58 protein-coding genes (2 of these 58 only partly in view) are annotated in these 57,671 nt (G+C 44.1%); 56 read left to right on the top strand and 2 right to left on the bottom strand.

What is annotated here, in order from left to right; all coding sequences use genetic code 11:
* From carB to ACO53F_RS06070, 33 genes are all read left to right on the top strand, one after another.
* Nucleotides 1-330, top strand: partial view of a carbamoyl-phosphate synthase large subunit gene (gene carB, locus ACO53F_RS06230; RefSeq protein WP_485137749.1) — the 3' portion only. Its footprint begins 2,850 nt before the window's first position; 330 of the gene's 3,180 nt are visible here — the last part of the coding sequence; its start codon lies beyond the left edge, outside the window; it ends in the stop codon at nucleotides 328-330.
* Nucleotides 331-356: 26 nt separating this feature from the next.
* Nucleotides 357-1,070, top strand: coding sequence for an orotidine-5'-phosphate decarboxylase (gene pyrF / locus ACO53F_RS06225; protein WP_485137748.1), 714 nt, complete (start codon nucleotides 357-359; stop codon nucleotides 1,068-1,070).
* Between the two features lie 15 nt (nucleotides 1,071-1,085).
* Nucleotides 1,086-1,706 (top strand): orotate phosphoribosyltransferase, encoded by a 621-nt coding sequence (pyrE, locus tag ACO53F_RS06220; RefSeq protein WP_485137747.1) that lies wholly within the window; start codon nucleotides 1,086-1,088, stop codon nucleotides 1,704-1,706.
* A gap of 214 nt (nucleotides 1,707-1,920) precedes the next feature.
* Entirely contained in the window at nucleotides 1,921-2,232 is a 312-nt protein-coding gene (locus tag ACO53F_RS06215; protein WP_485137746.1) for a UPF0223 family protein, read from the top strand.
* Nucleotides 2,219-3,031, top strand: coding sequence for an inositol monophosphatase family protein (locus ACO53F_RS06210; protein WP_315025482.1), 813 nt, complete (start codon nucleotides 2,219-2,221; stop codon nucleotides 3,029-3,031). Before ACO53F_RS06215 ends, ACO53F_RS06210 begins: the two co-directional genes overlap by 14 nt.
* Nucleotides 3,018-4,853 carry a translational GTPase TypA gene (gene typA, locus ACO53F_RS06205; RefSeq protein ID WP_303885560.1) on the top strand — a complete coding sequence of 612 codons (1,836 nt, stop codon included), beginning with the start codon at nucleotides 3,018-3,020 and terminating at the stop codon, nucleotides 4,851-4,853. Before ACO53F_RS06210 ends, typA begins: the two co-directional genes overlap by 14 nt.
* A gap of 86 nt (nucleotides 4,854-4,939) precedes the next feature.
* On the top strand, nucleotides 4,940-5,626 hold the full coding sequence (locus ACO53F_RS06200; protein WP_485137745.1) for a DnaD domain-containing protein: 687 nt from the start codon (nucleotides 4,940-4,942) through the stop codon (nucleotides 5,624-5,626).
* A 24-nt stretch (nucleotides 5,627-5,650) separates the two neighbouring features.
* Nucleotides 5,651-6,040 (top strand): DUF956 family protein, encoded by a 390-nt coding sequence (locus tag ACO53F_RS06195; protein ID WP_314760643.1) that lies wholly within the window; start codon nucleotides 5,651-5,653, stop codon nucleotides 6,038-6,040.
* A 136-nt stretch (nucleotides 6,041-6,176) separates the two neighbouring features.
* Entirely contained in the window at nucleotides 6,177-8,039 is a 1,863-nt protein-coding gene (locus ACO53F_RS06190; RefSeq protein ID WP_485137744.1) for an NTP transferase domain-containing protein, read from the top strand.
* A gap of 6 nt (nucleotides 8,040-8,045) precedes the next feature.
* Nucleotides 8,046-8,981, top strand: coding sequence for a DMT family transporter (locus ACO53F_RS06185; protein ID WP_485137743.1), 936 nt, complete (start codon nucleotides 8,046-8,048; stop codon nucleotides 8,979-8,981).
* Between the two features lie 3 nt (nucleotides 8,982-8,984).
* Nucleotides 8,985-9,677, top strand: coding sequence for a sugar phosphate nucleotidyltransferase (locus ACO53F_RS06180; protein WP_485137742.1), 693 nt, complete (start codon nucleotides 8,985-8,987; stop codon nucleotides 9,675-9,677).
* 159 nt (nucleotides 9,678-9,836) lie between these two features.
* Nucleotides 9,837-10,544: an IspD/TarI family cytidylyltransferase gene (locus tag ACO53F_RS06175; RefSeq protein ID WP_485137741.1), complete on the top strand. Its 708-nt coding sequence runs from the start codon at nucleotides 9,837-9,839 to the stop codon at nucleotides 10,542-10,544.
* Nucleotide 10,545: 1 nt separating this feature from the next.
* Nucleotides 10,546-11,574: a zinc-binding dehydrogenase gene (locus tag ACO53F_RS06170; protein ID WP_485137740.1), complete on the top strand. Its 1,029-nt coding sequence runs from the start codon at nucleotides 10,546-10,548 to the stop codon at nucleotides 11,572-11,574.
* 27 nt (nucleotides 11,575-11,601) lie between these two features.
* On the top strand, nucleotides 11,602-12,438 hold the full coding sequence (locus ACO53F_RS06165) for a LicD family protein (RefSeq protein WP_485137739.1): 837 nt from the start codon (nucleotides 11,602-11,604) through the stop codon (nucleotides 12,436-12,438).
* A gap of 93 nt (nucleotides 12,439-12,531) precedes the next feature.
* Complete coding sequence (locus ACO53F_RS06160) at nucleotides 12,532-14,244, top strand: ABC transporter ATP-binding protein (RefSeq protein ID WP_485137738.1); 1,713 nt, start codon at nucleotides 12,532-12,534, stop codon at nucleotides 14,242-14,244.
* A gap of 69 nt (nucleotides 14,245-14,313) precedes the next feature.
* Nucleotides 14,314-16,188, top strand: a complete 1,875-nt coding sequence (locus ACO53F_RS06155; RefSeq protein ID WP_485137737.1) for an ABC-F family ATP-binding cassette domain-containing protein — start codon at nucleotides 14,314-14,316, stop codon at nucleotides 16,186-16,188.
* A 37-nt stretch (nucleotides 16,189-16,225) separates the two neighbouring features.
* Nucleotides 16,226-17,167, top strand: a complete 942-nt coding sequence (locus ACO53F_RS06150) for a thymidylate synthase (protein WP_485137736.1) — start codon at nucleotides 16,226-16,228, stop codon at nucleotides 17,165-17,167.
* 32 nt (nucleotides 17,168-17,199) lie between these two features.
* Nucleotides 17,200-17,709 (top strand): dihydrofolate reductase, encoded by a 510-nt coding sequence (locus ACO53F_RS06145; RefSeq protein WP_485137735.1) that lies wholly within the window; start codon nucleotides 17,200-17,202, stop codon nucleotides 17,707-17,709.
* Nucleotides 17,703-18,644 (top strand): prolyl aminopeptidase, encoded by a 942-nt coding sequence (gene pip, locus ACO53F_RS06140; protein ID WP_485137734.1) that lies wholly within the window; start codon nucleotides 17,703-17,705, stop codon nucleotides 18,642-18,644. Before ACO53F_RS06145 ends, pip begins: the two co-directional genes overlap by 7 nt.
* 201 nt (nucleotides 18,645-18,845) lie before the next feature.
* Nucleotides 18,846-19,706 carry an iron uptake system protein EfeO gene (gene efeO / locus ACO53F_RS06135; RefSeq protein ID WP_485137787.1) on the top strand — a complete coding sequence of 287 codons (861 nt, stop codon included), beginning with the start codon at nucleotides 18,846-18,848 and terminating at the stop codon, nucleotides 19,704-19,706.
* Nucleotides 19,696-20,937, top strand: coding sequence for an iron uptake transporter deferrochelatase/peroxidase subunit (gene efeB / locus ACO53F_RS06130; protein WP_485137733.1), 1,242 nt, complete (start codon nucleotides 19,696-19,698; stop codon nucleotides 20,935-20,937). The genes efeO and efeB overlap by 11 nt, the downstream gene beginning before the upstream one ends.
* Nucleotides 20,906-22,633, top strand: a complete 1,728-nt coding sequence (locus ACO53F_RS06125) for an FTR1 family iron permease (RefSeq protein WP_485137732.1) — start codon at nucleotides 20,906-20,908, stop codon at nucleotides 22,631-22,633. Before efeB ends, ACO53F_RS06125 begins: the two co-directional genes overlap by 32 nt.
* Nucleotides 22,626-23,363: a twin-arginine translocase subunit TatC gene (gene tatC / locus ACO53F_RS06120; protein ID WP_485137731.1), complete on the top strand. Its 738-nt coding sequence runs from the start codon at nucleotides 22,626-22,628 to the stop codon at nucleotides 23,361-23,363. The genes ACO53F_RS06125 and tatC overlap by 8 nt, the downstream gene beginning before the upstream one ends.
* Nucleotides 23,347-23,529, top strand: coding sequence for a twin-arginine translocase TatA/TatE family subunit (locus ACO53F_RS06115; RefSeq protein WP_485137730.1), 183 nt, complete (start codon nucleotides 23,347-23,349; stop codon nucleotides 23,527-23,529). Before tatC ends, ACO53F_RS06115 begins: the two co-directional genes overlap by 17 nt.
* A gap of 175 nt (nucleotides 23,530-23,704) precedes the next feature.
* Nucleotides 23,705-24,598 (top strand): transporter substrate-binding domain-containing protein, encoded by an 894-nt coding sequence (locus tag ACO53F_RS06110; protein ID WP_023390672.1) that lies wholly within the window; start codon nucleotides 23,705-23,707, stop codon nucleotides 24,596-24,598.
* Between the two features lies 1 nt (nucleotide 24,599).
* Entirely contained in the window at nucleotides 24,600-25,289 is a 690-nt protein-coding gene (locus ACO53F_RS06105; protein WP_485137729.1) for an amino acid ABC transporter permease, read from the top strand.
* A gap of 500 nt (nucleotides 25,290-25,789) precedes the next feature.
* Complete coding sequence (locus tag ACO53F_RS06100) at nucleotides 25,790-26,203, top strand: hypothetical protein (protein ID WP_298077017.1); 414 nt, start codon at nucleotides 25,790-25,792, stop codon at nucleotides 26,201-26,203.
* Complete coding sequence (locus ACO53F_RS06095; RefSeq protein ID WP_485137728.1) at nucleotides 26,200-26,952, top strand: class I SAM-dependent methyltransferase; 753 nt, start codon at nucleotides 26,200-26,202, stop codon at nucleotides 26,950-26,952. Before ACO53F_RS06100 ends, ACO53F_RS06095 begins: the two co-directional genes overlap by 4 nt.
* 11 nt (nucleotides 26,953-26,963) lie before the next feature.
* A complete protein-coding gene (gene gpmA, locus ACO53F_RS06090; protein WP_485137727.1) occupies nucleotides 26,964-27,716 on the top strand; it encodes a 2,3-diphosphoglycerate-dependent phosphoglycerate mutase in 753 nt (250 codons plus the stop codon).
* A gap of 99 nt (nucleotides 27,717-27,815) precedes the next feature.
* Nucleotides 27,816-28,211, top strand: coding sequence for a CidA/LrgA family protein (locus ACO53F_RS06085; protein WP_485137726.1), 396 nt, complete (start codon nucleotides 27,816-27,818; stop codon nucleotides 28,209-28,211).
* The gene (locus ACO53F_RS06080) at nucleotides 28,212-28,913 is read left to right on the top strand and encodes an LrgB family protein (RefSeq protein ID WP_485137725.1); all 702 of its coding nucleotides are present in this window, start codon (nucleotides 28,212-28,214) and stop codon (nucleotides 28,911-28,913) included.
* Nucleotides 28,914-29,061: 148 nt separating this feature from the next.
* Nucleotides 29,062-29,625, top strand: coding sequence for a TetR/AcrR family transcriptional regulator (locus ACO53F_RS06075; protein WP_485137724.1), 564 nt, complete (start codon nucleotides 29,062-29,064; stop codon nucleotides 29,623-29,625).
* Between the two features lie 89 nt (nucleotides 29,626-29,714).
* Nucleotides 29,715-30,521, top strand: a complete 807-nt coding sequence (locus ACO53F_RS06070) for a ferredoxin reductase domain-containing protein (protein WP_485137786.1) — start codon at nucleotides 29,715-29,717, stop codon at nucleotides 30,519-30,521.
* An 88-nt stretch (nucleotides 30,522-30,609) separates the two neighbouring features.
* Here ACO53F_RS06070 and trhA read toward each other — a convergent pair whose 3' ends face one another.
* Nucleotides 30,610-31,257 carry a PAQR family membrane homeostasis protein TrhA gene (gene trhA / locus ACO53F_RS06065; RefSeq protein ID WP_485137723.1) on the bottom strand — a complete coding sequence of 216 codons (648 nt, stop codon included), beginning with the start codon at nucleotides 31,255-31,257 and terminating at the stop codon, nucleotides 30,610-30,612.
* Nucleotides 31,258-31,387: 130 nt separating this feature from the next.
* Here trhA and ACO53F_RS06060 point away from each other — a divergent pair, with 130 nt between their 5' ends.
* From ACO53F_RS06060 to recQ, 18 genes are all read left to right on the top strand, one after another.
* Nucleotides 31,388-31,606: a YozE family protein gene (locus ACO53F_RS06060; protein ID WP_298077442.1), complete on the top strand. Its 219-nt coding sequence runs from the start codon at nucleotides 31,388-31,390 to the stop codon at nucleotides 31,604-31,606.
* A 15-nt stretch (nucleotides 31,607-31,621) separates the two neighbouring features.
* Nucleotides 31,622-32,344: a purine-nucleoside phosphorylase gene (deoD, locus tag ACO53F_RS06055; RefSeq protein WP_485137722.1), complete on the top strand. Its 723-nt coding sequence runs from the start codon at nucleotides 31,622-31,624 to the stop codon at nucleotides 32,342-32,344.
* A gap of 30 nt (nucleotides 32,345-32,374) precedes the next feature.
* Nucleotides 32,375-33,799 (top strand): S41 family peptidase, encoded by a 1,425-nt coding sequence (locus ACO53F_RS06050; protein ID WP_298077445.1) that lies wholly within the window; start codon nucleotides 32,375-32,377, stop codon nucleotides 33,797-33,799.
* The gene (gene lepB / locus ACO53F_RS06045; RefSeq protein ID WP_485137721.1) at nucleotides 33,796-34,395 is read left to right on the top strand and encodes a signal peptidase I; all 600 of its coding nucleotides are present in this window, start codon (nucleotides 33,796-33,798) and stop codon (nucleotides 34,393-34,395) included. Before ACO53F_RS06050 ends, lepB begins: the two co-directional genes overlap by 4 nt.
* A gap of 23 nt (nucleotides 34,396-34,418) precedes the next feature.
* Complete coding sequence (gene ylqF, locus ACO53F_RS06040; RefSeq protein ID WP_485137720.1) at nucleotides 34,419-35,288, top strand: ribosome biogenesis GTPase YlqF; 870 nt, start codon at nucleotides 34,419-34,421, stop codon at nucleotides 35,286-35,288.
* Nucleotides 35,288-36,076: a ribonuclease HII gene (locus ACO53F_RS06035; RefSeq protein ID WP_485137719.1), complete on the top strand. Its 789-nt coding sequence runs from the start codon at nucleotides 35,288-35,290 to the stop codon at nucleotides 36,074-36,076. The genes ylqF and ACO53F_RS06035 overlap by 1 nt, the downstream gene beginning before the upstream one ends.
* 125 nt (nucleotides 36,077-36,201) lie before the next feature.
* A complete protein-coding gene (locus ACO53F_RS06030) occupies nucleotides 36,202-36,582 on the top strand; it encodes a BlaI/MecI/CopY family transcriptional regulator (protein ID WP_298077449.1) in 381 nt (126 codons plus the stop codon).
* A 15-nt stretch (nucleotides 36,583-36,597) separates the two neighbouring features.
* Nucleotides 36,598-38,028: a M56 family metallopeptidase gene (locus tag ACO53F_RS06025; RefSeq protein ID WP_485137718.1), complete on the top strand. Its 1,431-nt coding sequence runs from the start codon at nucleotides 36,598-36,600 to the stop codon at nucleotides 38,026-38,028.
* Between the two features lie 253 nt (nucleotides 38,029-38,281).
* On the top strand, nucleotides 38,282-38,500 hold the full coding sequence (locus ACO53F_RS06020; RefSeq protein ID WP_485137717.1) for a DUF4956 domain-containing protein: 219 nt from the start codon (nucleotides 38,282-38,284) through the stop codon (nucleotides 38,498-38,500).
* The gene (locus tag ACO53F_RS06015; RefSeq protein WP_485137716.1) at nucleotides 38,494-38,889 is read left to right on the top strand and encodes an MgtC/SapB family protein; all 396 of its coding nucleotides are present in this window, start codon (nucleotides 38,494-38,496) and stop codon (nucleotides 38,887-38,889) included. Before ACO53F_RS06020 ends, ACO53F_RS06015 begins: the two co-directional genes overlap by 7 nt.
* A 190-nt stretch (nucleotides 38,890-39,079) precedes the next feature.
* A complete protein-coding gene (locus tag ACO53F_RS06010; protein WP_485137715.1) occupies nucleotides 39,080-39,358 on the top strand; it encodes a hypothetical protein in 279 nt (92 codons plus the stop codon).
* A gap of 155 nt (nucleotides 39,359-39,513) precedes the next feature.
* Complete coding sequence (gene dprA / locus ACO53F_RS06005) at nucleotides 39,514-40,422, top strand: DNA-processing protein DprA (RefSeq protein WP_485137714.1); 909 nt, start codon at nucleotides 39,514-39,516, stop codon at nucleotides 40,420-40,422.
* A gap of 91 nt (nucleotides 40,423-40,513) precedes the next feature.
* Nucleotides 40,514-42,574, top strand: a complete 2,061-nt coding sequence (topA, locus tag ACO53F_RS06000; RefSeq protein ID WP_485137713.1) for a type I DNA topoisomerase — start codon at nucleotides 40,514-40,516, stop codon at nucleotides 42,572-42,574.
* Nucleotides 42,575-42,732: 158 nt separating this feature from the next.
* The gene (gene xerC / locus ACO53F_RS05995) at nucleotides 42,733-43,641 is read left to right on the top strand and encodes a tyrosine recombinase XerC (protein WP_485137712.1); all 909 of its coding nucleotides are present in this window, start codon (nucleotides 42,733-42,735) and stop codon (nucleotides 43,639-43,641) included.
* Nucleotides 43,642-43,665: 24 nt separating this feature from the next.
* Nucleotides 43,666-44,190, top strand: a complete 525-nt coding sequence (gene hslV / locus ACO53F_RS05990) for an HslVU peptidase proteolytic subunit (RefSeq protein ID WP_298077456.1) — start codon at nucleotides 43,666-43,668, stop codon at nucleotides 44,188-44,190.
* Nucleotides 44,191-44,231: 41 nt separating this feature from the next.
* On the top strand, nucleotides 44,232-45,620 hold the full coding sequence (gene hslU, locus ACO53F_RS05985; protein WP_485137711.1) for an ATP-dependent protease ATPase subunit HslU: 1,389 nt from the start codon (nucleotides 44,232-44,234) through the stop codon (nucleotides 45,618-45,620).
* Between the two features lie 35 nt (nucleotides 45,621-45,655).
* Nucleotides 45,656-46,537, top strand: a complete 882-nt coding sequence (locus ACO53F_RS05980) for an aldose 1-epimerase family protein (RefSeq protein ID WP_485137710.1) — start codon at nucleotides 45,656-45,658, stop codon at nucleotides 46,535-46,537.
* A gap of 41 nt (nucleotides 46,538-46,578) precedes the next feature.
* Nucleotides 46,579-48,399: a DNA helicase RecQ gene (recQ, locus tag ACO53F_RS05975; RefSeq protein ID WP_485137709.1), complete on the top strand. Its 1,821-nt coding sequence runs from the start codon at nucleotides 46,579-46,581 to the stop codon at nucleotides 48,397-48,399.
* A gap of 42 nt (nucleotides 48,400-48,441) precedes the next feature.
* Here the strand turns inward: recQ and plsY are convergent, their stop codons facing one another.
* Nucleotides 48,442-49,086 (bottom strand): glycerol-3-phosphate 1-O-acyltransferase PlsY, encoded by a 645-nt coding sequence (gene plsY, locus ACO53F_RS05970; RefSeq protein ID WP_485137708.1) that lies wholly within the window; start codon nucleotides 49,084-49,086, stop codon nucleotides 48,442-48,444.
* A 188-nt stretch (nucleotides 49,087-49,274) separates the two neighbouring features.
* On the opposite strand from plsY, the gene parE reads away from it, so the two are divergent.
* The 5 genes from parE to ACO53F_RS05945 all read left to right on the top strand — a co-directional run.
* A complete protein-coding gene (gene parE / locus ACO53F_RS05965) occupies nucleotides 49,275-51,362 on the top strand; it encodes a DNA topoisomerase IV subunit B (RefSeq protein WP_485137707.1) in 2,088 nt (695 codons plus the stop codon).
* Between the two features lie 2 nt (nucleotides 51,363-51,364).
* On the top strand, nucleotides 51,365-53,824 hold the full coding sequence (gene parC, locus ACO53F_RS05960; RefSeq protein ID WP_485137706.1) for a DNA topoisomerase IV subunit A: 2,460 nt from the start codon (nucleotides 51,365-51,367) through the stop codon (nucleotides 53,822-53,824).
* Nucleotides 53,825-54,245: 421 nt separating this feature from the next.
* A complete protein-coding gene (gene pflB, locus ACO53F_RS05955) occupies nucleotides 54,246-56,474 on the top strand; it encodes a formate C-acetyltransferase (protein WP_298077466.1) in 2,229 nt (742 codons plus the stop codon).
* Between the two features lie 83 nt (nucleotides 56,475-56,557).
* Nucleotides 56,558-57,337 (top strand): pyruvate formate-lyase-activating protein, encoded by a 780-nt coding sequence (gene pflA / locus ACO53F_RS05950; protein ID WP_485137705.1) that lies wholly within the window; start codon nucleotides 56,558-56,560, stop codon nucleotides 57,335-57,337.
* Nucleotides 57,338-57,544: 207 nt separating this feature from the next.
* Nucleotides 57,545-57,671: the 5' end (the start) of a manganese-dependent inorganic pyrophosphatase gene (locus tag ACO53F_RS05945; protein WP_485137704.1), read on the top strand. The gene runs 803 nt beyond the window's last position; the window shows 127 of its 930 coding nt (coding positions 1-127); the start codon lies at nucleotides 57,545-57,547; its stop codon lies beyond the right edge, outside the window.

The following is a 57,671-nucleotide window of genomic DNA, read 5'->3' as shown; positions in this document are numbered from 1 at the left end:
TTAGAATTAGCACGTCGCTTTAGTGACTTGGGCTTCAATCTCTTGGCTACCCCAGGTACTGCTGATTACTTAAGCCAGGCAGGACTTAAAGTAGCTTCTGTAGGCAAAATTGGTAGCCAAGGTCACAATGTCTTAGATGCCATCTATCAAGGACAAGTAGACCTAGTCATTAACACTACTTCTAAGGATAAAGATGTCACCAAGGATGGCTTTAAGATTCGCCGGGTAGCCAGTGAGCAAGAAATCGTCTGCTTCACCTCTTTAGATACCAGTATGGCCCTCTTGAAGGTGCTAGAATCCACCTCTTTCCATATCACGCCTTTGGCTTAGTCGAACTTGATCCATAAGGAGGAACTATGAATCGAACATTTTCTAGCGATGTCATCGTCGCACTAGACTTCAAAAATTTAGAAGAAACCCTGGCATTTTTGGCACCCTTTAGTGGCCAAGACCAGCTCTACGTTAAGGTTGGGCTGGAACTCTATCTACAAAATGGGCCACAAGTCTTATCTGCTCTCAAGGAGAGAGGGCATCGCATCTTCCTTGACCTCAAGCTACATGACATTCCCAATACAGTTTATGGAGCAAGCAAGGGTTTGGCCCAGTTCAAAGTCGACATGCTCAATTTTCATGCTGCAGGTGGTAAGGAAATGCTGGAAGCTGCCAAGCAAGGCTTGCTTGATGGAGGCAGCCCTGAAACTTTGGCCATCGCTGTAACCCAGTTAACCTCTACCTCTCAAGAACAAATGCAGGCCCAACAATTGATTCCAGTAGACCTAGTAACCAGTGTCTGTCATTACGCCCAGTTGACCAAGGAAGCGGGTTTGGATGGAGTCGTTGCCTCGGTTCATGAGGCACCACTTATTCGGGAGGCTTGTGGCCAGGACTTTGCCATTGTCACGCCGGGCATACGTTTGGCGGGAGGTCCTAGTCAGGACCAAAAACGCATCGCCACACCGGAAGTTGCTCGTCAACTAGGCTCAAGCCATATTGTGGTCGGACGGCCGATTACCCTGGCTAGTGACCCGGTCGCCGTATATGATGGCATTTGTCAGAGCTTTTTGAAGTAAGATAGGAGGATTTTCATGACCAGTGCAAAAGAAATCGCCCAAGAATTATTAGCCATTAAAGCGGTCGCCTTGCAGCCCCACCAGTACTTTACATGGACATCAGGTATTCAATCGCCAATCTACTGTGACAATCGCCTGACCATGTCCTATCCGTCAGTCCGTCGTAAGATTGCCCAGGCTTTAAGTCTGGTGATTAAGGAACATTATCCTCAGGTCCAAGTAGTAGCGGGGACAGCAACCGCTGGTATTCCCCACGCTGCTTGGGTCAGCGATTTGCTGGATTTGCCCATGGTTTATGTACGGGACTCAGCTAAGAAGCATGGTAAGACCAACCAGATTGAAGGGCACTTGACGACGGGAGCCAAGGTGGTCATAGTGGAAGATTTGATTTCGACTGGCTTATCCTCGCTCAAGGTGGCTCAAGCCCTAAAAGAGGCAGGCTGTCAAGTGCTAGGGGTTGTTGCCATCTTCTCTTATGAGTTGACCAAGGCTCAGCAGGCCTTTGCTCAAGCTGGAGTAAGCTACCATACCCTAACTAATTATGACGTCTTAATTGAGGCTGCCTTGGAAGCTGACTATATCGCACAAGATGATGTGGCCTCGCTTCTTGAATGGCGCCAAACTTTAGGTAACTAAACTCATATAAAAAGCCGAGTTGACATCCAACTCGGCTTTTTAATTATGAGAGGGGAGCTATATAAAATTCGTATATTAAGCTACAATAATCTAGCGACTAGGCCAAATGATAACAAATTATGTTCTGTAAGCGTTGACGATGAAGTTTACCTTTTATTTTTTGGTCAAAATAGGGTATGATAATAGTTAGAGTGTTTTGAATGGAGGAACGTGTATGACACAGTTTGAATACCCTCTGAACCCAGATTGGACGACAGAGGAAATAATCACGGTCATCGACTTTCTATCAGCGGTAGAAGCGGTCTACCAGGGGGGAGTCAAATTCAATTCTCTGTGGCCACGTTATCAATCCTTCAAGCAAATAGTGACTAGTATTGGCGAAGAGAAGCGACTCGATCGAGCTTTTCAGTCAGCTAGTGGATATTCTATCTACCAGGTCGTTCAGCAAATGAAGTCTCTTAAGGATTCCTCGGCGGACAACCCTGTAGTGCGTATTAACATAGGAGGTTCAAATGGAAGATTTTAAGACAGTTCATGCCCATGTCTTAGCCTGGCTAGAAGAAGCCGCTGAGAATTTACGGCAATCACTCAAACGGTCCCTTCAAGTGGATCAGAAGACAGGGGCCAGCGACTTGGTTACGGAAATGGATAAGGCGACAGAGGCTTACTTTGTTGATAAGATTACCAGTCATTTTCCAGACCATCGCATCATTGGCGAAGAAGGCATGAGTCAGGGAACGGAAGACTTGGCCGGTATTGTATGGGTCATTGATCCCATTGATGGCACCCTTAACTTCGTTAAGCAGAAGAACAACTTTGGAATTCTGATAGGGATTTTCCAAGATGGTAAGCCATTAGCTGGCTACATTTACGATGTCATGAAACATGACCTTTATGCGGGGATTGTGGGCCAAGGCGCTACCCTCAACGGCCAACCGCTGGTGCCACTTAAGATTGACCGCCTGCAAGATTCTCTAGCAGTAGGGAACGTAGCGATGTTTACCCAAAATCGTTGCAATAGTCAACGCCTCTTAGAAAATGTCTTAGGCGTTCGGGCGCACGGTTCTGCTGCGCTTGAAGTGATCGAAGTCATTCGTGGGGAGGCAGCTGTTTACCTAAGTTTCAAATTAAGTCCTTGGGACTTTGCTGCTGGTTGGGCCATTTGTGAGGCTATGGGCTTCAAGGCAACTAAGCCAGACGGATCGGCCTTATCCATTTTGTCAGCTAGTCCTATCATTTTCGCGCATGACACTGTCCATGAAGAAGTCATTCGCGTTTTAGCAGAAGAAAAAGATCAGTTAGGAGAAATTAATGAATACGCGTAACGATATCCGAAATATTGCCATTATTGCCCACGTCGACCATGGTAAAACCACACTGGTTGACGAGTTGCTCAAACAGTCCAACACCCTCGATGAGCGTGCTAAATTAGATGAGCGTGCCATGGACTCTAACGACATTGAAAAAGAACGTGGGATTACCATCTTGGCCAAAAACACTGCCGTAGATTACAAGGGGACCCGTATCAATATCTTGGACACCCCAGGTCACGCGGACTTTGGTGGCGAAGTAGAACGTATCATGAAAATGGTTGATGGGGTTATTCTGGTGGTGGATGCCTATGAAGGGACCATGCCACAAACACGCTTTGTCTTGAAGAAAGCCTTAGAACAACACTTAGTACCGATTGTCGTAGTCAACAAGATTGACAAGCCTTCTGCTCGCCCAGAAGAAGTGGTGGATGAAGTCCTAGAACTCTTCATTGAATTAGGGGCAGACGACGATCAATTGGAATTCCCTGTAGTATATGCTTCAGCCCTTAACGGGACGTCTAGTTTATCTGACAATCCAGCAGACCAAGAGCCTTCTATGGATGCCATCTTTGATGCTGTTATTGAACATGTGCCAGCGCCAGTTGATAACTCTGACCAACCATTACAATTCCAAGTTTCCCTCTTAGACTATAACGAATATGTAGGGCGTATCGGGATTGGACGTATCTTCCGCGGGAAGATGAAAGTCGGCGACAACGTGACCCTTATGAAGGTTGACGGTACTAGTAAGAACTTCCGTATTACCAAGATGTTTGGTTTCTTTGGTTTAGATCGTGTGGAAATTAACGAGGCTAAGGCAGGGGACTTGATTGCCTTATCAGGTATGGAAGATATCTTTGTCGGGGAGACCGTAGCAGATGCAGCAAACCCTGAAGCCCTGCCAATTCTCCACATTGACGAGCCAACCTTACAAATGACTTTCTTAACCAACAACTCACCATTTGCTGGTAAAGAAGGGAAGTACGTAACTTCACGTAACCTCCAAGATCGCCTCATGCAAGAATTGCAAACAGACGTATCCTTGCGCGTGGATCCAACCGACTCACCAGATGCCTTTATCGTGTCTGGCCGTGGGGAATTACACTTGGCTATCTTGATTGAGAACATGCGTCGTCAAGGTTATGAGTTCCAAGTATCACGTCCTAAGGTAATCCTTAAGGAAATCGATGGCAAGACTTGTGAGCCATTTGAACGCGTTCAAATTGATACACCTGAAGAATACATGGGGGCGATTATTGAAGCCTTGGGTCAACGTAAGGCTGAAATGGCGGATATGGTAACCACAGGTAATGGTCAAATTCGTATGGTCTTCTCTGTACCAGCGCGTGGTTTAATTGGTTTTTCTACTGAATTTTTATCCATGACACGTGGTTATGGGATTATGAACCATAGTTTTGATGACTATCAACCTGTTATTGATTCCAATATTGGGAACCGCCGTAACGGTGCCTTGGTTGCCCTTGAGGCAGGACAAGCCACTACTTATGGGATTATGAACTTAGAAGATCGTGGGACTATTTTTGTGAACCCAGGGACTGAAGTCTACGGTGGGATGATTATTGGGGAACATAACCGTGAGAACGACTTAACTGTTAATATCACCAAGGCTAAACAATTAACTAACATTCGTTCAGCAACCAAAGACCAAACCGCGGTTATTAAACGTCCACGTATCCTAACTCTAGAAGAATCCTTAGAGTTCATGGATGATGATGAATACTGTGAAGTAACACCTGAGAGCGTTCGTTTACGTAAGCAAATCCTTGACAAGGGCGCACGTGAACGCGAAACCAAGAAAGCCAAGAAGGCCTAAGAGCTAAGTAGTTCAAGGGCAGCCTCCTAATCTGAGGAAGCTGCCCTGTGCTTAATAGGAAAACTAGACTGAGAAGGGGGAGCATCATGTATAATTGGTACCAAGAAGGCTTTGTCGTCTTGCCGCAGGTCTTACTCAGCCATTATCAAGACTTAGGCTTGAGTCCTGAAACCTTTCTCCTAGTGACCACGATATTAGGTCAGAAGGATGGGGATTTGAGTCCTATGGCTGTTGTAGAACTGTGCTCGCAACATTACGGTTGGCAGTCTCATCAAGCCATGTCTCAACTATCTCTCTTAGCAGATCAAGGCTATCTAGTCTTTGAAATGGATGCTTCGGGCCAAGACCGTTTGAGTCTGGCACCACTTTTTGAACGACTAGAGTTCTTTAATCCAGCAGCTGGGCAAAAACAGACGACTTCTAGTAATGAGACAGCCCTAACAAGCGATCAGGAAGAGACCATGACGGCTAGTCAACTCATTCCTCTGGTGGAAGGGGAGTTTGGTCGTTCTCTGTCAGCACTCGAATATGAGACCTTGAATGGCTGGCTCAAGCAAGATGGCTATGCGCCTGATTTAATTCGTTTAGCAGTTAAGGAAGCCGTTTTGCGTCAAGCCCTCAGCCTTAAGTATATTGATCGCATTCTGATTAATTGGGAGCGCTATGGCTTGACCACTGCTGCTCAGGTTCAAGCCTATCTAGAAAGACGCGATAAGGACCAGCCCAACAATCAAGAGGCGGTTTATGATCAGATTGATATTCCACTACTCTAAAGCATTGTAGAAGGAGAGAGAAGTATGGTTGAATCATTGAATAGTCGAGCAGACTTTGTGACAACTGCCAACTGGATGTCTGGTGGCGTTATGGGCCGCCATGGCCGTATTCTAGTTGGTAACAAGGCATTTGAATTCTATAATGACCGCAATCCTGCTGATTTCGTTCAGATTCCTTGGGGCGAAATTCGTCAGGTTCGTGCCATCATGCTGATGAAACGGGGCTTCATTCGGGGCTTCTTCATTGATACCAAGTCAGCAGGCACTTATCACTTTGTTGTCTCTAAGGCAGGGCAGACTCTTAAGGCCATGCGAAACTATCTGGCTGACGACCAACTGGTCAGAAATAAGCCTGTCTTCTCCTTGGCTAAGCTTTGGAAAGAATGGCGCAATAAAAAAGCAAAAAAACAATAGGACCTCTAGCCCTCAGCTAAATGCTGAGGGTTTTGTTCATTATTTGAACTTTTTAAGCTAAAACCCTAGACATAAGGGAATAAGTAGTTTATACTAGACTAAAGTTCAAAAAATGAACGCAGAAAGAAGGGCTAAGATGAATGACTTAATGACCTTGCTGTATTACTTGAACCGAGAAAAAGCGGGCAGTCAACGTGATATGGCACAAGCGACTAACCTATCCCTAGGCAAAATTAATTTGATTCTCAAGCGACTTGATGAACAAGGCTACATTGAGATTGAGCGTCAGGGGACACGTAACCACTATCAAGTGACGGACAAGGGCTTGGCTTTGCTAGAGACTGGCTTGAAAGATGCAAATGCCCGTAAGATTCAGTTGGCTCAGGCCAAGGAGCAAATTCATCAGGCAGTCATTCTTGCTGCAGGCCAACCTCGTCATATGGATCAACCCGTGCCACTCCTGTCATTAGGGGACCATACCTTATTGGATCGGACCCTTCAAGTCTTACGAGACCAAGGAGTAGAGCGTTTTGTCTTGGTTGCTGGCTTCCAAGCTGACCTCTTGGCTCAACATGTTGCTGACATGCCTGATGTGACTCTAGTAGTCAATGAGGCTTATGCCCACACAGGGACTATGGCTTCTCTTGCCACGGCAGCTCCTCATATTGATGGCGACTTCTTCCTGATTGAGGGGGATTTACTCTTTGAAATCCGTGGGATTAAGGGGCTGAATAAGGTCGCTAGTGATTCCGCTATGTTGATTACTAGTGTACGTGAGCAACATGATGAAGCCATGGTGGAATTGCGCGATGGCTATGTCTATAAGATGGGTAAGGATATCCACCAATTCAACCGTATCGATGGTGAAATGATTGGCCTGTCCAAACTGTCCTATCCTTTCTATCTTAAGATGCTAGCGATTTATGCCGACAACCTCAATCCTTATGTTAACTATGAATATATTATGTTAGATGTCGCCCAAGATTATCGCTTGGGTTACCTTAAACTGGATGACTTCTTCTGGGGCGAAATTGATGATGCTAGTCAGGTTCATTATGTTCTTAAGCGAGTCTACCCACGTTTGGTTCGCAAGGAAGAACGGGCAGCTAAGCAAGAAGTGGAGCAGTTCTTGGCCGACCAGATGGATGCTAGCCCTGAGGATATTGCGACCTTAGAGAGTGCTGGTGGTATGACTAACAAGAACTACAAGGTCATACTTAAAGGCCAACCTTACATCATTCGGATTGCCGGCAACGGGACGGAGAAGTTCATTAACCGTCCAGCTGAGAAATCCAATAGCCTATTAGCTCATATTCTGGGCTTAGATGCTGAGACCCTCTACTTTGACGAAGTGACAGGGACCAAGGTGTCAGCCTTCATTCCAGACGCTGAGACCTTGAATGCTAATACGGCGACATACATCAACAACATGCAGATGACAACTGGTCTGCTCAGACAGTTACACCAATCAGGCTTAGACTTTGATAACCGTTTCGATGTCTTTGAGGAGATTGCTAAGTATGAGAGTTTTGTGGATGAAGTAGGGGCTGCCTACTTTGATGGCTTTCAAGCGACACGTCAGGCCGTTTTCCAACTGCAAGAAGATTTGGCAGACTTGCCTGTCCAAATGGTGCCTTGTCACATTGATACAGTCCCTGAGAACTTTGTCAAAGGTGGAGACGGTAAGGCCTATCTGATTGACTGGGAGTACTCAGGTATGAATGACTTGGCCTGGGATTTAGCAGCCCACAGTCTAGAATGTGGCTTCAGCCAAGACCAGGAAGATCGCTTCTTAAGCCTCTACTGCCAAGATCAAGAGGTGCCAGAAAGCTTGAAAACTAAACTCTTAATCTATCAAATTTGCCAAGACTTCCTCTGGTCTGTCTGGACCATCTTCAAGGAAAGCCGGGGCGACGATTTTGGGGACTATGGGATTGAACGCTACCGTCGTGCGCAAGCTAACCTAGCGCGCTACCATGCTCTAAAAAAGAAAGGATGAAGCTAGATGAAAAATAAGGAAACAAGTGGTATCATTGCCGGCCTATTGTCAGGTCTCTTGTGGGGAGCAGATACCCATTATAGTGGCGTAATTCTGATGATGTTGCCCTTTACCTTGGTTGACCCTCGGCTAGCTGGCGCGGCCCTTTTATTGGCCCTCTTCCACGATGGCTTTTCTGCCTTAATGATGACAGGGGAGTTGGTCCGTCAAGGCTTGCTCAAACAAACCTTCAAACAGCTGACCAGTAAGAGTTCTCGCGTGGTCATGTTGGCAGCTGTTTTAGGTGGCCCTATGGGTATGCGGGCCTACCTCTATGCAGTGGATGCGATTGGGGCTGGCTTAACAGCAAGTATTTCCTCTATGTATCCAGTAGTAGCTGCTTTTCTAGGTATGCTTATTCTTAAGGAGAAGTTGACCAAACCAGTTTGGATTGGCCTTGCCTTGGCTGTGTTAGCCGTTTTAGGTGTCAGCCTGTCAGGTGACATGATGCAATCAAATACTCACGTTATTGGCTTCCTAGTGGCCTTTCTCAGTGTCGCGGGTTGGTCCTTGGAGAGCGTGATTTGTTCTATTGGGATGAAGGAAGATTTAAATCCTAAACAGGCCCTTTGGATTCGCCAGTGGGTGTCGACTATTTTCTATCTTGGCTTTATCACCTTTGAATCTGATTTAGTCTTCAGTGTGACAGCTGTCATCAGCCAACCTGTACTATGGCTCATCTTAGGCGTTGCAGTCTTAGGCACCTTGTCTTATTTGAATTTTTATCGTGCAATTGATACAATTGGACCTGTAAAGGCTACTGCACTCAATATCTCATACGCTATTTGGGCCATTGTCTTCTCCATCTTGCTAGGAGGAGCTGAATTTAACCCAATTCTCTTGCTATCGGCGGCTTTGATGATTGTAAGCAGTGTCTTAGTTTCACAACACGAAGGAGCCTAATCAATGAGAGCAATAATTCTCGCCGCTGGTATGGGAACCCGCTTGCGGCCAATCACCCTTACAACCCCTAAATCCTTAATTCAAGTCGCAGGTACAAGTTTAATCGAGCGCCAGATTGAATTCTTGCGGGCTAAAGGGATTGAAGACATTATTGTCGTGACAGGGTACTTGGCTGAAAAGTTCGATTTTCTTAAGGACCAGTATGGCGTGACCTTGATTCACAATGACCAATATGAAAGCTACAATAACTTCTACACCATGTACTTGGTCCGTCACTACTTAAGTGATGCCTATGTTATTGATGCCGATAATTTCCTAGTCGATAACTTCTTGTTATCAGCACCAAAAAGTTCTCTCTACTTTGGGGTAGCGAAAGAAGGCTTCAAGGATGAATGGGTCTTGCATTACCAGCAAGATGACCTTCGCGTAACGGCCATTACGGTAGAAAGTGGTCAAGGGCGGATTCTGTCTGGCGTATCCTATTGGAGTGCGGAAGATGGACAACATTTGCAGCAGTTAATTGAAGGCTACTACCAAGAAGCTGATTATACTAATCTCTACTGGGATGACGTGGTCAAGGATAACCTAGCTGATTTAGATGTTCATGTTTATCCCATTGAAGGCCATCAGACCTTTGAAATTGATAGCCTAGAGGATTTAGAAGCGCTACGTTCGCAAATGGAAGCAAAAAATTAGCCGGAAGCCAGACAAGTGTCTGGCTTTTTTGTTTTGAATGTGTGATCATTTCTTAATAAAATGCTTAAGCTAACGACTTTTCCATGCGTGTCGATATAAGATGTGCTATAATAATTAGGATAGAAAGACACTTTACGACAGTGAGAAGGAGAGAGATGCATGATTTATGCAGGTATTCTAGCAGGGGGCATTGGATCTAGAATGGGGATTCAAGATATGCCCAAGCAATTCCTCATGTTAGGCAATAAGCCCATTATTATCCATACCATCGAAAAATTCTTAGTGGTGCCTGATATTGACCAAGTTTATGTAGCCGTACATCCAAATTGGTTAGTCTACTTCAATGATTTAGTAAGCAAACACTTGCCAGGCCATGAGACTAAGATTAAAGCCGTTGATGGGGGTGGAGATCGGAATGATAGTATCCTCAATATCATCGCAGATATTAAGTCAGCCGGTCCTGTCTCTGACCAAGCCATTTTAATTACTCATGATGCGGTACGTCCTTTTGTCTCTTATCGTATGATTCAAGACAATATTAAGGTCATGGCTGACTATGATGCGACCGATACAGTGGTCATGGCTAACGATACCATTGTGGAATCCCAAGATGGTAAGTCGATTAGCGCTATTCCTAATCGGGCCCACATGTTCCAAGGTCAGACCCCTCAAACATTCCGCATTAATCAGTTTGATAGCCTCTTCGCTAGCCTCAGTCAAGACGAGCGTGAGATATTAACCGATGCCTGCAAGGTCTTTGTCCTCAAAGGGAAAAGTGTTGGTCTAGTAAAAGGGGAATACTCTAACTTGAAGATTACGACCGTGACCGATTTGAAGATTGCCGAAGCTATGTTGGGAGAGATCTAAAGTGATTAATCGCGTCTATCAGTTACTTCGCCCATACTTCTTCTCAGTTAAGTATGAAGATGTGTCGACAGACTCGGCTAAGCCAGTCGTGGTGCGTCCTAATTATATGGCCCTCTGCCATGCAGACCAACGCTACTACCAAGGCAAGCGTGCGGCCAAAGTACTCAAGCAAAAATTACCAATGGCCTTGATTCATGAGTGTTGCGGTATCGTCGTACGTGACGAAACCGGCACCTATCAAGTAGGGGATAAGGTTGTCATGATTCCCAATCAGCCACCTCAAGGTTTTGACCATTCGGGTGAGTTCTATGAGAACTATGTGGAAGGAACTCACTTCCTATCCAGTGGTTACGATGGATTCATGCAGGAATTTGTGCATTTGCCATTAGACCGCGTCGTGGGTTATCAAAGCATACCAGATGTGGTAGCGGCTATGACCGAGTTTGTCTCGGTGGCGGCGCACGGAGCCCGTCGTTTTGACTCTATGGCCTTATCCAAGCGTGACCGAATCGTGGTCTGGGGTTCAGGTTCGCTAGCCTTTGTCCAAGCTACCGTCTTAAGAGCTAAGTTTCCAGATGCTACCATTATTGTAGTAGGTAAAAACCACGACAAGCTAAGACTTTTCAGCTTTGTAGATGAAGTCTATGAATTGCAAGATATTCCGGAAGATTTCAGCTTCGACCATGCCTTTGAGTGTGTGGGTGGCGATGCCAGTCAAGAAGCCATTCGTGACATTATTAAGTATATTAAACCTCAAGGAACGCTGATTTTAATGGGAGTTTCCGAGACGGAAGTACCGGTTAATACCCGTGATGTCTTAGAAAAAGGTCTGACCTTAGTAGGTTCTTCTCGCTCAGGACGTGAGGACTTCCAATTGGCTGTGGCCTTAATGGAAAACCCACAAGTATCCTCAAGACTGCGGATGATTATCCACCAAGTAGGGGATTTAGAGGATGTCAAGGATATCTACCAATTCTTCGAAGAAGACCGTAAAACACCATTTAAAACGGTGGCTAAGTGGAATATCTAGTGATTAATTAAAAGAAGGAGGGGTTAGATGGAACCCATTCAAGCCAAAAGCTTAGAAATGGCCCAATACTTTGTTGCCTTCTGCCAGAAGCATAATCTCTTATGCTACTTATGCGGTGGTGGTGCGATTGGGGCTTTACGTCATCAGGGCTTTATTCCCTGGGACGATGATTTAGACTTTTTTATGCCAAGGGAAGACTATGAACGTTTGGCAGAACTCTGGCCCAAAGAGGCAGATTCGCGTTATTTTCTGTCGCGCTCTCATGAGGGCTATGTCGACCGTAACCTCTTCATCACGATTCGTGACCGCCAGACAACCTGCCTCAAGCCTTATCAAGCCGACTTAGACTTGCCACATGGCCTAGCCTTAGATGTGCTGCCTTTGGACTATGCACCGGCCTCAGCTTGGAAACGTAAGACCCAGAAAGTCTGGGCCTTAATCTATTCGCTCTTTTGCGCTCAAACCGTGCCTGAAAAGCATGGGGGTCTCTTGGCTTGGGGCAGTCGAGTGCTACTGGGCCTAGTCCCAAGTTCTAAACTCCGCTATAAGATTTGGTCACTAGCTCATCGAAAGATGACTAAGACCACTCGACAAGAGGCGGCTTATCGCATTGAGTTGTGTTCAGGTCCTTACTATATGAGCAAGCTCTATCCAATCGAGGCCTTTGATCAGGCTGTTTTCAAGCCTTTTGAAGGGACGGAAATGCCCATTCCAGCAGGTTATGATGCCTATTTGACTGAGGCGTTTGGTGACTATATGACGCCACCGCCTAGCCAGAATCAAAAGCCACATCACGATGCTTTATTGCTAGATTTAGAGCGACCTTATACGGATTATGACCTCAAGACAGGTCAGCTGAAGTAGGAGGAAGTCTCTAACCTAGCTATAGATTAACAGTTTTAGCCAAAACAAGGCTGGCCAGAGGGTCAGCCTTTTTATGAGAAAGGATGATGCTGGGTGCTACGCGCCTTTTTTGCCTACTACAAGCCCTATAAGAAGCTCTTCATAATTGATTTTGCTTGTGCGGTGCTTTCCTCAATGCTAGAGTTGAGTTTTCCATTTGTCGTCAATCGGGTTATTGACACCATCTTACCAACAGGCCATTATCAGACGGTTATTTGGGTCTGCCTCTTGTTGCTTGCCTTCTATCTCTTCAATATGGTGATGAAGTACATTGTAGTCTACTTAGGCCATAAGTTGGGCATTACCATTGAGACTGATATGCGACGTCAGCTCTTCCAATACTTCCAAAGACAGTCCTTTGAGTATTTCGATAATAAGCAGACAGGTGAGCTCATGTCGCGACTAACCAGTGACTTGTTCGAAATCGGGGAGTTAGCCCATCATGGGCCTGAAGACTTATTCATTACTCTGATGAGTTTGGTGGGGGCTTTTTGGCTCATGTTGCAGGTTCATGTGCAATTAGCCATTGGGACAGTGATTCTGGTGCCAATCTTGGGAGTTGCGCTGGCTATCTTTAATAAGAAGATGGGACGTATTAATAGCCAAGTCTATCGTCAATTGGGAGAATTTAATGCCGGCTTATCCAACAGCCTCAGTGGCATCCGAGTAGTCAAGGCGTTCGCTAATGAAGCCCATGAAGAAGCGCGTTTTGAAGGACTTATTCAAGACTATCGCGAGAATAAACTTAAATTCTATCAAACCATGGCGGCTTCAAGTGCCTTTAACTATGTCTTAATGCGTATTATTACCTTAATCGCCTTAGTGTCCGGGGCCTATTTCACCCTCAAAGGGGAGCTAACGACAGGCCAATTAGTAGGCTTTGTCCTCTTGGCTAATACCTTTGTTAAGCCGATTGAAAGTATTAATATCATGATTGAAACCTATCCAAAGGGCTTTGCGGGTTTCAAACGTTTCAGACATGAATTAGCTAAGCCGGTTACGGTTCAAGATTTACCTGATGCCCAGCCAGCGCCACACTTCCAAGGTCAAATAGATTATCGTAATGTGGAACTGGCCTATGAAGAGGGGCGTCCCGTTATTTCTCGATTGAACCTGTCCATTGCACCCGGTGAGAGCGTGGCCTTAGTCGGGCCAAGTGGGGCAGGTAAGTCCAGTATGGTCAATCTCTTGCCACGTTTTTATGATGTAACGTCGGGCCAAGTCTTGATTGATGGCAAGGACATACGGGAATACACTTTGGCTTCACTCAGACAACAGATTGGGATTGTCCAACAGGATGTTTTCTTGTTCGACGGGACCATCCGGGAGAATGTCCTCTATGGTAGATTAGATGCAAGTGAGGCTGAGGTGGAAGCAGCCATTCGTGCAGCCAAATTGGACCAAGTCATTGCGCAATTACCTGATGGCTTGGATACTGCTATTGGGGAACGCGGTGTACGCTTGTCTGGCGGGCAGAAGCAACGTCTGTCGATTGCGAGAATCTTCCTCAAGGATCCTTCCATACTGATTTTAGATGAGGCAACTAGCGCCTTAGATACGCAAACCGAGCAATATATCCAACAGTCCTTTGACCAATTAGCCAAAGGTCGAACCAGTCTCGTGATTGCCCATCGCTTAGCCACCATTCAGCATGTAGATCGTATTGTGGTGGTGACTGAGGAGGGCGTGGTAGAATCCGGTAGCCACCAAGAACTATTGGCTATAGATGGCCATTATGCGGCCCTATACCGGGCCCAGTTCGCCTAGCCTCTAGAGCTTAGACTTAATCAGTCAAATTTGCTATAATAAACAGAGTTATAATGAGGGAATGATGACATGAAGACCTTAGCAGTCACAGGATTAGAGAAAACCTATGGAACCAAAACCTTGCTGGCAGGCATCGACTTTGCCATTCGGACAGGGGATAGAATTGGCTTGATTGGACCTAACGGGACCGGTAAAAGTTCCTTCTTGAAGGTGCTAGCTGACCAGACCGACTATGACCAAGGGACTATTGACAAACCAAAGGATTATCGCATTGCCTATTTAGCGCAGAATCCAGATTTAGATCCTAACCAGACTATTTTAGATACGGTCTTCGCGGGAGATACGCCGGAATTGAAACTCTTGCATGACTATGAGGTGGCCAATCATGCCTTGTTATCAAACCCTGATAATGGCAAGCTTCAGGAAGCCTTTCAGTCTATCACAGAAGCAATGAATCAGGCAGATGCTTGGCAGATTGAAGTCAAAGCTAAGACAGTCCTAAGCCAATTAGGCCTTGTCAATCTCAATCAACGAGTTGGAGATTGTTCAGGCGGGGAACAGAAAAGAATTGGTATTGCCCAGGTCCTCATCGCTGAGCCCGATTTGCTTATCTTAGATGAGCCGACTAACCATTTGGATGTCAATTCTGTGCAGTGGTTAGAAAAATACCTTGCTTCCTACAAAGGCGCGCTACTCTTAGTGACCCATGATCGTTATTTCTTGGAACGAGCGGTCAATAAAATTATCGAATTAAGACACGGCCGTTTTCGCGAGTATAGTGGCAACTACCAAGCTTATTTAGAGAAGAAGGCGACTGAACTCGCGCTTGAAGAAAGAATGCAAGATAAGCAGGACAAGCTCTATCAAGCCGAATTGGCATGGATGCGAAAGGGCGCCAAGGCTAGAACAACCAAGCAGCAGGCACGAATCGAACGATTCGACCAATTAAAGGAAGACATTGCTGCGCGTCAGGACAGCGTAGAGACCTCTGGTTTTGAATTTGATCAACAACGAATCGGCAATCAGATTATTGAGTTGGAGCAGGCGCGGATTGAAGTGGGGCAGCAAGTGGTCATTCAAGACTATACTAAACACTTCACCAAAGGCGAACGTATTGGGCTGATTGGTGCCAATGGGGTCGGCAAGACCACTTTCCTTAATACTTTAGCAGGCTATCATGACTTAGCTGCCGGGACTTTGAAGCTAGGCCAGACGGTCCGACTAGCCTACTATCGCCAATTAGATCAAGATTTGCCGGGAGATATGCGGATTTTAGCTTATCTGACGCAAATCGCCGATAACTTTGTCAGTCCTGATGGACGCACCAAAAGTGCCGCACAGATGCTAGAACAATTCAATTTTCCTCGGGTTAGTCATGGTTCTAACATTTCAAGTCTGTCAGGGGGAGAAAAACGTCGGCTATATTTATTATCGCTCTTGATTCAGGAACCCAACGTCCTCTTCTTAGACGAGCCAACTAACGACCTAGATATTGATACCCTAACTGTCTTAGAGGATTATTTAAGCCAATTTGAAGGGCTTGTCGTCGTGGTATCTCACGATCGTTATTTCTTAGATAAGACGGTAGACCAGTACCTGATTTTAGAGGGGCAGGGGGCTTATACCACCTATTGGGGCAGTTATTCTGACTACCTTGCTAAGGAGCAGTCAGTCCCTGAAAAGGAAAAGTTGGCCCCTGCCCCAAATAATAAGCCAAAACGTGACCAGAAAAAGTTAAGCTATGAAGAGAAGAAGGAATGGGCAGGAATTGAGGAGGCGATTGAAGCCGCTGAAAACCGTCTCACTCAGATTCAGGAAGACATGGAAGCCAACAGTCAAGATGCTGGCCAATTAATGAGTCTTCAAGAAGAATTGGAAGCGACCGAAGCTCATCTCTATCATCTTTATGAGCGGTATGACTATTTAAGTGAATTGGCGCCATAAGACGCCGTAAGAGAAAAGGCAAGCAAAGGAGAAGCATATGCAACAATATCAAGAATTAGTCAAAAAAATCCTAGCAGAGGGTCATGTTAAAACTGACCGTACTGGGGTTGGGACCAAGAGCCTTTTTGGTTATCAGATGCGTTTTGATTTGAGCCAAGGCTTTCCCATGGTGACGACTAAACGTGTACCCTTTGGCTTGATTAAGAGCGAATTACTCTGGTTTTTACGCGGCGATACCAATGTCCGCTACTTACTAGAACACAATAATCACATTTGGGACGAGTGGGCCTTCAAACGCTATGTGGAGTCTCCTGACTATCATGGCCCTGATATGACTGATTTTGGTTTGCGTGCAGTCGCTGATCCAGACTTTAATGAAATCTACCAGCAGGAATTAGCAGCCTTTAATGAACGAGTTTTGACTAATGATGACTTTGCTGAACGCTACGGTAATTTAGGCAATGTCTATGGTGCGCAATGGCGCTCTTGGCCTCTCCGAAATGGTGAGACTTTGGACCAAATTAGCCAGCTCATTGACATGATTAAGCATTCTCCGGATTCTAGACGCTTAATTGTGTCAGCTTGGAATCCTGAGGATGTGCCTAGTATGGCTCTGCCCCCTTGCCACACACTCTTCCAGTTTTATGTGCATGACGGCAAGTTATCCTGTCAGCTCTACCAGCGCAGTGCAGATGTTTTCTTAGGTGTGCCTTTTAACATTGCTTCCTATGCGCTCTTAACCCATTTGATTGCCAAAGAATGTGGTCTAGAGGTGGGGGACTTTGTACATACTTTGGGGGATGCTCATCTCTATCTTAATCATTTGGAGGCGGCGGAGACCCTCTTGAGCCGAGAGCCTAAGCTACTGCCAAAATTGGAAATTGACGATTTCGAGCAATTTGATCAAGTTTCTACTGATCAAATTCGGTTACAAGGTTATGAGCCTTGGCCAACCATTAAGGCGCCGATTGCCGTCTAAAATATCCTTACATAGAAAGGAAGAAAAACACCATGCTGACTCTTGTATATGCCCAAGACCAAGCGGGCGGGATTGGTTATAAAAATCAACTGCCTTGGCACTTGCCTAATGACCTCAAGTTTTTTAAGCAAGTGACACTCGGTCATGCTATTTTGATGGGGCGCAAGACCTTTGAATCCATGGGCTGCCGTCTCTTACCAGGTCGGACTAGTTATGTCTTGACTCGCCAAGAAGACTATAAGTCCGAAATTGAAGGCCTACACCGTGTTCATAACTTAGAAGAAATCAAAACCTTGGCCCAAGATCAAGAAGTCATGGTCATCGGGGGAGCAGAAATTTTTGCTGCCTTATTGCCTTTAGCAGACCGAGTTATTCGTACGCAGATTAAGGCAACCTTTCCGGCAGATACCTTCGTCGCTGACCTAGATCAAGACCAGTGGCAGTGTGTAAAAATTCAAGAAGGCTTGGTTGACGATAAGAATCACTATGCCCACCAATTTGAATGGTGGGAGCGTCGTTCTAAGGAGGAAGTATCATGCTAGGTTATCTAAATACGCCAGTCTTTGCGACACATCATATTCCAGTTGGTTCTGGTCATACTCTTTATGTGGAAGAAGCGGGTAATCCGACAGGCTGTCCTGTGGTTTTCTTGCACGGCGGACCAGGCGGGCAGGTTGGCGAGTCGTCCCGACGTTTCTTCGATCCTGAATTTTATCGGATTGTGCTAGTTGATCAACGTGGTTGCGGCAAAAGTCAGCCCTTCCTATCCCTTGAATCTAATACAGTCTTGGATAGTGTGGCGGACTTGGAGATTATTAGACAAAGGCTTGGTATTGAGGACTGGCATGTCTTTGGTGGCAGTTATGGCTCAACCTTGGCCTTGACTTATGCCATCCACCATGCTGTTCGGGTCAAGAGTTTGATACTTCGTGGTATCTTCCTAGGTCGACAGGAAGATTCTGATTGGCTCTTCCAGTTTGGCGCTAGCGAGTTTTATCCTGAAGCCTTTGCCTTGTTTAGAGATTTTATCCCTCAAGAAGAACAAGATGATTTAGTAGCAGCCTACTATCGCCGAATGATTGGGGCAGATCAGGCCCTAGCAGAAGAAGCCATGAAACGTTGGAGTGCCTGGGAAGGATCCGTTATTACGCTACGACCAAATTTCCCAGCTCCAGATGCAGAGTTAGCGCCTGTTGACCGTTCACTCGGCCTACTTGAAGCCCATTATTTTGCTAACAAGATGTTCTGGGGAGAGGACAACTACATCCTCAATCGTGCTCATCTACTCAAGGAGATTCCTATGTCAATCTTTCATGGCCGTTATGACGTCGATTGTCGTCCGAGTGGTGCCTATGCCTTAGCCCAGGCTTGTCCTCACGCTAAGTTCCAAATTGTCGAAGAAGCAGGCCATTCGCCTCAGGATGCGCCACTCTTCGAGGCCTTATTGGCAGCTATGGAAGCTATTAAAATTGGGTAAATTTCATAGAATGAGTAAAACGACCTTATAACAGGTCGTTTTTTTGTATTAGCAGAACTTTATTCGTAGTTATACTAATTAATTCTTTAGTAGAACTTATTCTCTTTTATTTAGAAAGGGTATTCTTTCTTGCTACAATAGGGTATGATAGTCTTGTCAAGAAATCTATCGATAAAGGCGGGAAAGTAAATGAAAAAGAATTTGAAGAAGTTAGCAGTCCTCACTCTATTAGGAGCACAAGTGGCCACTGTTTCATTAACTAGCTATTCTGTATTAGCTGAGGAGTCAAGCTCTGCTCAATCAGTAGATTTGAGCGCTGAAACTGAAGCTTATAAGAAATTTGTTAGCGCAGAGATTGACCAGCTTCTAAAAGATACTGAAAACTTTGCTAAGCTAATCCAAGACGGCAAGCTAGAAGAAGCTAAGAAAGCTTATCCTTTAATTCGTAAGTCCTATGAGCGTTCTGAACCTATTGCAGAGCTTTTTGCAGAATCAGATGTCAAGATTGATTACCGCCTTGCAGACTATGTAGAAGATAATCAGACTGAAGAAGGTTGGTCTGGTTTCCATAAAATTGAACAAATTCTGTGGGAAGAGGGCAAGACGGAGCCGGCAGTGTCCTACGCAAACCAGCTGGTTAATGATATTAAGGAGCTTAAGGCCAAAGTCGCAACAGTAGAGGTAACACCTGAAAACATGCTGACAGGCGCTGTAGACTTATTGAATGAAGTGGCTACTAGTAAGATTACCGGAGAAGAGGAAATCTACTCTCACACAGACCTCTATGACTTTGAAGCTAATATTGCGGGGGCAGAAAAAATCTTCAATATCTTTAAGGATAAGATTTCTGCCAAGGACCCTGAATTAGCTAAGAACCTAACCGAAAAATTTAAGACAGTTAATGACCTTTTGGCTAGCCACAAAGTGGATGCTGACCACTATAAGCTCTACACGGACTTAAGTGAGAAAGAGACCAAAGCCCTAGCTGAAGCGGTCACTAAGTTAGGAGAACCCCTATCTCAAATGGCCGTTATCTTGGAGGCTGATGACAGTGGTCGCTAAACCAGACGAAAAATGGTATGATAAACCCATTTCCCGCCGAGATTTTATCAAAAAGGCGGGCATGATGGGGGCAGGAGCCATGATGGCTCCAAGCATCATGAAATTACTTTTTGGTGGGACTTCACCCAAGGATGCTCTAGCCCTGGAAGAGGCAAACCAAGCAATTCCATTTTATGGTAAGCGTCAGTCAGGTATCACCACACCCATTCAGCGTCAGGTCTACTTTGCTGTCTTGGATTTGGCGACGGAAGATTTGGAGACGATTCGTGGTATTTTCAAGTCTTGGACAACTTATATTGCTCGAATGATGCAGGGTGAGCTGGTTGAAGCTTATAAATCTAATACCATGCTACCGCCTACCGATACTGGTGAGGCTGTTGGTATGGGGACTGAGCGCCTTACCATTACTGTTGGGGTCAGTCCTAGTTTCTTAGACAAGCTCAAACTAACAAGTAAAAAATTGCCTGAGCTTGAGGATCTACCTAAGTTTGCCCGTGACCAATTGCAAGAAGACTTCACTGGTGGGGATATTTGTATCCAGGCTTGTGCAGAAGATGCCCAGGTGGCCTTTCATGCGGTTCGTAATTTGCTACGCAAGGGACGAGAACACCTGACCCTTAAATGGAGTCAGACAGGATACGCCGCGATTACCAGCCAGGGCTCTACCCCTCGTAACCTTTTTGGGTTCAAAGACGGGACCGCTAATGTGACCAGCCAAGATGATTTTGATCGTGTGATTTGGTGTGATCATGACAATTGGATGAAAAATGGGACCTATCTGATTGTGCGGCGTGTGCAAATGCATCTTGAAACCTGGGATCGAACCAGTCTTAAGGAACAAGAGAATACCTTTGGTCGTCATCGCGACAGTGGGGCGCCTCTTGGAGCAGTTGATGAATTTGATCCGGTAGATTTAGAACTAAAAGATGACATGGGCAACCTCGTCATTCCAGAAGATTGTCATGTCCGTCTAGCCAAAGAAGTAGGTGAGGAGATATACCGTAGAGCCTTTTCCTATGCCAACGGTATTGATCCGCGTACGGGGCAATTTGATGCGGGTTTGCTCTTTATTTCCTTCCAAAAGGATCCCCAACAATTTATAAAGGTTCAGAAGAATCTAGGAACCAAGGACAAATTAAATGAATACATTACCCATGTAGGGAGTGGCCTCTTTGCTATCCTACCGGGAGTAGAAGAGGGTGGCTATCTTGGTCAAAGCCTATTTGAATAAAGCAACTGTCTGTCTAACCCTGATTCTTGTCTTACTTTTTAGTCCTTTTGTTAGTGCTAAGACGGATTTGCAGTCCTATTTTATTCAAGTGACAGAAGCGACTCAGGCACTAGAGCAGGGCGATTCAAGCCAAGCTCATCAAAAACTAGAGGCTTTAGAAAGTTCTTTTGGCAAAGAAAGCCAAGCGTCTAGCCCTGCGGGGCAAGCAACTCAGTTGGCCATTGAAGCAGCTAAGGCAGACCTGAGTCATGATAAGCTTGTGGCTATTTCACGATCGCTCTTGGCCTTTGACAAGGAGCAGAATCCTGTAGATGAATCTGCCGCTAAGGACAAGCTTGAGAAAAGATTGACACCCTTGATTATGCAATTAGAGAGCGCCATTGCCAAGCAGGATATAGAGTCAGTTAAACTAACCTACAAGCAAGTCAATAGTGGCTGGACAGCTAATGAAAGCATTGTTAGGTCAACTTCCAGTGCCCACTATAATCGAATTGAAACATCCTTGGCCTTGTTACGTGCGGCTATTGAATTGGAACCAGTCGATTACCAAATCATTGAGGTTAATAGTCAGAGCTTGAAGCAAGCCATCCAAGATTTTTTGACGGGCACAGAACTAGAGTCAGCAGCGGGCACAAATCTTGCCAGTTTGAAAGATGGTTTGCAACTTTTAGAAAAGGCTAAAGAAGCCTTTGCCAAAGGTCAGACCAGCCAAGCTAAGGAGACGATGAAATCCTTTATTGAGCTATGGCCTAGTATTGAAGGCGAAGTCTCGACTCGAAACTATAAACTTTATACCCGAATCGAGCAAGAAACGCCCGTTATTATGGTCAAGGGACAGGATCCGACTTACCAAACCAAGCTACAATCTCTAATAGATGAACTTAAGCAGATCAATAAGGCTAGCCAGTATTCCTACTGGGATGTCACGCTGATTGTCTTGCGTGAAGGTTTAGAGGCCATGTTGATTGTACTTGCTTTAGTTGCAAGTCTGCGGTCACTCAAGGCCAAACGCCCCCTAGCTTATGTATATGCTGGGACAGGCACTGGACTCTTAGCAAGTATTGCCTTGGCTCTGGCTTTAACGGCGCTCCTACCAACAATTTTTTCTGGTGTGGCGCGAGAGCTCATTGAAGCTGTCACAGGATTCTTTGCTGTTGTAACCTTAACCCTAGTAGGAATTTGGTTGCATCGGAGCTCAAGCCTAGCTTCTTGGCAAGCCTATATTGATCGCCAACTGGCCGCTTATCAAAGAACTGGACGCCTTTGGACCTTATTTGGGGTCAGTTTCTTAGCTGTCTTCCGCGAAGGTGCAGAGACTATTCTCTTCTTGGTGGGGATACTGTCTAAGATATCCTTCTGGGAGATGCTACTAGGGATTAGCCTAGCTACGCTGATTTTAGCGCTTGTCTGGTTGGTACTCAAGTACCTTGCTAATCGCTTATCACTTCCTTGGCTCTTTAAGATACTTACTATTGGGATTTATGTCTTGGCCTTCAAGATTTTGGGGGTCAGCATCCATACGCTTATCGTCACCCAGTATTTGCCTACCAATCCAATTGTGTGGGGTAACTTACAGGCCATCGAATGGCTAGGATTTTACCCAACTTGGTGGACGGTGGCTAGCCAAGCTCTATACCTTTTGGGTTTAGTGTTCGTCTTCTTCCTAGTGTCGAGAGGAGAGAAGACAGATGGCTGATAGCAAGCATCTCAGTTTAGTAGGCCATTTGGCAGAATTTAGATCGCGCTTGATTCTTTCCCTAATCTGGTTTATCCTCTGGTTCTGCCTCGGGATTTTCTTGGTAGATCCTTTTTATCATTTAGTGACGCAATTTTTGGACCAACCACTCTTGGCCTTGGGACCTAATGAAATTCTCTGGCTCTATATTAAGGTGGCCAGTTTAGTGGCCTTAAGCGCTAGTCTGCCTTTTGTCACCTATCAGATTTGGGCCTATGTCAAGCCAGCTCTCAAACAAGAGGAGTTGCGTGCTATTTATTGGTACTTGCCAGCAGTCTTTCTTTGTTTTATCATTGGATTAGCTTTTGGCTTTTATCTGGTGGCTCCGGCCTTGTTACAGGTGCTCTTGAATTGGAGTCGAGAACTCTTCGAAACACGTCTGACAGTTGGAAATTATTTGGATTTCATCTTTGGCGTGACCTTGCCACTAGGCTTTCTATTTGAAATGCCAGTCTTAGTCGCTTTTTTGACCCATATTGGTTTGCTGTCGCCTAAGTGGTTGAGCGCCTATCGGCGCTATGCCTACTTTGTGCTCTTGGTATTAGCCGTTATTTTAACACCAGCTGATTTTGTCAGTGACTTGGCTATGTTAGTGCCCCTGGTGGGACTCTATGAGATTAGTATTTTAATAAGCCATTGGATTTTGTATCGTAAGAAAAGAGGAGGGAAGCAAGATGGGATTACTTCGTGATATTGGGGCGTCGGGTTTAATTTTGATTGTCTTAGGTGCGCTCTTAATTTTTGGCCCTAAGCGATTACCAGAACTTGGAGAGTCGATTGGTAAAATGTTTGTGTCTTTCAAACGTACCGTCCATGAACTGACGGATGACGATAAAAAGCAAGAAAAAGATCAATAGTTTGTGATAAGAGGAGAGGAGCCAAGCTCCTCTTTTGTTTTGATACAGATATTAAAACTGTTTTATTTTATATCTAGAACAGCTAAAATAATCGACAATTATTAAGCAGAACAGTTGAAAGTAACTGTTCTAGGTGCTAGAATGAAATCAAATCTTAAAACCTAGGAGGTTTATTATGGTGAATGTGAAATGGAAAAAAATTGTGGCTGCTGCTAGCCTGATTACTTTAGGTGGCGCTTTATTGGCGCCTGTGCATCAGGTGCAAGCTGCGGATGAGTCTTGGGATCGTATCCAAAAATCAGGCAAAATTGTTGTAGCAACTTCAGGGGCTTACTACCCATCAACTTTCCACTCAGAAGTAGAGGGTAAAGATGTTTTAACCGGCTATGACATTGAAATCCTGCGTAAGGTTGCTGAAAAATTAAACCTTGAGCTCGAATTCAAAGAAATGAACACAGATGGCATGTTAACAGCCATTAAGTCAGGTCAAGCGGATATTGTAGCCAACGACTACGACATCACACCTAAGCGTGAAAAAGAGTTCCTTTTCTCAACACCAATTAAATATAGTTTCGGTTCTATTGTAGTTCGTGAGTCCGATGACTCTGGCATTAAATCCTTAGATGATTTCAAAGGCAAGAAGGCAGCTGGGGAAGCGACCACCAAGTACATGGCCATTGCTGAAGCAAAAGGTGCGGAAGCTGTAACCTATGACAACGGGACCTTGGAACAATACATTGCGGACATTCACAATGGTCGGACTGACTTCATTCCAAATGATTACTATGTCCAAACCATTGCCATTAAGAATGCTAACAAGCTCTTCCCAGACTTCAAGACTAAAGTAGGGAATGTCTTCTACAACCCAAGTAAGGCAGCCTTCGTACTTAACAAGGAATCTGTGACCTTACAAGAAAAAATCAACCAAGTCTTAGAAGAAATGCGTAAAGACGGGTCCTTGGCAGAACTTTCTAAGAAGTTCTATGAAGGGGAAGATGTTTCAACTGAGAAGGAAGAGATTGGCGGTAAGAAACTTAAAGATCTACCTGTAGTGGAAGTGGATCGTTAAGATGACCCATTTGCTCTTGACTATCAAGTGGCACTATATCTTTAATCCAGAATTGGCGCTCAAAGGACTGCCAACAGTACTACAAGGTCTGGGCAATACGTTGACTTTGTCATTAGCTAGCTTTCTCTTAGCTACGCTTGGAGGACTTTGCCTAGCACTCTTGCGTTTAGCGCCTTTGCGTGGCTTACGCGCTATTGCAATTGCCTACATTTCCTTTTTTCGTGGGGTGCCGCTCCTAGTTACTTTGTTCTTTATCTATTATGGCTTACCACTGATGGGAGTTGTCATGTCGGCCTTCACGGCTGCCATTTTGGGTTTGTCCATTACGGCTTCTGCTTACACGGCTGAAATTATTCGTGCCGGTATTGAAGGTGTGGAAAAAGGTCAGTGGGAAGCTGCCTTTGCTGTCGGCCTGAGCTATCGGCAGTCACTTGGCTATGTGGTGATACCTCAGGCTACACGCCTAGCTATTCCACCCTTATCCAATGTTATGCTAGATTTGGTTAAGTCCTCTTCGATTGCCGCCATTATTAGTGTACCAGAGATATTCCAGAAGGCTAAAGTAGTGGGAGCCTCAGAACATGATTTCATGACCATGTATATCTTGGTAGCAGTCATCTATTGGCTAATTTGTACGGCATATTCCTTGGTTCAAGCCAAGTTAGAACGCCGCTTTGCCCTAGATATTTAATGATATATAGAAAGAGTCCCTTAGTTTTAAGGGGCTCTTTTCGATAGATTATGAGAGGTTTGCTTGAATTGAAAAGTCTGATTGAAAGTGCTAGACTTAAAGTAAAGAGGAAAGGGGCAATGCCAGCTATGGGCAATAAGCAGCAAAAAAAGGCAGTTAGGTTTGGTTGGCCTGTAGACCGGAAAATACCTCGTAATTCCAGAGAATGGACGATGTTCTGGCTATCAATTGCCTTGACTCTAGTCATAAGCTGGGCTTTCTATCTCAGTCGTTGGCCCGTTCCAGTCAGGAAGGCACATTTCATCTTTCATGACGATGTAAACCGACTGATGGACTTAAAGATGCTTGAGTCAGAATCTTTCAGCTATCTATTGACTCTTGTGGCGGTCCTAATTGTTATCTTCATTTTTTATATGGTGACATCACATCTGATTTATATAGCCTATGATATTTGGCAGTCAATAAAGAGAAAAAGAAAAAACTAGGAAGGAGGGCAAGACATGGTAAAACGCCCCAACCACAGAAAAAATAATAATAAGAAGAAGCGAAAACAAAGTCCTAGTCGCGAGCGTCACTATCTGAGTTTTAGGGAAAAGTCTGTCCTCCAGATTATTGCCTTATTGATTGCAATAGGCTCTATTGCCATTGCTTATATGATGGATATTCGTTTGATGGCCTCCGCTAGTTCCCCTGGACTTAGTCTTAGAAGAACCTTGTCTTGGGAAAGTATCCAACTACTTACTAACTTTTCAGATTTTAAGACTTGGCTCTTAAGCATACAAGCCTTGATTGTGGTCTTGCTTATCTTTGCTTTCTTGGTGACGGTTTGCAACTTCTGGGTTCAATGGACTTGGCATGAGTTACGCACACTCTTTTTCTCCCAAGACAAAGGTCAGGAAGAGGTGGAAGCATGACCTTGATTGTGACAACAGCCATTGACAAAGACATTAACTTAGTAAAGCATGCCCAGGAACTAGCCAATCTATTCGGTGGAATCTATCAAGACCGTGGTAAGCGTACCATGAAGCAGATTTATAGCCAGGCAGATGGTGCCTTAGTCCTTAACAAGAATGAGTTAATCTACTATGATGCGGAGGGTCAGAAACTATTTTTCCATCCCAATACTGCTTGGCTCAGGGCACTTAACGGGCGTGACCCTTTGTTGGAAGCCTTAGCTTGTCCGCTTGGCGCCAGTGTCTTGGATGCCACCATGGGGATGGCCAGTGACAGCTTGGTGATGCAGTATTTTGGCTATCGGGTCACTGCTTTGGAGTCTAATCCCTTGGTGCATTTAATTGTCAGTGATGGGCTATCTCGCTTTGTTATGGAAGATAGTCGTTTTACCCAAGCCATGAGAGACTTGGTGACTTACTGTCAAGACCACCAAAGCTATCTAGCTCAAGCCCCTGATAAAAGTATAGACTGTGTCTACTTTGACCCTATGTTCAAGGTGGGAATCGAAGAATCCAAGAATTTAGATGGTATTCGCCTCTTAGCTAATCGGCAACCCTTGACTGAAGAAACTTTGGAAGAGGCTAAGCGGGTAGCAAGGCATCGTGTCGTTGTCAAAGCCCACTATCAAGATCCAATTTTTGAAGACTTAGGTCTGACACGTATCAAACGACCTAATACCAAATTCCATTATGGCTACTACCAATGTTAGGAGGAAACTTTATGAAACAATTAGTCTTAATTCGTCATGGTGAAAGTGAGTGGAACCGGCTTAACCTCTTTACAGGCTGGACGGATGTAGAACTGACGGATAAAGGTCTGGCAGAAGCCCATGAAGCGGGCCGCCAGCTTAAGGCAGCAGGATTTGACTTCGATTTAGCTTATACGAGCTATCTCAAACGGGCCATTCACACATTGGATACCGTTCTGACGGAGTTAGACCGATCTTGGCTGCCAGTCCATAAGGCTTGGCAGTTAAATGAACGTCATTATGGCGCCCTACAAGGCTTGAATAAGGTTGAGACGGCAGAGAAATATGGCGAAGAGCAGGTTAAAATCTGGCGCCGTTCTTTCGATGTCTTGCCCCCAAGCTTAGATGCTAGTGATAGTCGCAACCCGCGTTTGCAAGACCAATACCGACGTGTGCCTGCAGAGGAAAGTCTGCCCTTGGCGGAAAGTCTAGCTACCACCATCGAACGGGTCGTCCCTTACTTTGAATCCGTGATTCGGCCGCAAATGGCAGAAGGTCAACGAATCATCATAGCAGCACACGGAAACTCACTTCGTGCGCTCGTTAAATATTTTGATAAATTAAGCTCAGATCAAATTATGGAAGTGAATATTCCTACAGGAGTGCCACTAGTCTATGAATTTGATGACAACTTCCAAGCTATAAAACATTATTACCTAGGCGACCAAGAAACTCTAGTAGCTAAAATGTCTGCTGTGGCTAACCAAGGTAAGGTCGCTCATTAATCAAGCTAAGGATTGGACTTAGGGGCCAATCCTTTTTTTATGACTTGCAATCTGGCTAAAAAAGGGTAAACTTGTAAAGTGAGAAAAGGAGGATTCATTGTGAAACTTTATATCCAGTTCATGATTATTGTCTTATTGGCCTTTATAGGAGAGGGGATTTCGACTTATTTTCAATTACCGATCCCCGGCTCTATTTTGGGCTTAATCCTCCTATTTTTAGCTCTTGAATTTAAGCTCCTGCGTTTGCGTCATGTCAATGCAGTAGGTAACTTTCTCTTGGCTAATATGACCATTCTCTTTCTACCAGCTGCTGTCGGGATTATGGACCGTTATGAGGCCATTGCGCCTTTTCTAGGGCCAATTGTGCTCATCATAGTAGGTGCTATTGTACTTAATATTGTGGTTATTGCCTTAGTGGTTAATTATGTTAAGAACCGCTATGAAGGCAACTACGAGGACCGTTTTGTGGATGACTTTACTGAGGAGGTAAACTAGATGACTGCTGATTTTTGGGAAAATCCCTTATTTGGTCTTGGGCTATCCATTCTAGCTTACTATCTTGGTATGCGACTCAATCGACGTTGGCCTCACCCATTGACGACGCCACTTCTGCTTGCGACCATCCTAATTATTGTCGTCCTCAAGCTAACCGGTATTCCTTATCGTGCTTATTACGTGGGAGGCAGTTATCTTAACACTCTGATTGTGCCTTCGACAGTAGCTTTGGGAATTCCGCTTTATAAAACCTTCCACTTGATGAGACACCATATACGCAGTATTCTCTTAGGGACTTCAATTGCGGTTTTAGTTAATACGACTTTTACCGCACTCCTTGCTAAGCTTTTTGGTATGGATTTCTTCCTAGCGATTTCGCTTTTCCCTAAATCAGTCACGACTGCTATGGCGGTGGGGATTATCGACAAGATGCAAGGCATGACAACCGTGACCTTAGTGGTTGTAGTAGCCACTGGGATTTTGACAAGCGTTCTGGGGCCAGTTGTTTTAAAAGTTTTGAAGATTGATGACCATGTAGCAGTTGGCTTAGCCCTAGGTGGAACGGGGCACGCAGTAGGTACTGGTACAGCCTTCAAATATGGCCAAGTTGCGGGTGCCATGGCAGGTCTGGCAATTGGCGTGACGGGTTTGCTCTATGTTTTTATTAGCCCATTGATTGCGGCACTTATCTTGTCAAACTAATAGAGAGATTTAAATCCTAGTACTACAAGTACTAGGATTTAGTTTTTGGTGAGAGGGGGATTTGGTTGACAATCTAAATTTTCTATTATAAAATATGAATGAATATAAAATATATTCACTCAAACACTCAAAAGGAGGCAGGATAGCAGTGGATAAAAAACAAGCACTGAAGTTAGCCGCTCATGAAGTCTTTTCTAAAAAGGGCTACAAAGCGACAGGAATTTCAGAAATTGCCAAGCAGGCCAGCATGGCGGTCGGCTCTTTTTATAATTATTATGACAGTAAGGAAGCCATTTTTTTGGATATCTACATCGATGAAAACAATCGTGCTCGACAAGCTATGATTGAAGAGATTGATTGGCAAATGGATATGGTTGAACTAGTTAGCCAAATTTTTGGACGGTCACGTTCCTTGGTTTCTTCCAATAAAATCCTTAAGGAGTGGTATAATCCTGCAATCGCAGATCAATTACATGGATATTATTCCTCCCAAGAAGGCAAAGTATCAAATCCTTTCCACAATTTTCTAGTCGAAACTTTTACCAGTCGAATGTTAGCAGAAGGTTACTCCCAAGATAAAATTCAGGATATTTTACGTGTCTACAATCTTTTCTATTACATGGATATGCAAATTACAGAACAAGATGTGCCAGATTTAAGTAGAACGCTGGAAATATTGGCAACTAATTTCGTTAAAGGCGTCTTGAAATAAAGAGTAACTCTTTATTTCGCTACAAAATGAATGAATATAATATATGTTCATTCTTAAATTGGGAGGAATTAGTCATGAAAAAACAAAATATGAAAAGAGGAAAAACTATGTTAATCACTATCCTAGCAGTCATTGGAAGTTTATGTATTATCGCTTGGGGCATTATCGCTTATCTTGGGCGTGGTCAAACGCTATCTGTCCTTTCTATTGAAAAACTAGAGGGAGATTTAAGCCTCATCCACTTGGCTAAACCTGACAATATGCAATGGAAGGCAGGTGCCCATGCTAAGATCTCTTTACCAAATAGTATAGATAATCATCAAACCGCTAGCGAGGTTGTAACGGGTGCAAGCAAAAGCAAAGCTAAAGATGGGGAAAGTAGCCGTTGGCTAACGATTGCTTCAAATTCAAATGAAGGTGAAATTTTAATTTTGACTCATAATAGTGGCAGTCCTTACAAAAAAAGTCTAACTAATCTGCCAGCGGGAAGCAAAGTAGAGCTAAGTTGGTTGGACTCAAGCTTATCCACGGCAGACAGCAATAAACCCTTCGTATGTTTTGCCTCAGATGTCGGTATTGCGGCCATTCGCCCAATCATCAAAGAAGAGCTAGGTAAACGCGAATTGGTCTTGAGCCACTTAAGTAAAGGGGTGATGGTCTTTAACAATGAACTGGAAGTTTCAGCTAAAAATCATGCAAATCTAAGCTATGAGAGCAGCTCCAGTCTTTCTCAAAGTCAAGCCTATTTAAATGAAGCAGTTGAGCGCTATGGTAATGATGCGACTTATCTATTAGCGGGACAGGCCGATGATGTTAATGCTATGACCAAATTCCTTAAGGATAAGGGAATTGATAAGAAGAAAATCAAAACGAGTCGATTTAGGGGCTTAAAATAGTTTGTAAGTTAAAGAGTAGACTTTAATAGCTTTTGAGAGTGATAAAGGGATGAAAAAATCCAATGGTCATGCAACCATTGGATTTTTTTTACACATAGTATAGAATGCTATAAAACATAAAGACGGCCCCACCTAATACGAAAAGGTGCCAAATAATGTGCATCCATTTGTTGTCTTTCATACGATAAAAAATCGTTCCTAGTGAGTAAGTGACACCGCCCAAAGCTAAGAGCAGAATCCCGGTTAAGGGAATAGATTGTGCTAAGGGGTAGATGATGAAGACACTGAGCCAACCTAATCCTAGGTAAAGGAAGGTACTGAGTTTTGGCCAACGGCCGATAGAAGAGACTTCGAAGATAATGCCTCCAATAGCCAAGGCCCAGACAAGGGCTAGGAAACCATAACCCACAAGGCCCCCAATTGAAACCATCAGGTAGGGGGTGTAAGTCCCTGCGATTAAGAGATAGATAGAAGAATGGTCGATCTTCTGGAAGACATCCTTATAGCGTGTCAGGCTAAAGGAATGATATAGGGTTGAATTCAAGAATAATAGGAAGAGGCTAGCCCCGTATACAGCATAGGATACGATTTCTAGATGTGAGCTATGTTGCACGCCTTTGAGAATGAGCGCAACTGTGGCAATAATGCTTAAGAGGGCACCAATACCATGAGTTGCAGCATTGAGGACTTCAATGATGACTTGTTTAGTATAGGATAATTTAAGTGTTTCTTTCATATTTTCCCTCCTTTGCTTCATTGTACCGCAAATGACTTGAGAAAGAAAGTTAAAGCCCTAGGGACTATGTTTTGCATCTTGTGGCCTATTTTTGGTAGAATGGTTGTATACGAACACAAAGGAGGACCTAATGGCAAAGAGTTTTTACGATTATATTTCTCGGTCGGTGGACTATGGTGCCAAGGACCGCATGAGTCGCTTGGCTAACGCTATCCACTCTGATCAAGGATTTCCCAAGCGTAGCGAAGAGTTTGATGAAATCTCACGTTACATGGAAGATAACCCTCATTACTCACGCCTACTGTCCATCTTTGATGATGCGTGGCAACAGTATCTTTATAACAAATAGAAAGGATTACATTTTATGTCGATTCATATTGCAGCCCAAGAAGGCCAAATCGCTGAAGTTGTTTTATTTCCAGGGGACCCATTGCGTGCCCAATATATTGCTGAAACCTTCCTAGAGAATGTGACGCGTTATAATACTGTACGTAACATGTTCGGTTTTACCGGGACCTATAAGGGTGTTCCAGTTTCTGTGCAGGGTTCGGGTATGGGGATTCCGTCAGCTATGATTTACGCAGAAGAGCTCTATCAAAGTTATGGCGTTAAGACGATTATCCGTATCGGGACTGCTGGTGGGATGAAAGAATCTGTTAAGGTTCGTGATATTGTCTTTGGCCAAGGAGCGACGACAGACTCTAGCTGCCTAACCAATATCTTCAATGGTCAAGTCTCCTTTGCAGCCTTAGCTGATTTCAAGGTTCTAGATACTGCTTACCACTTAGCAGCAGAAAAGTTACCTAAGGAAAATATCCATGTCGGTAATATTCTGTCTAGTGACCGTTTCTATAACGAAGAGTTAGACAAGGCTAAATTAGCACGCTATGGTGTCTTAGCGGTTGAAATGGAAGCAGCTGGGCTCTATGCCGTGGCAGCTAAACACAACCGTCAAGCCTTAGCTATGTGTACCATCAGCGACCACTTAATTACGGGTGAAGAAACAACGGCTGAAGAACGCCAAACAACTTTCACACAAATGATGGAAGTTGCTTTAGAAACAGCTTACGCGCTCCAAAGCAAATAAGCGAATTAATTATTGGAAAGAAGGGATTCGATGAAGTTAAGCAAAGGATTGAAATGGTTCTCTGCCTTACTAGTGACAACCAGTGTACTTTCAACGACTGTTCCAGTGACTGCAGCGCCGTTTAGCCTCTTTGGTTCAAAAGAACAGCTATCGGATGAAGATATACAGAAGATTCAGGAAGTCTATCGTTCTATTCGCGAAGGCTACATTGAGGAAATAGACAAGGAGAAAATACTAGAAGGTGCTCTTAAGGGGATGGTGTCTGCCACAGAAGATCCATACTCAGAGTATTTCAACAAGGAAGAATCGGATGCCTTCGATAATGCCATGAGTGATTCCTTTGAAGGGATTGGGGTTCAGTTCCAAGTCAAAGGTGGCGAAATGGTTGTGATTAGTGCCCTTGATGACACACCTGCCTCTAAAGCAGGTTTGCAGCCAAATGACGTTATTGTCAGCGTAGATGGCACAGAGCTTAAGGACAAGACGACCCAAGAAGTTATGAAACTTATTCGTGGCCCTAAGGGTTCTGAAGTCAAACTAGTCATTCGCCGTGGTGGGTCAAACTTTGATGTCAAGTTGACTCGCGACACTATTCCGAATTATTCCGTTACTAGCAATTTGGATGAGCAAGACAAGACCATTGCCCACATTAAAATTATCCAATTTGGTGAGAATACTGGTAAGGAATTAGAGAATGCTGTTAAGAAAGCCCGCGAAGACGGGGCTAAGAGCTTCATCTTCGACCTGCGTAATGACCCAGGTGGCCTCCTAAGTCAGGCCCTTGCTATCGGCAATATGTTCTTGAAAGATGGCGATGTCATCCTCCAAACTCAAGAGCGTGGCAGTGATCCGACTGTCTTTTCAGCGGATTCTAAATTATATGGTGACTTCAAAATCACGGAGCCTTATGTCTTCTTGATAGATGGTGGTTCAGCATCTGCTAGTGAAATTTTAGCTGCTGCTATTAAGGAAAACACCAAACATGATTTAGTAGGCGAGAAGACCTTTGGTAAAGGGACGGTTCAACAAGTTCTTAATCAATCAGATCTTGGCGAATTGAAGCTAACGATTGCTAAATGGTTAACGCCAAAAGGTGAGTGGATTCATAAACAAGGGATTGAGCCGACAGTTGCTGTCGAACAAGAGCCGGTGGCTAAGGCAGTTAGCCTCAGCTACGATGATACCCTTGCCAAAGGCCAATCTAATGATGGAGTAAAAAATCTGGCCTTAATTCTTAAAGCTTTAGGCTATGAATTAGAGTCTACTGAATACTTTGATGATAAGATGGAAGCTGCTGTCAAGGCCTTCCAAAAAGATAAGGGATTGACTGAAGATGGTCAAGTAACTGGTAAGACAGCAGATGCCCTCAACGAGGCAACCCGTGATTATCTCAAGACTCATGATGCGCAGTACGACAAGGCCAAAGAAGTACTTAAGCAAGGAAATAACTCATGAGATCGCTAAGAAACTTAGGCCGTGACCTGGTCAATGTGGTTTTCTATCTCATGATTGCCGTCTTAATCCTAACAGGTATTCGGCAGTACATTCTGCAGCCTTTTCAGGTTGATGGCCATTCTATGGAGGCAACCCTCCATCATGGAGAGCACATGCTGCTCTTTCCTAGTGCTAAGATTAATCGCTTTGATGTAGTGGTATTTCCTGATCCAAAAGGGTCAGGAAATTCCTATGTTAAGCGGGTTATTGGTTTGCCTGGTGATCGATTGAGAGTGCACAATGACCAACTCTATCTCAATGATTTACCAGTGCCTGAACCTTATTTAGAACCTAATAAATCTCAAGCTGATAGCCATCCATTTACCCAAGACTTTTCCTTGTGGGATACCTTGGGAATTGAGACTATTCCAGAGGGTTACTACTTTGTCATGGGGGATAATCGACCTGGATCGGGTGATAGCCGTCAGTTCGGTTTGGTACCCATTTCCTCGGTTCAGGGGAAAGCGGATCTGGTTTATTGGCCCTTCAACCAAATGAGACGCATGGCGCACTATCAGCTCCAAGCAGATGGTTCCCTGTCTATTAGCGCACCCTAAACTATATCCTAGGAGGAAAGTTCGTGTCACAACCAATTCAATGGTTTCCTGGCCATATGGCCAAGGCCAAACGTGAAGCTAAGGAAAAACTCAATCTTGTCGATATTGTTATTGAGCTAGTCGACGCTCGCATTCCTGAATCCAGTCGTAATCCCTTAATAGACGAAATCGTAGGCAGTAAGCCCCGTATCATGGTCCTCAACAAGGCGGATTTAGCGGATTCAGCCAAGACCCAGGCCTGGATTAATTATTATCAAAGTCAAGGTATTCATGCCTTAGCTATCGATGCTCAGCACGGTAAAGGTCTCAAACAACTTGAGAAGCAGTGTCAGGCACTTATGTCAGATTACTTTGCCAAACAAGCTGCAAAAGGTGTCAAGCCGCGTGCTATTCGCCTTATGATTCTGGGTATTCCTAACGTAGGTAAATCCACTTTAATCAATCGCTTTGTGGGTAAGAACCAGGCCATTACCGGTAATAAACCAGGTGTAACCAAGGCGCAACGTTGGCTAAAAGTAGGGCGTAACTTCGAGTTACTGGATACTCCAGGGATTCTGTGGCCTAAGTTTGATGACCCTTTAGTGGGCAAAAAATTGGCTTTAACTGGTGCCATCAAAGACCAACTGGTCCATATGGATGATTTGGCTCTTTATCTATTAGAATTAGTCTTAGCCCATAATTCAGATTTACTTAAGCAACGTTACCGCGTCACTGAGCAAGAGTGCCAACTGCCCTTAGTAGAACTACTTTTAGTTATTACCAAACGACTGGGCTTTAAAGAGGATTATGACCAGGCGTCTACAAAATTAGTCATTGATTATCGTCAGCATCAATTAGGTAGTTTGACCTTGGATCAAGTACCTTTGGGTGTTACCACTGTAGGTGAAAATTAATGGCTAAGTTAACTGTTAGTCAAATTAAGCAAGCCTTGCTAGAAGTAAACGATAGATTTCATGAATTTTTAGTGACGCTAGTCGATGATGAGCGTAAAAGTGTCCAAAAATTGCTTGAACAATGCCATAAACGTATACAAAATCAAGAGTTAGTCTATCAAGAACACCAAAAAAGACTCAATCATGAAATAGCTGCCTATGAGGCTGGCTATCAAGTGATTGCGGGTTTAGATGAGGTAGGGCGTGGCCCTCTGGCTGGCCCAGTTGTGGTAGCAGCAGTTGTCCTACCTAGAGATTGCCAGAATTTACTGGTAGGCGTGACAGACTCTAAGCAATTGTCGCATGCTAAACGAATTGAATTCGCCCGCCAAATCCGTGAGGTTGCCCTTGATCTTAAAATTGTGGCCATTCCTCCGGCCATTATTGACCGGGACAATATCTATCAAGCCACTCGCCAGGGCATGAAGGCTGCTGTTGAAGCCCTAAATGTAAAACCTGATTATTTGCTGTTAGATGCCATTAATATTGATTCTGATTTGCCACAAGAATCCTTGGTCAAAGGCGATCAACGTTCCTTATCCATTGCGGCGGCTTCTATTATCGCCAAGGTATATCGAGATGAGTTAATGGTCCAATACAGCAAGATCTACCCAGAGTTTGGTTTTGAACGGAATATGGGCTATGGGACCAAGGAACACTTAGATGCCTTAGATAGAGTAGGTTATACACCTATTCATCGTCGGAGTTTTGAGCCGGTCAAGTCCATGAACAAAACATATGAATCTTAAAATTCAATCGGTTCCGCCAAGGAACCGATTTTTCTATTGAATACAAGATAGGCTTGACAAAACCCTTAGACATTTGTAGAATTAAATTGAGAAAGATTGCTTTTATCAAACGAAAGGAGATTCCTATGGCAGCAAAAATTAAACGACTAGCTGATGGCGAATTTACCATTTTAAAGGCCATCTGGCAATTGCCTCAGCCAACTACTTCTGCCCAGATTATTGAATATCTAGGTGAAGACAACCATTGGAAGCCACAAACCTTGCTCACGGTCTTAGCTCGCTTAACCGAAAAGGGCTACCTTAATAGCGAACGAGTGGGGCGTGAACGCCATTATACGGCACTTGTTTCGGAAGCAGATTATCTAGAGGTAGAGGCCTCTGACTTCTTAAATCGTTACAAGGGTCACTCTCTCAGTGGTTTCATCAATAACTTGTTCCGCTCAAATTCCTTGACTGATTCTGACATGGACGAATTGCGTGACCTGCTTAATCAGCATAAATCCTAGTGAGGAGGGGACTAGATGCAAGATTTACTCTTTAACTTCTTTTTGACTAGCTTGTCAGTTTCTTGCTTGATCCCACTTGTCAGTATTTGTTTTATGCTCTTCAAGAATCGACTGTCAGTCCGGAGTAAATATTATATCTGGATTGGGGTTATCCTGAGTCTCTTGTTACCATTTAGACCAGCCTTTAGTTTAGGCTTAATTGAGGTGCAACCACCCGCACCATTACTCCCGACCCCAGCTCCGACTCATTTAGGGTCGACACCATTAGAAGCTTCAGGAGCACCAGTTCCGACTCCTACATGGAGTTTTAACATTTTGCATGCTATCTCGTTGGTCTGGCTGCTAGGTGTCTTGATTTATCTTGGACGTCAGCTCTATAGTTACATCAAGTTCCAGACCATGCTCAAACGATGGGGCGACCCTGTTGAAGACTTAGCCATCTGGGAAAACTTAGCTGAGATGCAAGCTCTTGTGGGGGTAAAACGCGAAATTGGGCTAATTTATTGCCCTTTGGTGCACAGTCCTCTCTTATTTGGCTTCAGAAAACCAACCATTGTGCTTCCTGAGCTTGACTATACAGAGGAAGAATTTAGTTTAATCTTCCATCATGAATTAGTCCACTATAAGCACGGAGATGTTTATGTTAGTCTCTTGGCCATGTTTATCAAGAGTCTCTACTGGTATAATCCAATAGTTCGTTTTGCTAGCAAAGAGTTATTGGAAGCAGGGGAAATGTACTGTGATGCTACCGTATTAGCCCAACAGGATGTTAGCTACCGTATCTTCTATGGTGAGACAATTCTAACCATGATCGACCGAAGCAAGAAAAACCAAGTAGCTTTAACCACATGCTTCTATTCTAATCGTTTCAATTTGAAGCGACGCATATTAGCCATTATGGATAATCGCTATCCAATTCGCTTCTTATCCGTTTTGGTCATTCTAGGAGTGACTACTTTAGTCTTACTATCACGTTCTGTCTTTGTGATGGCACAACCACCTGCTAATCAGGTGACAGATAGTCAGATAAGCGAGCTCAGAGTTTCCAGCAATCAAGCCAGAGATTATGCCTTAGCAGAGGCGGGCTTAACATTGGATCAAGTCCAAGCCTTAGAAATAGAACTGTCTCAGGACCGCTATTTTGTCGCTTTTCAATATCAAAATACCGTTTATCAGTACCAAATTAGTGTGATAGATGGGCAAATTTTACGAGTTCATGAGACCAACCAAGTTTTAGTCTCTAATTCTCAACCAAGTGAGAGTCTCGCAAGTTCTGAACATATAGCTAGTCAAGCTTCTAATGCAGAGTCATCACAGGCACCATCAGTATTTAGACCTTTATTCAATGTGCAGTCCATCTTGAAAGATAGCGATGACGATGAATCTGATGACAAAGATGACGTGGATGATCCATATGATCCAGACGACCCAGATGTAGATGATTAATAAATAAATATAGATTTGAAGTCTAACGAGAGACGATAGAACTCTCGTTAGGCTTTTTATATGAAGTTTTTCAAGTATAACAATCACATGACAAAAGTAGGAACTACTTGAATTACAAAAACTACAAGCGTGGAATATGGTTATAAACGACAACTGTAGTATATCTATTAGCTCCTAGAGAACTTATCTTTATCACTTATCAGTTTATGTGGCTAATGAAGCCAATGCAAAGCCTGAAATGCTAATGATGTAATTGGTAGTCGCCTTAATAACTGGCCTCTGGTTGGCTTGGGTCTATAAGTACAAGACGCTCTATACGAAGGATTTTTTTATTACCTTGGCTCTCTTACCAACCATTATTGCTATGATTATCTTCTTAGTGAATGGCAATTTGGGTACCAGTGTGGCGGTGGCCGGGACCTTTAGTCTCATTCGTTTCCGTTCAGCAGCAGGGGGGCCAAAGAGATGCTAGTTATCTTCATGGCGACTGCTATCAATTTAGCTTGTGGGATGGGCTATGTCTTCCTAGCCTTGGTCTTTACCCTTGTCTTTACTTGTCTGCTTTTGATTTTGGAGCATGTCAATTTTGCTAATACAAGCCAATCCCGTCGTTATCTTACTGTGAAAATTTCGGCTGATCAAGATTATGATTTGCTCTTTGAGGGTATTTTTGAAGCGATTTGTCAGTCTGTAGAACTAGCCTCCATTTCTTTTGAAGATGGCGATTCCTTGCTTAAGTTAGACTATATCATAGAACTTAAGCGTGAGATTAGCGACCATGCCTTTATTAATCAATTCCAGGCCTACAATAGTTTAGCTAAAATAAGCTTTAGCAAGGTAGCCAAGAAGAAGACACTTTAGACAGCCCTTAAGCCAGCAGATTTATTTAGTCTGCTGGCTTATTTACACTTACTTGACAGCTTTTTGAAAACGCTTTATGATAGTTATATAATCTATTTTGAAGTGAGGATATATTTTACCAAGTAATGCTCATGAGTTAACAAAATGAGTGGTAGGATGCCTGATTTAGTCATCAGAAAGGGAGAGTGTTATGAGACCAAGAAAAACTCTAGTGAGGGACTTACTTTTAGCGCTTGATCGTCAGCTGCCCGTTCATTTGGAATTAGAAAACCTATTAGACTTTGTAGATGCACATTCATATAGCCAAGACCAGGTGATTTCAGCTTTAGAATACCTTAAGCACGAAGGCTATTTGTCAGGTCTTATTCTCTATGATGACCAAGGACAGCCATATCACTTCATTATTGAAGGTATGTCCCGTCAAGGGCGTGACTTGCTAGATAGCTTATCTAAAGAAAGTACCCTATAAAAAACTTTAACTAGAATAAGGGAGACTGGGATTCAATCCCAGTTTTTTCTTATATATGCTTTTCTTACTATTTATATAGTCTTGTAACTTTTTATCTTTTATAGAGGTGTTTAATTCTCCTTTTTGACTATATATAGTATGAAGGGGGAATCTTGATGGATTTGTCGATGAAGGAACAACTCATTCTTTTAAGCCTTGAAGGTGCTAACTATCGTGAGATTTGGTATTACCTTAAGCATGCCATTAATAGCGCTTGTCATCGTCATGCACTTAGCCTTGTAGACTGTCAGTCCATGTTGACAGAAGTCCAAAAAGAAGAAAGCATATTAGAAAATCCAAGCTTCCATTTTTATCTAGATGACCAAAGCTATTTGCGAGTCAAGGATTTGGCTAAGCATACGCTTATGATTGGAGAGCCTACTTATCCTAGGGCATGGTTAGAGATTCCTAAGCCTCCCTTACTAATCTATTATCAGGGGCATATTGAATGGTTACAAGAGCCACTAATTTCCATTGTTGGGACTCGAGCCATAAGTCTCCAAGGCCAAAAAGATGCGAGTTCTCTAACTCAAGCCTTATGTCATTCAGGCTATGTCTGTGTCTCAGGGATGGCCTTGGGAGTAGATGCTATGGTTCATCGAACGGCTCTTAACACCCCTGGCGGCAAAACCATTGCCATCTTACCAGCTGGTTTTGGCACCTGTTATCCACGAAGTCATACAAGCCTTATGGCTGAATTAGGGCAATCCCACTTACTCTTGTCAGAGTATTTGCCTCATATAGGAATCAAAAAACATCATTTTATTATGCGTAATCGATTGGTGGCGGGGATTGCACCAGCACTGGTGGTTGTGGAAGCAGCTTTGAAGAGCGGAAGTCTCATCACAGCTAATTTTGCTCTACAGTATAATCGAGAGATTTATGTCTGTCCAGGACATTTGAGTGAGACCAATTCAGCCGGATGTAATCAGTTAATTGAAGCGGGAGCTAATGCCATTTATAGTCTGCCAGACTTCTTGGGAGAGCTGGAAACTCTCTATCGTCTCCAAGCAATAAAGAATTAAAAGTGTTGACAAGCGATCCGGTTTCGTCTAAGATTGATACGATTTACATTGAAGCAAGCCCCCTTGCTCGAGAAAGGGATGTGTCGATCAGGTGACTTATAAATATCTGGTGATTGTCGAATCACCAACCAAAGCAAAAACTATTGATAAATACTTGGGTAAGAACTATAAAGTAGTAGCCAGCAAAGGACACTTGCGTGATTTGCCTAAGAGTAAAATGGGTGTGGACATCGACAACCATTTTGAACCTAGCTACATTAACATTCGAGGTCGCGGAGATACCATTAAAGAACTGCGTAAATATGCCAAAAAGGCTGAAAAAGTCTACCTAGCAGCCGACCCGGACCGCGAAGGGGAAGCCATTGCTTGGCATCTTTCACATATTCTTGGGTTGGATCCTAATGACAAGAATCGCGTGGTCTTTAACGAAATTACCAAGGATTCTGTTAAGGAGGCCTTCAAGCATCCGCGTGCCATTGACCAAGAGTTGGTCGATGCGCAACAGGCGCGTCGTATCTTGGACCGGGTAGTCGGTTATTCTATTTCGCCTATATTATGGAAGAAAGTTAAAAAAGGCCTATCTGCTGGTCGGGTACAGTCGACGGCATTGAAACTTATTATTGATCGTGAAATGGAAATTCGCAACTTCAAACCAGAAGAGTATTGGGATATTCCGACAACCTTCCTTAAGGGTAAAAGCAAGTTCCAGGCTGATTTTTATGCACTGGATGGCAAGAAGTGTGAGCTTAAAAGTCATGAGGATGTCCAAACTGTGATGAAGCGTATTGATCAAAAGGCCCCATTCAAGGTGGATGAGATTGAGGAGAAGGAGCGTCGTCGCAAGTCTCAAGCGCCATTTACAACTTCAACCCTACAACAAGAAGCGTCTAATCGTCTTGGCTTCCGTACTAGCAAGACCATGATGGTTGCTCAGCAGCTCTATGAAGGGATAAGCATTGGCCGCAACACCGTCGGTTTGATTACCTATATGCGTACTGACTCAACCCGTATTGCGCCAAGTGCCCGTCAAGCAACCCTGGATTATATTGATGAGACCTTTGGATCTGAATACCTTGGGCCTGGTAAGGTGGTCCGTAATAGTCAAAGTGCACAAGATGCCCATGAAGCTATTCGTCCATCTAATGTGACACTTACTCCAGAGTCCATCCAAGCATCCTTAACTAAGGACCAATATAGACTCTATAATTTGATTTGGTCCCGTTTTGTGGCTAGTCAGATGGCGGATGCGGTCTACGATACCATTCGTTGCGACTTAAGTCAGAATGGTGCAAGCTTCCGTGCAAATGGCTCTAAGATTAAATTCCCTGGTTTCCTTAAGGTTTATCCATCTCAAGGGACTAAGGATAACTTCCTGCCAGGCTTAAAAGTTGGAGAAGCAGTCAAGGTGGCGGATATGAATCCAAGTCAGCACTTTACCCAACCACCTGCTCGTTACAACGAAGCCTCCTTGGTTAAGGTCTTAGAAGAAAAGGGGATTGGCCGTCCATCTACCTATTCACCAACTATTGAAACCTTGCGCAAGCGTTACTATGTCAAAATGGTAGCTAAGCGGTTTGAACCAACTGAATTAGGTGAGATTGTCAATAATCTCATGACGAGTTATTTCCCTAATATCGTGAATACCGAGTTTACGGCTGGCTTAGAAACGGAACTGGATGCCATTGAAGAAGGCAAGTTCCAGTGGGTTCAAGTCCTAGAATCCTTCTATAAAGGCTTTAAAGGTAATTTAACCAAGGCCGAAGAAGAAGTTGCTAAGATTGATATCAAGGATGAGCCAGCTGGATTTGCCTGTCCTGAATGTGGCCACGATATGGTCATTAAGATTGGCCGTTTTGGTAAGTTCTATGCTTGCAGCAATTTCCCGGATTGTCGCCATACAGAAGCTATTGTTAAAACCATTGGCGTGACCTGTCCGCAGTGTCATCAGGGCCAAGTGGTCGAACGCCAATCCAAGAAGAATCGCCTCTTCTTTGGCTGTGATCGATATCCTGACTGTGACTTTGTCTCTTGGGATAAGCCAGTTGGTCGCGACTGCCCAATCTGCCAACACTATCTGGTAGAAAAAACAAGTCGCAAGGGCAAACAAGTTGCTTGCACTCACTGTGACTATCAAGAAGACATTCAAAAATAAGTAAGTCCCTTGTCGGCATGAAAGAGATTAAACCGAGGTTTAATCTCTTTTTGTTTATCATTTCTTAACAAATGACAGCAAATGAGGCGGGGCAGTCGCTTCAAGAGCAAAAAAGTGATACACTAAAAGACATAGAAAGAATGAAAGTCGGTGGTCTTATGCAAGAAGCTATTGCGCGTTTTCTCCAATACATCAGTGTTGAAAGACGCTATTCCCAGAAGACCCTGGCTGCCTATCAGCAAGATTTAGCGGCTTTTCAGTCTTTTATTGAGACTAGCGGTGGCGGCGATTTGAAGCAAATTGCCTATCAAGACCTTAGACTCTATCTGGCTTACCTCAATGAACAAGCTTACGCCAAAACGAGTATTCGTCGCAAGTTATCCAGTCTTCGATCATTTTTTACCTACTGTCTAAGCCAGGGGTGGATTGAGACTAATCCCATGGAATTGGTTCAGTACCAGGTGAAAAAGAAGACCTTGCCACAATTCTTCTATGAACAAGAACTGACTCAACTCTTCGACGCCCTTTATAAGCGGGAAGATGATGCAGCTTGGCGTGACAGAATGCTCTTGGAAGTCCTCTATGCGACAGGCATGCGGGTCAGTGAACTGAGCGAATTGAGCTTAGATCGCCTCAACCTAGAGGTACAACTTATTCGTGTTCTCGGGAAGGGAAATAAGGAGCGTATCGTCCCCTTAGGAGATTCGGCAACCCAAGCCATTCGGGATTATTTGACGCATCTAAGACCAAAAATAGACTCTAAGAAGAGTCAATACCTGCTACTGACTGACAAGGGTGCTCAAATGACACCTAGACAGATTCGGACGCGACTTAACAGTTTGGTTCAAGAACAAGCTATGAACTTGAAGATTTATCCCCACAAATTGCGGCATTCTTTTGCCACACATTTGCTCAATAAGGGGGCAGACCTGAGAACGGTTCAAGAACTCTTGGGCCACGCCAACCTCAGTTCAACCCAAATCTATACGCATGTAACAAAAGACCAATTGCGCAGCCAATACCTTAAAGCCCATCCTAGGGCCAAACAAGCTAAGCAAGGTAAATAATCACGCTAAAAGGAAGTGACCATCATGACAACAATTTGTGCTGTAAAAAAAGATAATCAACTAGCCATGGCTGGTGATGGCCAAATTACAATGGGCCAACAAGTCATTATGAAAGGCTCTGCTCGTAAGATTCGACGCATTTATCATAACCAAGTTCTAGTTGGTTTTGCGGGTGGTGTAGCGGACGCTATCACCTTGTCAGAAATGTTCGAGACCAAGCTCAGCGAGCACCAAGGTCAATTAACCAGAGCAGCTGTCGAACTAGCCAAGTCTTGGCGTTCTGATCGGACATTACAGAAGCTAGAAGCCCTACTGATTGTCATGGATAAGAACAATCTCCTCATGGTCAGTGGGACCGGTGAAGTCATTGAGCCAGATGATGGCATTTTGACCATTGGTTCAGGAGGCAACTATGCTTTAGCGGCAGCCCGTGCTCTTAAGCGTAACGCGCCAGAATTGAATGCCGTAGACATTGCCAAACAAGCGCTGCAAATTGCCAGTGAGATTGATGTTTTCACCAATGACCAAATCCGTGTGGAAGAAGCCTAAGAGGGCTGACTTGCCATTATAATAGAAGGGATGAATTGATTATGAGTCAATTAACACCACGTTATGTCGTCAATGAGTTAAATAAATACATTATCGGACAAGATGAAGCCAAACGTGCCATTGCCATTGCTTTGCGCAATCGTCTGCGCCGTCTCAAGCTAGATCCAGCTATGCAGGCTGAAGTAAAGCCAAAGAACATCTTGATGATTGGGCCAACTGGGGTCGGGAAGACCGAGATTGCGCGACGCTTGGCTGAAATCGCCAATGCTCCTTTTGTCAAAGTAGAAGCGACCAAGTATACCGAAATCGGTTATGTTGGTCGTGACGTAGAGGCCATGGTACGTGACTTGGTTGAAGCCAGCATTCGCATGGTCAAGAAGATTAAACATCAAGAAGTGAGAGAAGAGGCCTATGAACGTGCCTTGACTCGTCTAGCTAAGGCTCTTAAACCTGGTATTAAACAAGAGAAGAAACAACAAGCTCAACCTAATGATTTTATGGCCATGTTGCAAAAAATGACTCAAAGCCAGGAGGAGCCTCAGGAAGTGGTGACAGATGACATTAAGGTCAGTCGCCGCCAAATCAAGGAGCAATTGCGCCAAGGCTTACTTAATGACAAGGAAGTCACCATTGAATTAGAAGAGAAGAAACTGCAACTCAACAACTTAAATCCTATGATGGAACAAATGATGGATGTCCAATCCGAGTTCCAAAACTTACGGCCTAAGAAAAAAATCAAACGTAGTGTGACCGTCAAGGAAGCCCTCGAATTACTGACAGAAGAAGAGTCAGATCACCTAGTTAATCAAGATGATATCAACCAACAGGCTTTGGAATTGGCTCAGAACAGTGGCATTATCTTCATCGACGAAATCGATAAGATTGCGACTTCTTCCAACCATGGAGGAGAAGTTAGCCGTCAGGGGGTCCAACGTGACATCTTGCCAATTGTTGAAGGTAGTGACGTTCAGACTAAGTATGGTATTATTTCAACTGATCACATTCTCTTTATTGGATCGGGTGCCTTTCATGTTGCCAAACCTTCTGATTTAATTCCTGAATTACAAGGCCGCTTCCCAATCCGTGTCCAGTTGACCGACCTTAAGGTGGATGATTTCCGTCGTATCCTGCAAGAGCCAGCTCATGCTATTTTGCATCAATATCAGGCCATGTTGGCAACAGAAGGGGTAGAGGTCATCTTTACAGACTCTGCTATCGATAAAATGGCGGAGTATGCGGTGCTCTTAAATGAGTCAACCGATAATATTGGAGCACGTCGTCTGCACACCATCGTGGAAACTGTCTTAGAAGAGTTGCTCTATGAAGCCGCGGATATGAATATGGGCCGTATTGAGATTAATGGTGCCTATGTTAGTCAACGTTTAGATAAGATTGTAGAAAGTCCTGATTTAAGCCACTATATCTTATAAGCAACTCGTAAAACGAGATTTGAGGAGGTATATCCATGATACAACTAGAGAATGAGCAAGTGATTGTAAAAATTAAGGAGATGGGGGCTGAATTGACCTCTGTCTTGGACCGTGCGACTGCTTATGAATTCATCTGGCAAGGGGATCCCAACTACTGGGGACGACAGGCACCCATTCTCTTTCCGATTGTGGGTAGCTTAAAGGAAGGGGCTGTCTCCTATCAGGGGCAAGACTATCGCTTACCACGTCATGGTTTTGCTAGAGATAGCTACTTTCGTGTCATTGCTCAGTCACAACAAGCGGTTACCTTTGAACTGATATCAAATGATGAGACTAAGAAGCTGTATCCTTTCGACTTTGTCCTGCAAGTTTCCTATATTTTGTCAGGTAGACGTTTGACTGTTTCATATACGGTCCATAATCCTCATACGAGTCAGGTCCTTTATTATAACATCGGAGGTCACCCGGCCTTTAATGTTTGCCAAAATGACAAGGAAGAATTTGACGGGGTATGGCTTAGCTTCCAACCGCAAGAGATGTTGCGCCACATTCCCCTAGATGTAGCTAGTGGCTTAATTGAGCTTAATAAGGCGCGCTACCAAGAGCTAAGTCGAATGGAACTTAGTCACAAGACTTTTAAGAAAGACGCGCTCATCTATCAAATCAAGCCAGAGACTGAGTTGCTTCTAGAAGACGCTCAAGCCAGCATTGGACTTAGTCATCATGGCATGACCTTTGTGGGGATTTGGTCTCCTTATCCTGTTAAAGCACCATTTGTCTGCCTAGAACCATGGGCGGGCGTTGCGGATAGTAGCGAGACAAGCGGCCAGTGGCCAGAAAAATACCAGGTCATAGAAGTGGGACCCTCCAATGTATCCACCCATGACTACACCCTGACTTTTACTAAGAAAAACTAAGACAAGAAATTTAGGAATTAGCAGAAAGCGAGGCTAGACATATGCATTCCCTTGAATTGGCGCCCCAAACTAAATTGGGGGTTCTAGAAGCCTATTATGGGTATGATCATTTTCGTCCAGGCCAAGAAGCCATTATTGATGCCATTCTATCTGGACGGGATGCTATGGCCATTATGCCAACTTCTGCTGGTAAGTCTCTTTGCTTTCAAGTACCAGCTTTGTTATTGCCAGGGGTTACCTTAGTGATTTCGCCACTTATTTCGCTAATGCAAGACCAGGTTTCTAGCTTGGAAGCCATGGGCATACCTGCAGTTTTGATTAATAGTGGTCAAAGCTTGGAAGAAAATCGTCAAGCGGTAGCGGCCTTAAGAAGTGGACAAGTCAAACTAGCTTATATTGCGCCAGAGCGCCTGTCAAATGATTATTTTTTGAATTTAGTTAGTCAAGTAGAGGTCAGTCTGGTTGCAGTGGACGAAGCCCACTGTATCTCCCAATGGGGCAATGACTTTCGTCCTTCCTACCAAGCCATTCCTCATTTGCTAAATTATCTTGCCAAACGACCGGTCATGGCGGCCTTTACGGCGACTGCCACATACCAGGTTCGGCAAGATATTGTCCATTATTTGGGGCTAGAAGATCCATTTGAAATGGTGACGGGTTTTGACCGACCTAATCTTTTCTTTGCCTTGGAAGAACCAAGAGATAAAATGACAAGGCTCAAGGAATTATTGGCCAGTGGTGAGCCCAGCATTGTCTATTGCGCCACACGCAAAGATGTGGAGTCCGTCGCTAGCAAGCTAAAACAGGCCGGAATTCAGGCCAGACCCTACCATGCTGGGATGGACATGTCGGATCGTCATGCCACTCAACGCGCCTTTCAATTTGATGAGATTCAGGTAGTAGTAGCAACTAATGCCTTTGGTATGGGGATTGATAAATCCAATGTGCGTCAGGTCATCCATTATGCCATGCCCAAGGATTTGGAATCCTACTATCAGGAAGCTGGTCGTGCTGGCCGAGATGGCGAAGACTCTCGTTGTACCTTGTTCTATTCAGACCGCGACATTATGACCAATGTCTACCTGATTGAACAGGGTGGGGATCCAATCGGACGCCAGAAACTCAATGAAATGATTGACTATTGCCGAACCACTCAATGTTTGCGGGGCTTTATGTTACGTTATTTTGGTGAATCACCACATGAGACAAATTGTCAGTCCTGTACCAATTGCACGACGACAGTGGAACAGGTTGATATTACGGTGCCTGCACAAAAGATTCTAGCCTGTGTCTATCGCATGGGCCAACGTTATGGTATGACTAAGGTGGCCGAGGTCCTTAAGGGCAGTCAGAAGGCAGACATCAAAGGAACATATCTGGCTGATCTACCCACTTATGGTCTCATGAAAGACATACCAGAAGCTCAAATCAAGCGTTATATTAGTGCCTTGGTTGTAGAAGGTTATCTTAAGATGGTGGGGCAAGACTATCCCATTCTCAACCTAACTTCTAAGGCTAAGCCTGTATTAAAGGGTCAGGAGCAGGTATCCATTAAGCATACCTTGGCCATGAGTATTGCTAAGATGAGTCAAGTCAAGGCGCGTGGTAATGAGAGCCAAGATTCCTATGATCAAGTTCTTTTTGAGCGTTTACGGCAAGTCCGTTATGATTTGGCCCAAAAGCATCAAGTACCACCTTTTATTATATTTTCGGATGCTACCTTACGCGCCTTGTGTCGTCATTTCCCGACAACGGAGACAGCCTTCCTGACTATCTCTGGTGTGGGGCAGAAGAAATTATCTCAGTATGGCTATGACTTTATGCAAGCCATTGAGGCCTATCTGGCTGAAAAAGATAAGTAAAAAAACACGCTTAACTCTGTTGGGAGCTAAGCGTGTTTGCTTTTATTTAGCTTGTGATGAATCCTTGGATCCATGCTGATTGAGCCAGAGACCGAGACCAAAGCTGATCGTCTTTTCCTCATGGCGCATTAGGCGCTCAATGTTCTGACGGTGACGATAAATCATGAAGAGGGCGATAATGATAAAGGTCACGCCGTAGATTTTATTGGGCTGAGTCAAGAAGAGATAGCAGGCGGTCAAGCTATAAGAAACCATGGCTGAGAAGCTAACGGTACTTGTTAGATAGAGTAAGGTAAAGAAGCTAATAACCATGACCAAGGCAATCCAGAAATGGAAGCCTAGCAAGACACCGATAGAAGTAGCAACAATCTTGCCGCCCTTGAAGTTGGCCCAAATGGGATAGGCATGGCCAATTAAGGCTGCAAGTGCGACAGCTGAGATTACCCAGGCATTATCTGTGAAGAGCCATTTGGCCAAGAGGACTGGAATCCAGCCTTTTAAGACATCAATCATGGCAACTAAGACGGCTGACTGAAAACCGTAGGTACGACCAATGTTAGTTGCACCACTATTACCAGAGCCTGTTTGGCGTACGTCTTGACGATAGCGTAGACGTGAATACCAAACTCCAGTAGGAATGGAACCTAGTAAGTAGGTGGCAATAATCAATAGGATTTTGAGATGCATAGAGAGCCTCCTTTAAATTCCCCTTTAGTGTATCACGAATTCCTAGTAAAAAAAAGGCCAGAGGACATCTTTCAGTTGCTATTTGGCGGATGATGCGCTAGAATGGGCCAGATGAAAGATTTAATTGAAATCTAGACCTAGTATTTGGTATGATAGAACAGTTGAAACGAAAAGTTGAGGTGACAATAATGGCTGATAAGCAGCAATTATTAACAAATTATGGTGATGATGCCATCCAAATCCTAGAGGGCTTAGAAGCCGTACGTAAGCGTCCGGGTATGTATATCGGCTCTACTGACCAACGTGGCTTGCATCACCTTTTATATGAAATTGTGGACAATGCTGTCGATGAAGCTTTGTCAGGTTTTGCAGACCATATTAAGGTAACCATCTGTCAAGATGGCAGTGTTAAGGTTCAAGATAATGGTCGTGGTTTGCCAGTCGGTTTGCATGCTTCAGGTAAGCCAACCATTGAAGTGGTCTTTACTGTCCTCCATGCCGGCGGTAAATTTGGTCAGGGTGGCTATAAGTCTGCTGGCGGCCTTCACGGGGTAGGGGCGTCAGTGGTTAATGCACTCTCTACGTGGGTGCAGGTTGAGGTGGACCGTGATGGCTATACCTATCAGATGCGCTTTGAGAATGGGGGCGTTCCGGTTACTAAACTCATTAAGACTAAAAACTCCAACAAGTCTAAACATGGGACTACCGTGCATTTTATGCCTGACAGCAAAATTTTCGGTCATGCTAGCATAAACAGTGAGACGATTGCAGAACGCATGCGTGAGTCTGCCTTCTTGCTTAAGGACCTAACCATTGAACTAATCGATGAACGCATTGACTATCATGAAGTCTTCCACTTCAACCAAGGTCTGATTGACTTCATTACTTATTTAAATGAAGAGAAAGATACCCTTGGAGATATCGCTGGCTTTGCTGGTGAGGTTGAGGGCTTTGAAATTGATTTTGCCTTTCAATACAATGATGGCTATTCTGAGACCATTCTATCCTTCGCCAATAATGTTCGCACAGGTGGCGGGGGTAGCCATGAGGTGGGGATGAAGACCGGCATGACCAAGGCCTTCAATGACTATGCGCGCAAGGTAGGACTGCTCAAAGATAAGGACAAAAACTTAGAAGGTTCAGATGTCAGAGAAGGGCTAACAGCGGTAATTTCGTTACGTATTCCTGAGCAATACCTACAATTTGAAGGTCAAACCAAGGAAAAACTTGGAACGCCTAAGGCACGCCCACTGGTAGAAAACTTCGTTAACGAAAAAATGACGGCCTATCTCAATGAAAATGGTAACTTCTCTCAGATGATTCTGCGTAAGGCTATTAAGGCCAGAGAAACGCGAGAAGCGGCTCGTAAGGCACGTGACGCGGCGCGTTCTGGTTCTAAGAAGCAGGCCCAAGAACGAGCAATTTCCGGTAAATTAACCAAGGCTCAATCAAAAGATGCTAGCAAGAACGAACTCTACCTAGTCGAAGGGGACTCTGCTGGTGGTTCAGCTAAGCTTGGCCGAAATCGCCAGTATCAAGCCATCCTGCCACTTCGCGGTAAGGTCATTAACACCGAAAAAGCGTCTATGCAAGATATCCTCAAAAACGAGGAAATCAATACCATGATTTATACTATCGGGGCAGGAGTAGGGGCAGATTTTGACCTAGAGTCGGTTAACTATAACAAAGTCATTATCATGACCGATGCGGACACGGATGGTGCCCACATTCAAGTCTTACTCTTAACTTTCTTCTACCGTTATATGAAGCCCTTGTTAGAAGCGGGCAAGGTCTATTTGGCTATGCCTCCGCTCTTCAAAATATCTAAAGGATCAGATAAGAAGCAAGTGGTGGAATATGCATGGACAGATGAAGAATTAGCCAGCAAAATTGCCAAAGTTGGCAAAGGCTATGTCCTTCAACGCTATAAAGGTCTTGGGGAAATGAACGCCGACCAGCTATGGGATACTACCATGAACCCGGAAACCCGTCTATTGATTCGTGTCACGATTGATGATGGGGCACGCGCGGAACGCCGACTGACTACCCTGATGGGTAATAAGGTAGAACCACGACGTAAGTGGATTGAGCGTCATGTCAGCTTTACGCTAGATACAGAAGACTCACTTCTGGAAATGTCGCAAGGGCAAGAATCCAGTCATGCCCATCATGAAAGTTTAGTCAAACAACAAGATGCGCGTCAAGAAGCCCAAGGACCTGAGTTAATCGCCCAGGATTCCGGCGAATTTTCACTCTTTAATGATGAGGAGGTCTAAGCATGAGCCAAGAAATGATTCAAGAATTAAGCTTTGCGGATGTGATTGGTGATCGCTTTGGTCGTTATTCCAAGTACATCATTCAAGACCGGGCCTTGCCAGATATTCGAGACGGTCTCAAACCGGTTCAACGCCGGATTCTATACGCTATGTATCGTGACCGGAATACAGCCGACAATCCTTACCGTAAGTCCGCTAAGACGGTCGGTAATGTCATCGGTAACTATCACCCTCATGGGGACTCTTCTGTCTATGAAGCCATGGTCCGCATGAGTCAAGACTGGAAGTTACGTAATCCTCTGATTGATATGCACGGAAATAACGGTTCTATGGATGGGGACCCAGCCGCAGCTATGCGTTATACTGAAGCCCGCCTGTCACCTATTGCTGCTCAGTTACTGCGTGATATTAAGCAAAAAACCGTTGATTTTATCCTTAACTTCGATGATACGGAAGAGGAGCCAACTGTTCTGCCAGCACGTTTCCCTAACCTCTTAGTCAATGGGGCAACAGGGATTTCAGCTGGTTATGCCACTGAAATTCCTCCTCATAACCTAGGTGAAATTATTGATGCCGTCATCTATCTCTTAACCCACAAGCGTCCTAAGTTAGAGGAATTGTTGGAGTTAGTACCGGGACCTGACTTCCCTACGGGGGCCATTATCCAAGGCATTGATGCCATTCAACAAGCCTATAAGACTGGGCAGGGGAAAATTACCCTGGTTTCGCAAACTGATATTGAGACCTTAAAAGGTGGTAAGAGTCAGATTGTGGTGACCGAATTACCATACGAAGTCAACAAGAGCAAGCTCATTCAACGCTTAGACGAAATTCGCATTCAGCGTAAGGTAGAAGGCATCGCGGATGTTCGCGATGAATCTGACCGCAATGGGGTGCGTCTGGTTGTAGAACTCAAGCGTGATGTGGACGCCAAGGGGATTCTGACCTACCTCCTAAAACATACTGACCTGCAGGTTAACTACCATTTTAATATGGTAGCCATCAACAAAAGACGACCAGAACTGGTCAACTTACAAACGATGTTGGAAGCCTATATCAGTCATCAACAGGAAGTCGTCACCCGTCGTACTCAGTATGATTTGGCTAATGACCAAAAACGTCTACATATTGTAGATGGCTTGATTCGCGTGGTTTCCATTCTGGATGAAGTCATTGCTACCATTCGCCGGTCTGATAATAAACAGGATGCTAAGGAAAACTTAGTTGCCGAGTTTGATTTTTCTATGGAGCAAGCGGAAGCCATCGTATCCTTACAACTCTATCGATTAACCAATACCGACATTACGGCCTTGCAACAGGAACGTTTGGAATTAAATGAACGGATTTTGATGTATCAAAATATCCTATCCAATCCTGAAATCCTCAATAAGGTTTTGATCAACGAACTTAAAGCTATCAAAAAAGACTTTGCGACACCGCGTCGTAGTCAAATACAAGCAGAGGTTCAAAGCCTAGAAATCGATACTCATATTCTGATTCCAGACGAGCAAGTTATGGTTTCTTTGACCAAGGAAGGCTATATGAAGCGGACTAGTATGCGTTCCTTTGCCTCATCTGATCTAAACAGTTTGGGCTTACGTGACTTTGACTATCCAATCTTTGTTGAGGAACTCAGTACCCACCAAGAATTAGTCATTATCACTTCCAAGGGAAATTATATTCATATTCCGGTGCATGAACTGCCTGAGATTAAATGGAAGGATCTTGGGGTCCATCTGTCCCAAAACTATCAACTTCAAGATGGCGAGCGCTTTGTTAAGGCTTTTGTGGCAAGCCAGGAGGACCATAAACTAATCTTGGCTACTAAGGCTGGTATGATTAAGCAGACGCCATTATCGGCCTTCACCACTTACCGCTCCTATAAAACGCGGACGGCAAAGGCTATGAATCTGCTAGACGATCAAGATGATGTGGTAGCAGCAGAATGCCTTAAAGCTGGTCAAAACTATGAAGTGGTCTTATTGACCAAACGTTCTTATTGCTTGCGTTACTCAGCTGATTTAGTATCAGAAATGGGTCTGAAAGCCAAAGGGGTAACAGCTATTAAGTTGAAAGAAGAAGACCAGGTGGTGGCCTGCCTAGTCGTTAATCAAGAGGCAAAACGCCCGCAACTCTTTGCCTTAACTCAACGTGGCAATGTGAAACGCAGCGACCTAACTGTCATACCTGAACTGGGACGTGGTTCGCGTGGTGTCCTCTTACTAAAAGAATTAAAAACCAATCCACATCAATTATTGAAAGTCTTAGCCCTTGATAAAGCTCAGCACCTAGTCTGTCTTTTAGGGGATACAGGACAAAAAGTTGTCTTTCCAGCTAGTGAGATTCCACTGTCGGATCGACTTGCTAACGGCTCGCAAGCGCCTGATTTAGCCAAATTAGGTAATGTCTTAGACTGCTATTTAGTTTTGGACATCCAATCTCAGGCTTCAGAAGCAAATTAGTTTTTTAACCATCGTCTGATTGGGCGATGGTTATTTTTTTTTGCTTAGACTTTGTGCAAGACAGTGGGGCTAGGATAATAAAGTTTGTTCATTTTACTTGTAGAAGAAGATAGATCTGTCTTAGTATTGCTTGTTATAGATTTTTTGTAAGAAAAAGAAAACGTGTAGGACTAGGGTTAGAAGCAAATGTACTAATACAGATGACAAATTATTGGCAAACAGAATTAGTACAGGATAGATATTTCACAAACTTTTGCACAAGCTGCGCGACTTTGTGAAACCGGTGTAAACCTTGATATAATAAGATATTTTACTTGATGTTTCTGAGCTAAAGGGCTTGCATTTTAAAATGTGAGTGTTATAATGAACATATAAAAGTTGTTGTACTAGATAGTTTACAGTTCAGTTAAGGAGGATATCTATGGAACAATGGCAAGGCTTTAAAGGTAAAAAATGGCAGGAAGAAATCGACGTGCGCGATTTCATCCAACAAAACTATACGCTCTATGAAGGAGACGATAGTTTCTTAGCAGGTCCTACCCAAGCAACCAAAGACTTATGGGCGCAAGTAATGGACTTGAACAAGCAAGAACGTGAAGCAGGCGGTGTCTTAGATACTGACACATCTGTTGTATCTACCATCACTTCTCACGGTCCTGGTTACTTAGATAAAGACAAGGAACAAGTGGTTGGTTTCCAAACTGACAAACCATTCAAACGTGGTTTACAACCATTTGGTGGGATTCGTATGTCTGAAAAGTCTGCAGAAGCTTATGGCTTCCATGTAGACCCAGAAGTATCTCACATCTTTACTGAATACCGTAAAACGCATAACCAAGGGGTATTTGATGTTTATACACCAGAAATGCGTGCAGCTCGTAAGTCTGGGATCATCACTGGTCTACCAGATGCTTACGGTCGTGGCCGTATCATCGGTGACTACCGTCGTGTTGCCCTCTACGGTGTTGACCGTTTGATGGAAGAAAAACTCAAAGACTACAACAACATCGGTTGCGATGTTATGACCAATGACATCTTACAATTACGTGAAGAATTGTCAGAACAATATCGTTCATTGAAAGATCTTAAGAAATTAGGGGAAATCTACGGCTTCGATATTTCTAAACCAGCAACTACCGCTAAAGAAGCTTTCCAATGGCTCTACTTAGCTTACTTAGCTGCTATCAAAGAACAAAACGGGGCAGCAATGTCCTTGGGTCGTACTTCTACCTTCTTAGACATCTACGTAGAACGTGACTTACGCAATGGTACCTTGACAGAAGAAGAAGCGCAAGAATTAGTTGACCACTTCATCATGAAGTTACGTTTAGTTAAATTCATGCGTACACCTGAATATAACGAACTCTTCTCTGGAGACCCAACCTGGGTAACTGAATCTATTGCAGGGGTTGGTTTAGATGGTCGCCCATTGGTAACTAAGAACTCCTTCCGCTACCTCCACACCTTATCTAACTTAGGTCCAGCACCAGAACCAAACTTAACCGTGCTTTGGTCACCACAGTTAACTGATGGCTTCAAGACCTTTGCAGCTAAGATGTCTATCGAATCTTCAGCTATCCAATACGAAAACGACGAAGTAATGCGTCCACAATATGGTGATGACTATGCGATTGCCTGCTGTGTATCTGCAATGCGTGTTGGTAAACAAATGCAATTCTTCGGCGCTCGTGCTAACTTAGCTAAGTGCTTGCTCTACGCAATCAACGGTGGTGTCGATGAAAAATCTAAGGCTCAAGTAGGTCCTAAGTTCCGACCAATCACTTCTGAATACCTAGACTTCGAAGAAGTAATGGAAAAGTATGATGATATGATGGAATGGTTGGCAGGACTTTATGTCAATGCCCTCAACTGTATCCACTACATGCACGACAAGTACAGCTACGAACGCATTCAAATGGCGGTACAAGATACCTACATTCACCGTACTATGGCGACTGGTATCGCTGGTTTCTCTGTAGCAGCTGACTCCTTGTCTGCAATCAAATACGGTAAAGTTAAGACAATCCGTGACGAAAACGGCGTAGTAGTTGACTTCGAAGTAGAAGGCGACTTCCCTAAATATGGGAACAACGATGACCGCGTAGATAGTATGGCGGTTGATCTCTTGAAACGCTTCATGACAAAAGTTAAGAAGCACCCAACCTACCGCAATGCGCAACACACTACTTCTATCTTAACCATCACTTCTAACGTTGTGTATGGTAAGAAGACTGGTAACACACCTGACGGTCGTCGTGCAGGTCAACCATTTGCACCAGGTGCTAACCCAATGCACGGTCGTGACACTCACGGGGCTTTGGCTTCCTTATCATCTGTTGCTAAAGTACCTTACTCTTACGCATTAGACGGTATCTCTAACACCTTCTCCATCATCCCACGTGCCTTAGGGAAGGAAGAAGATGTGCAACAAGAAAACTTATCCAACATGTTGGATGGTTACTCTAAAAAAGGTGGTCACCACCTCAACATCAACGTATTCAACCGCGACACCTTAGTGGATGCGATGGAGCACCCAGAAAACTACCCACAATTAACCATCCGGGTATCTGGTTACGCCGTTAACTTCATTAAGTTGACCCGTGAACAACAATTAGACGTTATCAACCGGACTATGCATAGCCAAATGTAATAGTCGAGTCTTGACTGGGAAAAGTGACGGGGCAACTCGTCGCTTTTGCCCTTTATATAGAGATAGGTAAGGAGATAAATGCAATGCAATTTGGGAACACAGCCACAACACAAGTAATTGGTCATGTCCATTCAACCGAAAGTTTTGGGTCCGTGGATGGCCCAGGCATTCGATTTATTACCTTCATGCAGGGCTGCCGCCTACGTTGCGAATTTTGCCACAACCCAGATACTTGGGCGACGCGTGGGGGACATGACTACACACCTCAACAACTCTTTGACGAGGCCGTTCAATACCAGGATTTCTGGGGTAAGAAGGGCGGCGTTACGGTTAGTGGGGGAGAGCCTCTCTTGCAGATTGACTTTATCATTGAGTTTTTCAAAATCTGTAAAGCCAATGGGGTCCACACTACTTTGGACTCATGTGGGGGACCATTCACCCGCAAGGAGCCATTCTTTAGTAAATTTAATGAATTGCTTAAGTATACAGATTTAATTCTTTTGGATCTTAAGCACATTGATTCAGATGGTCACCGTAAATTAACGGGTCAGCCTAATGAGAATATCTTGGATTTGGCACACTATTTATCTGATATTGGTCAACCAGTATGGATTCGCCATGTCTTGGTACCTGAACGCACTGACTTTGATGAATATCTGATTCGCCTTAGTGCCTTCGTCAAGACGCTTAAAAATGTTTTGAAATTTGAGGTCTTGCCATATCATAAGTTAGGGGTTTATAAGTACGAAGCCCTAGGGATTAAATACCGTTTGGCAGGTATTGAGCCGCCGACACCTGATCGGGTAGAGAACGCCAAACGTATTCTAGAAACTGCTTCTTATCGCGGTTATCTAACAGCTTAAGCCTTGAAATAGCCTTTAGTGAGTTACTATCACTAAAGGCTATTTATTTTGTGCAAAAGTTATAGGCGGGAAATTTGCTAATAAGGGTGGGAAAGCGTAAAATGAAAGGGTATGAGGGACTTTGCCTGGACCTCTTTGGGGCTATAATTTTTCCCAGCTACATGTTAAAATTAAGGCAGTAATTATCTTATAGGAGGATCCACTGACATGACCCAATACTTAGTTTTCGGACATAAAAACCCAGACACTGATACTATCGCATCTGCTATTGCTTTTGCCTACTACCTCAACCAAAAAGGCCACCAAGCAGAGGCCGTAGCACTCGGTGCACCTA

Source organism: Abiotrophia sp. (assembly GCF_057275535.1).
This window is presented reverse-complemented; position numbering and strand designations above follow the sequence as displayed.

What these genes read in the sequence shown, in the direction of transcription:
- ACO53F_RS06185 (WP_485137743.1), top strand. Translation starts at nt 8,046, where the DNA reads ATGAAAAATAAGGAAACAAGTGGTATCATTGCCGGCCTATTGTCAGGT.
- parC (WP_485137706.1), top strand. Translation starts at nt 51,365, where the DNA reads ATGAGCCAAGAAATGATTCAAGAATTAAGCTTTGCGGATGTGATTGGT.
- ACO53F_RS06195 (WP_314760643.1), top strand. Translation starts at nt 5,651, where the DNA reads ATGGTTGAATCATTGAATAGTCGAGCAGACTTTGTGACAACTGCCAAC.
- hslV (WP_298077456.1), top strand. Translation starts at nt 43,666, where the DNA reads ATGACAACAATTTGTGCTGTAAAAAAAGATAATCAACTAGCCATGGCT.
- gpmA (WP_485137727.1), top strand. Translation starts at nt 26,964, where the DNA reads ATGAAACAATTAGTCTTAATTCGTCATGGTGAAAGTGAGTGGAACCGG.
- pyrE (WP_485137747.1), top strand. Translation starts at nt 1,086, where the DNA reads ATGACCAGTGCAAAAGAAATCGCCCAAGAATTATTAGCCATTAAAGCG.
- deoD (WP_485137722.1), top strand. Translation starts at nt 31,622, where the DNA reads ATGTCGATTCATATTGCAGCCCAAGAAGGCCAAATCGCTGAAGTTGTT.
- ACO53F_RS06180 (WP_485137742.1), top strand. Translation starts at nt 8,985, where the DNA reads ATGAGAGCAATAATTCTCGCCGCTGGTATGGGAACCCGCTTGCGGCCA.
- pyrF (WP_485137748.1), top strand. Translation starts at nt 357, where the DNA reads ATGAATCGAACATTTTCTAGCGATGTCATCGTCGCACTAGACTTCAAA.
- ACO53F_RS06010 (WP_485137715.1), top strand. Translation starts at nt 39,080, where the DNA reads ATGAGACCAAGAAAAACTCTAGTGAGGGACTTACTTTTAGCGCTTGAT.
- ACO53F_RS06105 (WP_485137729.1), top strand. Translation starts at nt 24,600, where the DNA reads ATGACCCATTTGCTCTTGACTATCAAGTGGCACTATATCTTTAATCCA.
- ACO53F_RS06095 (WP_485137728.1), top strand. Translation starts at nt 26,200, where the DNA reads ATGACCTTGATTGTGACAACAGCCATTGACAAAGACATTAACTTAGTA.
- ACO53F_RS06215 (WP_485137746.1), top strand. Translation starts at nt 1,921, where the DNA reads ATGACACAGTTTGAATACCCTCTGAACCCAGATTGGACGACAGAGGAA.
- ACO53F_RS06190 (WP_485137744.1), top strand. Translation starts at nt 6,177, where the DNA reads ATGAATGACTTAATGACCTTGCTGTATTACTTGAACCGAGAAAAAGCG.
- ACO53F_RS06015 (WP_485137716.1), top strand. Translation starts at nt 38,494, where the DNA reads ATGCTAGTTATCTTCATGGCGACTGCTATCAATTTAGCTTGTGGGATG.
- typA (WP_303885560.1), top strand. Translation starts at nt 3,018, where the DNA reads ATGAATACGCGTAACGATATCCGAAATATTGCCATTATTGCCCACGTC.
- lepB (WP_485137721.1), top strand. Translation starts at nt 33,796, where the DNA reads ATGAGATCGCTAAGAAACTTAGGCCGTGACCTGGTCAATGTGGTTTTC.
- pflA (WP_485137705.1), top strand. Translation starts at nt 56,558, where the DNA reads ATGCAATTTGGGAACACAGCCACAACACAAGTAATTGGTCATGTCCAT.
- ACO53F_RS06030 (WP_298077449.1), top strand. Translation starts at nt 36,202, where the DNA reads ATGGCAGCAAAAATTAAACGACTAGCTGATGGCGAATTTACCATTTTA.
- tatC (WP_485137731.1), top strand. Translation starts at nt 22,626, where the DNA reads ATGGCTGATAGCAAGCATCTCAGTTTAGTAGGCCATTTGGCAGAATTT.
- ACO53F_RS06175 (WP_485137741.1), top strand. Translation starts at nt 9,837, where the DNA reads ATGATTTATGCAGGTATTCTAGCAGGGGGCATTGGATCTAGAATGGGG.
- ACO53F_RS06155 (WP_485137737.1), top strand. Translation starts at nt 14,314, where the DNA reads ATGAAGACCTTAGCAGTCACAGGATTAGAGAAAACCTATGGAACCAAA.
- ACO53F_RS06115 (WP_485137730.1), top strand. Translation starts at nt 23,347, where the DNA reads ATGGGATTACTTCGTGATATTGGGGCGTCGGGTTTAATTTTGATTGTC.
- pip (WP_485137734.1), top strand. Translation starts at nt 17,703, where the DNA reads ATGCTAGGTTATCTAAATACGCCAGTCTTTGCGACACATCATATTCCA.
- ACO53F_RS05980 (WP_485137710.1), top strand. Translation starts at nt 45,656, where the DNA reads ATGATACAACTAGAGAATGAGCAAGTGATTGTAAAAATTAAGGAGATG.
- ACO53F_RS06200 (WP_485137745.1), top strand. Translation starts at nt 4,940, where the DNA reads ATGTATAATTGGTACCAAGAAGGCTTTGTCGTCTTGCCGCAGGTCTTA.
- ACO53F_RS06145 (WP_485137735.1), top strand. Translation starts at nt 17,200, where the DNA reads ATGCTGACTCTTGTATATGCCCAAGACCAAGCGGGCGGGATTGGTTAT.
- ACO53F_RS06110 (WP_023390672.1), top strand. Translation starts at nt 23,705, where the DNA reads ATGGTGAATGTGAAATGGAAAAAAATTGTGGCTGCTGCTAGCCTGATT.
- trhA (WP_485137723.1), bottom strand. Translation starts at nt 31,257, where the DNA reads ATGAAAGAAACACTTAAATTATCCTATACTAAACAAGTCATCATTGAA.
- ACO53F_RS06080 (WP_485137725.1), top strand. Translation starts at nt 28,212, where the DNA reads ATGACTGCTGATTTTTGGGAAAATCCCTTATTTGGTCTTGGGCTATCC.
- ACO53F_RS06025 (WP_485137718.1), top strand. Translation starts at nt 36,598, where the DNA reads ATGCAAGATTTACTCTTTAACTTCTTTTTGACTAGCTTGTCAGTTTCT.
- pflB (WP_298077466.1), top strand. Translation starts at nt 54,246, where the DNA reads ATGGAACAATGGCAAGGCTTTAAAGGTAAAAAATGGCAGGAAGAAATC.
- recQ (WP_485137709.1), top strand. Translation starts at nt 46,579, where the DNA reads ATGCATTCCCTTGAATTGGCGCCCCAAACTAAATTGGGGGTTCTAGAA.
- ACO53F_RS06210 (WP_315025482.1), top strand. Translation starts at nt 2,219, where the DNA reads ATGGAAGATTTTAAGACAGTTCATGCCCATGTCTTAGCCTGGCTAGAA.
- plsY (WP_485137708.1), bottom strand. Translation starts at nt 49,086, where the DNA reads ATGCATCTCAAAATCCTATTGATTATTGCCACCTACTTACTAGGTTCC.
- ACO53F_RS06165 (WP_485137739.1), top strand. Translation starts at nt 11,602, where the DNA reads ATGGAACCCATTCAAGCCAAAAGCTTAGAAATGGCCCAATACTTTGTT.
- dprA (WP_485137714.1), top strand. Translation starts at nt 39,514, where the DNA reads ATGGATTTGTCGATGAAGGAACAACTCATTCTTTTAAGCCTTGAAGGT.
- xerC (WP_485137712.1), top strand. Translation starts at nt 42,733, where the DNA reads ATGCAAGAAGCTATTGCGCGTTTTCTCCAATACATCAGTGTTGAAAGA.
- ACO53F_RS06070 (WP_485137786.1), top strand. Translation starts at nt 29,715, where the DNA reads ATGAAAAGAGGAAAAACTATGTTAATCACTATCCTAGCAGTCATTGGA.
- ACO53F_RS06050 (WP_298077445.1), top strand. Translation starts at nt 32,375, where the DNA reads ATGAAGTTAAGCAAAGGATTGAAATGGTTCTCTGCCTTACTAGTGACA.
- ACO53F_RS06035 (WP_485137719.1), top strand. Translation starts at nt 35,288, where the DNA reads ATGGCTAAGTTAACTGTTAGTCAAATTAAGCAAGCCTTGCTAGAAGTA.
- ACO53F_RS06100 (WP_298077017.1), top strand. Translation starts at nt 25,790, where the DNA reads ATGGTAAAACGCCCCAACCACAGAAAAAATAATAATAAGAAGAAGCGA.
- ACO53F_RS06150 (WP_485137736.1), top strand. Translation starts at nt 16,226, where the DNA reads ATGCAACAATATCAAGAATTAGTCAAAAAAATCCTAGCAGAGGGTCAT.
- ACO53F_RS06060 (WP_298077442.1), top strand. Translation starts at nt 31,388, where the DNA reads ATGGCAAAGAGTTTTTACGATTATATTTCTCGGTCGGTGGACTATGGT.
- hslU (WP_485137711.1), top strand. Translation starts at nt 44,232, where the DNA reads ATGAGTCAATTAACACCACGTTATGTCGTCAATGAGTTAAATAAATAC.
- parE (WP_485137707.1), top strand. Translation starts at nt 49,275, where the DNA reads ATGGCTGATAAGCAGCAATTATTAACAAATTATGGTGATGATGCCATC.